This window comes from Flavobacterium sp. RSSA_27 (assembly GCF_051547125.1).
Lineage (GTDB): Bacteria > Bacteroidota > Bacteroidia > Flavobacteriales > Flavobacteriaceae > Flavobacterium.
The window spans coordinates 115,344-173,014 of record NZ_JBPTTN010000001.1; the positions used below are offsets into that span (position 1 = coordinate 115,344).

Sequence of the window (57,671 nt, forward strand, 5' to 3'; positions counted from 1 at the left end):
TTTGTCAGATTTATAAAATTCCAAAAAGTGACCGAAATTCTTCTTCTGAAGACGCCTATCGTATTGCCTTATTGTACTTGAAGTTAAAAAACAAATTGGATCTAAAATTTTAAACATCCAATGTAATTCCTCTCCAAAAATGCCCATGATGGGTTATGGAAACCGGTTTTTTTTGATTATTAATTGAATCCATTAAAAAAGGGATACCATTTTCTTTTTCAATAACCTCATTCCTTGTAATTGAAACAACTTTTGAAAAATAGTCTTTTTTACTAACTGCAACGGTATAAATATTGCAATCATTTTGTTTAGTATGAGTATGATATATTTGATGATTGAAACGAACAACACCTTCGGTTGGATCTAAATACTCGCATTCTAATTGCAACGGATTAAAGAAGCGAATTTGTGTTTGGCGATTGAAAATTTTATAAACTGCTTCTTTTCTGGTCCATAAATTCCAAACCATCAGCTCTGGATTGTTAGCTTGGTTTATTATTTTGTGCTCATTTATGGTAAAAATTTTTTCTAAAAAACCTTTTCGTTGCCAATTACTTTGCAAACGTGATAGTTCTAGATCAACAATATCATTTCCAATCATAAACTATTTTGTTCATTTACTTTTGTTTCAATTATATCTAAAGCGGCTTTTACAGTAAGCATTCGTTCCATCGATGGATTGTCAATTACGATTTCATATTTCTCTTCAATATCCAAAACGATATCAACTAAATTCGCTGAATTGATTTGTAAATCTTTGATAAAATCCGTTTCTTCAGTGAGATTTTCCAAGGCTTCTGGGTGCTGAATGTAAGGCTTAATGATTTGTTTAAGCTCTTCGATTCTGGTGTTTTGATCTGTGTTCATAGACAATCGTTACGTTGAATAATTTTAAGTTACACTCCATTTTTTAAAAACTATGCAGGCATTTACATCTCCAAATCCAAAACTTGCCTTAGCAATATACTGCATTTTTTTAGCAAGTGCAAGTTGTGGAATTCGACTTGCGCTTATCCATTCTAAAACTTCGGGATTCAAATCCTCGCAATTCAAGTTGGGAAAAATAAAATCATGATGCAGTTGCAAAACGGTAGCCACACACTCGATGCTTCCCGCAGCCGACAAACAGTGTCCCACCATAGATTTCAAGGAATTGATATACGGAAAATTATCACCTTTTCGGTTTAGTGCTTGGCACCAATTCTCTATTTCAAAAGCATCTTTGGCGGTAGCTGTTAAATGTCCGTTAATAGCATCCAAATCAGTTGCTGCAATTTCAGCGTTCGCAAGCGCATCTGTTATGCATCTTTTTACGGCAATTCCATTAGGTGCTGTCATGGTGCCTTGACCTCTTTGTCCACCAGAATTGCAGTTGCCACCCAAAATCTCGCCATAAATAAAGGCTCCACGTTCCAATGCCGTATCCAAGTCTTCAATCACCAAAGCCCCTGCTCCACTACTCGGAACAAAACCCGAAGCCGTTGCTGAAAGTGGTCTAGAGCCTCGCTCGGGTTGGCCGTTGTGTTTAAAAGTACAGACTTTCATAGCATCAAATCCACCCCAAATATAAGGTCCCGAATCACTAGTACTTCCTACAAGCATTCTTTTAGCCAAGCCTGATTGAATGCGTTCGTAGCCCATCAAAACACTCTCGGCGCCTGTGGTACAAGCCGAAGAATTGGTCGTCACTTGATTGCCTAAACCCAATTTTCCGCCCAGATAAGCGCTAACACCACTGTTCATGGTTTGTGCGACTGCTGTACTTCCCAAGCGACGGGTTTGCAAGTCGTCTATTTTATAGATACTCTCTCTAAATTTTTCTATGCCAGAAGTCCCGGCTCCAAAGATTGTACCGCTGTCCCAATCTGGAATATCACTGGTTTCAATGGTTAACCCGGCATTTTTCCATGCTTCCATTCCTGCGATAACGCCATATAAAATTCCAGTTGCCTTAAAATTACGGAGCTCTAAAGACGTGAAATAGTCGAGTACTAGTTCGTCAGGTATCGTTGGTTTACCAGAAATCTGACATGAAAAGTCAAGACGTTCTAACTCAGGATCGTGTTGTATTCCTGAAATCCCATTTTGGATGGCTTGGGTAAAAGCAGGAACTCCTACTCCATTGGGAGCAACCACACCTAATCCGGTAATTACTACTCTTTTTTTCATTGCAGTTTTAGTATAAAAACTTGAATAATTATTTAATCATGCCCGCAATATATCCTTTACAAACGATTTCCTTATTTTGATTTTCCATCCATACTTTGCATTTTAATTTCCCAAACCGAAAATACATTTTCTCAGATAAAACGGTAACAGTATCATTTGGATAAACAGGTTGTATAAAATCAATTTCACTTGATGTTAAAGCAATTACACTATCTTTTGTAAAGTTATTATTTAGAATAAAAATACCCAAACAAACGACACCAATTTGAGCCATAGTTTCGGTCAAAATCACACCAGGCGTTACCGGATGATTTATAAAATGTCCTCTGTAAAAGGATAAAGTCTCATCATAACGATAAGTGCCCACTACGCCATTTTCATCAATTTTTTCAATGGTATCAACAAACAAAAAAGGTTCCGAGAATGGTAATTTAGCTAGTATATCTTCTGTTTTCATGGTTTAAAATTGTAATAAAACGCGTTGGGCCGAAAAACCTGGGCCAAAACTCAACATCAGTCCTTTGGTTCCTTTGGCAGGTTTTGTATTCATAATAGCTTCCAAAACATAGAGTACGGTGGCACTAGACATGTTTCCGTAGTGACGTAAAACAGCTTTGGTTTCTTCAATGTCTTTGCCTAAACCTTCAAAAAGGGTTTCGACAGTTTGAATAATCTTTTTCCCACCAGGATGAAAAATCAAATAATCCATATCCGAAATCGACAATTGGTGTTGAGCTAAGAATGGATGAATAATCGATGGAAAGTGACTCGCTATCGTCTCAGGAACAGCGCTATCTAGTACCATTTGCAAGCCCGAATTGGTCAGTTCAAACCCCATCATATGAATGGCGTCATAAAAATGATACATTTCCTCACCAATGATTTCTGGACCTTCATCTAAATCATTGGAAGAAAGCAATACGCAAGCGGCTCCGTCTCCAAAAATCGCAGCGCTTACAATATTAGCCATCGAATATTCATCGAGTTGAAAAGTAGCAGTAGGACTTTCGACTGCAATAACTGCGGCTCTTTTCCCAGGATTGGCCTTCAGAAAGTTTTTGGCATAAATAATACCTGATATTCCGGCGGCACAACCCATTTCGGTAACAGGCAAGCGTACCACATCTTTTCGCAATTGCAAACTATTGATTAAATAAGCGTCAAGTGATGGAATCATAATCCCTGTACAACTTACCGTAATAAGAAAGTCAATGTCTGTAGCCTGCCATTGGGCTTGCTGCAGGGTTTTATGGAGTACTTTTTCTCCTAAAGCAATGACTTCACGCATATAAATGGCATTGCGTTCCGCAAAAGAAGTTTTGGTAAAAACTTCGACTGGATCCATGATAGAATACCGTTTGTCGACAGCCGCTCCTTCGAATATTTTTTTTACTTTTCGGATAAAACGATCGTCTTGACCTTCGAGCCAAGCATCCACAAAGGGAATAATTTCTTCGGTAGCCTTTGAATAGTTAGGCAGTTGTTTGGCTACGGTACAAATTTTTACACTCATAATTTTGAAATTATCCATTGGTATCTAAAGGCCCATCTCCAACTTATAGACCACTTATTAAAATTCATTTGATTTGAATAACAAATCAATTCTTCTCTGGTAAAACCTCTTAAAATAGAGATCAATCCATCTTCGCGTGACATCGTATTCAGACGAAAAACAAAACATAAAAGCTGAAATAACCGATATGCCAAGCCACTTCGATGCAAATCATTAATGACTATTCCCAATCGTGAATTTCTATAAAACAACGGCAACAAATATTCTATTTCTTCATTTTTGAAATGGTGCAAAGTCAGTGTACACAAAAACAAATCTGCTTTTACTTCTTGAAACGCTGCATCAAATATATCCTCACAACGAAAGGAAATGTTTTTGTAATCAGTAGAAAGCAGCTGTGCATGATTGACAGTAAACCTATTAGCGTCAATCCCAATTAATTCAAATAGTAAACCTGCTTGTTCAGCATATTGAGCTAAGGTACGCAATAGGTCACCATTTCCGCATCCTACATCTACAATTGTAATGGTTTCATTAGGAGAAACATTTCGAAGTAATTGTTTTACTCCATCGAGCGTGACGTTGTTACCACCTAAAAGCTGATTAATGGAAGCTATTTTATCCAAAGCCTCTCTAAGTTCTTCTCCTTCAAGAGAAAAATCATCCATTAATTCTTTGGAATTGGATCTGTATTTTGTGGAGATTCTAAAATTCATTTATGAAATGGGTGTACCATGAGTACGTTTGATGATTTGTTTGATAATAAAAGGAAAAATAACCGCTACTTGGAGAACGAGTATTGTTAGTATCGGTTGTTCTAAAATAGCACTCAAACTTCTTCCCATGTGCAATCTCGTTTTGAAAGTAGCATTCCAATTTTCAGTATAGATCTGTTCTAAAGTTACTCTATTGTATTTACCCTGAAGGAAATCAATACTGGCTTCTGCTGCTATTTTGGCACTATGAATGGCCATGGCAATCCCGTTGCCACACAAAGGATGAATAAGTCCAGCTGTGTCGCCTATCATCAATAGATGAGCTGAAACAGGCTCTTTTTTTTCAAAAGAAATTTGACTGATGGTTAACGGCTTTTCGAAAACAGGAACCGATGTTTCTAAAATGTGCTTCAGTTTTTTATTCTTGAAGAGTATCGCTTTAGCAAAATCATCTAGATTCTTATACCGCTTAAAATACTTATAATTAGCGATATAACATATATTTATAAGGTCATTCTCTACTTTTGAAACACCACAATAACCGCCTTTAAAATGATATAAGCCCACCACATCATCAGGAAAATTGCCTTGATAATGATTTTTGACCGCTAACCAAGGAGATGTTTTTTGAATAAAAGATCTGTTCAGGTAATGATCTAAATTGGCTCTTTTGCCATAGGCTCCTAAAACAATTTTGGCTTTATATTGTACCTCATCTTGTGTTGTCACGATGAACTGATTCTCCTCAAAAACACAAGTTGCTACGTTATTTTTAATGATAGTACATCCACTTGCTATCGCTTTTTGATATACTAAATAATCTAAGGTATAGCGACTGATGCCAAAACCACCTAATGGCAATTTCTGATGCAAACTTGCACCGAATAAAGTCGCAAATTCCAATTGAGTAATCGAAGTTGGATATGCGTTTTGAATAGGAATTCCTAAAGATTCTAGATAAGGTTTGACTTCATTAGAAATGTATTCACCACAGACTCTATGTTTAGGATAGTCATTTTTTTCGATAATAATTACAGTAAACCCTTTTTGAGATAAGTGAATTCCGGCAGTCAATCCTGCTAAACCTCCCCCAATGATTACAATTTCTGTCATTACCATAAAGGTAAATTTAATGAAATGTTTTGGAATGCAATAGCTTGTAAACTTTTATATATTAAAAAACTGCTTTATGTTTTAAATAAAGCAGTTAGCATTAATTATTTACTGTAGTAATTACAATCTATTGTTAATGATTTCATCCAAAATTTCAGGATTTACCAAAGTTGCGGTATCTCCAAAATTTGTGGTATCACCTTCTGCAATCTTCCGTAAAATACGGCGCATAATTTTTCCAGAACGTGTTTTTGGTAAGCCTGTTACAAACTGAATTTTGTCTAATATCCCAATTAATCCAATATGATCGGTTATGATTTGGTTGATTTCTTTAATCACATTTTCTCTATCTCTTGATTCCCCTGATTCTTTTAGAATTACGAAACCGTATAAGGCATTCCCTTTGATATTGTGTGAGAATCCCACAATAGCTGATTCGGCAACTGCTGGATGCTCGTTGATGGCATCTTCAATTGGTGCTGTACTTAAATTATGACCCGAAACTAGCACCATATCATCTACATGTCCGGTTATTCTGTAATAGCCTACTTCATCACGTAAAGCACCATCACCCGTAAAGAATTTGCCAGGGAAAGTTGAAAAATACGTTTCAATATAACGTTGATGATCTCCCCAAATCGATCTAGCAATGCCCGGCCATGGAAATTTGATACACAAATTCCCAACCACTTGATTGCCTTCAATTTCAATGCCTTTTTCATCCATTAAAACCGGTTGAACTCCAGGTAAAGGCAAAGTAGCATAAGTAGGTTTTGTTGGTGTCACAAAAGAAATAGGAGCAATCATGATTCCACCAGTTTCTGTTTGCCACCAAGTATCCACAATTGGACAACGTTTGTTGCCTACATGGTCGTTATACCAATGCCAAGCTTCTTCATTAATAGGTTCGCCAACAGATCCGATTACTTTTAAAGATTTTAAATGGAAACGTTGAACAAACTCCAAATTTTCTTTGGCTAGAGAACGTATAGCGGTTGGAGCGGTATAGAATTGAGTGATTTTATGTTTTTCGATAATTTCCCAAAAACGACTAAAATCTGGATAAGTAGGTATTCCTTCAAAAATAACCGTAGTACCACCATTTAACAATGGACCGTAAAGTGAATACGAATGCCCGGTAATCCAACCAATATCAGCTGTACACCAAAAAATATCATTTTCTTCGTGATTAAAAACATTTTTGAATGTATAGGAAGTGTACACCATATAACCAGCAGTTGTATGTACCATCCCCTTTGGTTTTCCTGTAGAACCCGAAGTATAAAGAATAAATAAAGGGTCTTCAGCATCCATTATTTCTGCATTGTTGATCTCTGATGCTTGATCTAAAAGAGGTTGCAACCATCGATCTCTACCTGGTTTCATTGTGATTGTTGTCTCTGTACGTTTAGCAACCAAAACAGATTTCACCGAATGGCAAGTTTCTAATGCTTCATCAATAATTCCTTTCAAATCAATTATTTTATCGCCTTGATAAGCACCATCAGAAGTGATGACCATTTTGCAATCACTATCATTGATTCGGGATGCTACTGCTGATGATGAAAATCCTGCAAAAACAACAGAGTGAATTGCCCCAATTCTGGCACAGGCTAAAACCGAAATGGCTAATTCTGGAATCATTGGCAGGTAAATACAAACTCGATCTCCTTTTTTGATTCCTTCTTCTTTCAAGACATTTGCCAATTTACAAACTCTTTGATGTAATTCGTTATAGGTAATTCGTTGTGCAGCTTCTTCAGGATTGTTTGGTTCAAAAATGATAGCGTTTTTTTCGCCTCGTTTGGCTAAATGTCGATCAATACAGTTTTTGGTGATATTCAATTTTGCTTCGGTAAACCATTTTACTTCAGCGGTAACCATATTAAATTCAACTACTTTATCCCAAGATTGAAACCAAGTGAAATTTTCTTCAGCAATTTTTCCCCAAAATTTTCTTGGCTCACGAACCGATTTGTTATAATGTTTAAAATACTGTTCTAAATTTTCGATTTTAAAATAACTCATTTCTTAATTTTTTCTAGATATATAGTGCTGTTTGACTCTTTATATAGAAAAAAAACTTACTTCCAACTTACAATAAGTGCTAAAGCTCTTGTTTTTTTATGGAATAATTAGGTCTATTTGCACCGTCAAATGCACTATTTTAGTTTAGCAAAACCAAATATACTAAATCAAAATTAGCTGAATCCCTTTGAGTAACAATAATTCCAAATTTTAAGTTTTTATTAAAATAAAAAGGCAAACTTATATGAGTTTGCCCTTTATAAATAAATCACACAATTTAGTTAGGTAGTAACTTTTAACCAAAAAAACAGAAATTTTCTGTTATTGAGATACCACACCGTCATATTATTTTTGGTGGAGTTAGTGGATCTATTGCATTAGATTTAATTTTGGATTACCTTCACTTAACTCCTTCCATGAAGTTAAGTGAATCTGAGCGTATCAAATCGTATAGCCCAACTTAATAATTTAATAACTAATTCAAAATAAAACCATTAGAGTAGCGATAAGATAGTTATTCAGCACACGCTCCCTGTGTGGTAATTCCAATCCTTAACCTATTTTTTTCATAGCAGTCATCGATTCACGCAACCAAGCTCCTACTTCTTCAATTGGATGTTGACGAATGCTATTATTAACTGCAATTAATACTGCATTATCTACTTCATTCGAAATTGAAAATGGTTTACCAATTACATTTGTATCAATCGCTTTCATGAAATCAACTAACAAAGGTTTACAAGCGTGATCAAACAAATAACAACCATACTCAGCCGTATCCGAAATAATTCGGTTCATTTCATATAATTTTTTTCTAGCAACGGTATTTGCAATCAAAGGCAATTCATGTAAGGACTCATAATAAGCTGATTCTTCGATAATTCCAGATTCTGTCATGGTTTCGAAAGCCAACTCTACACCTGCTTTTACCATTGCAATCATCAAAACACCATTGTCAAAATACTCTTGTTCAGATATAGGAGCCTCTGTAGGTGCAGTTTTTTCAAAATTAGTTTCGGCTGTAGCGGCTCTCCATGATAATAAATTGATGTCATCATTTGCCCAATCAATCATCATGTTTTTAGAGAATTCACCAGAAATAATATCATCCATATGCTTTTGAAACAATGGACGCATGATATCTTTTAGTTCATCAGCCAATTCGTAAGCTTCAATTTTAGAAGGATTGTTCAAACGATCCATCATGTTGGTGATTCCACCATGTTTTAAAGCTTCAGTAATGGTCTCCCAACCGTATTGAATCAATTTTGAAGCATAACTTGGTTCAATTCCTTTTTCAACCATTTTGTCAAAACACAAAATAGAACCTGTTTGTAGCATTCCACACAAAATGGTTTGCTCTCCCATCAAATCTGATTTTACTTCTGCAACGAAAGAAGATTTCAATACACCAGCTCTGTGTCCACCTGTAGCCACTGCATATGCTTTGGCTTGCTCCAACCCTTTTCCATTTGGATCGTTTTCAGGGTGCACTGCAATTAATGTAGGAACTCCAAAACCTCTTTTGTATTCTTCACGTACCTCTGATCCTGGGCATTTTGGAGCACACATAATTACAGTAATATCTTTACGAATTTGCATTCCTTCTTCAACAATGTTAAACCCATGAGAATAGGCTAAAGTAGCCCCTTCTTTCATCAAAGGCATGATCGCACTTACTACAGCAGTATGTTGTTTATCAGGTGTTAAATTACAAACTAAATCTGCACTTGGAATCAATTCTTCATAAGTTCCCACTTTAAAACCATTATCAACAGCATTCATAAAAGAAGCCCTTTTTTGAGCAATTGCTTCTGAACGCAAAGCGTAAGAAATATCTAAACCTGAATCTCTCATGTTTAGACCTTGATTTAAACCTTGAGCTCCACAACCTACAATGACTATTTTTTTACCTGCCAAAGCTGTTATTCCATTTGAAAATTCTGATTGATTCATGAATTCGCAAACGCCTAATTGTTCTAATTGTAATCTAAGTGGTAATGAATTGAAATAATTTGCCATTTTTTTAATATTTAATGAATGTAAAATTTTATAATTAATAGTTTTATTTGGTTTTGTTTTGAAATTCTAGTTATGGTAATTTCGAAAGCTATTGCTTTATAAATTCTCTAATATTGCCGAAATTTCCATTTTCGTTTTTGAAACTGAAATACGTCCTGATCGCACAAATTGCATGATTCCGAAAGGCTTTAACTTTGCATACAACTCCTCTATTTCAGAGCGCTTTCCTGATTTTGAAATCACAAAAAAGTCTCTCGAAACGGTTACTATTTGTGAATTACTTTCTTTAATTATATTTTGAATTTGACGCTCATCAAAAAGCAGACTGGATTCGATTTTAAAAATGGCACTTTCCAAGAAAATGGTTTCTTCGTCGATGTGATAATAAGCCTTAATAACTTCAATCTGTTTTTCAATCTGACCTACGATATTTTGTACCCATTTTTCGGTTGTATTTACTACAATTACAAATCGAGAAACATTTTCTATCTCTGATTCGGATACATTTAAACTCAAAATATTTATATGTCGTTTCAGAAATATGCCTGAAATCCTATTCAATAAGCCTACGTTGTTTTCTGAATATACAGAAATCGTGAATGTTTTATTTTCCATAACTTTTAACTTAATCTGATATCAGCAACTGAGGCTCCTGTTGGAATCATTGGAAATACATTGTTTTCTTTTTCTACCATTACTTCTAAGAAATAGGCTTCTTTTGAAGCTAACATTTCAGCAACAGCAGCATCTAAATCCTCCCTTTTGGTGACCTTTTTGGCTTTGATATAATAGCCTTCGGCAATTGCAATAAAATTGGGGTTAATCATCTCGGTAGACGCATAGCGTTTGTCAAAAAACAACTGCTGCCATTGTCTTACCATTCCTAAAAATTCATTGTTTAACACCACAATTTTTACTGGAACCCTAGTTTGAAAAATAGTTCCTAATTCTTGAATTGTCATTTGAAATCCACCATCACCTATGATTGCTACTACTTCGCGATCTGGTTGTCCCATTTTGGCACCGATAGCTGCAGGCAAAGCAAATCCCATAGTTCCCAATCCTCCAGAGGTAATGTTACTTTTTGATTGATTGAATTTAGAATAGCGACAAGTAAACATTTGGTGTTGCCCAACATCTGAAACCATAATAGCATCACCATTGGAATGTTTGTTTATCATTTCGATAGTTTCTCCCATCGAGATTCCTTCTCCCTTTGGATTTAATTCGTCATTGATAACACTTTCCAGTTCAATTTTATATTTTTCCTTGAATTCGTTATGCCAAGCTTCGTGTGATTTAGCTTCTACCAAAGGTAAAAGAGCTGCCAATGATTCTTTTACATCACCCAAAACAGCCACATCCGTTTTTACATTTTTATCTACTTCTGCAGGGTCTATTTCAAAGTGAATTACTTTGGCTTGTTTGGCGTAAGTGGCTAAATTACCTGTTACACGATCATCGAAACGCATACCAATGGCAATCAATACATCGCATTCATTGGTTAAAATATTTGGTCCATAATTACCGTGCATTCCCAACATACCGACGTTTAATGGATGATCTGATGGTAAAGCAGAAAGACCTAAGATTGTCCAAGCTGCTGGTATTCCTGCTTTTTCAATTACCGCTTTTAATAATTCCTCGGCTTGCCCCAAAATCACACCCTGACCAAAAACGATATAAGGTTTTTTCGCAGCATTAATCAATGCAGCTGCTTCAGTAACTTTTTGGTGATCCAAAACAGGCTTTGGGAAGTAACTGCGAACTCCTTTGCATTTAGTATAACTAAAATCAAGTTCGTCAAACTGAGCATTTTTAGTAATATCCACTAAAACAGGCCCTGGACGTCCTGAACGAGCAATATAAAAAGCTTTTGCGATGATTTCAGGAATTTCTGAAGCTTCTGTAACTTGATAATTCCATTTGGTTACAGGAGTTGAAATTCCTATAATATCTGTTTCTTGGAAAGCATCAGAACCCAATAAATGTTTCCCAACCTGTCCTGTAATACAAACCATTGGAGTTGAATCGATTTGCGCATCGGCAATTCCAGTGACTAAATTAGTTGCTCCAGGTCCTGAAGTAGCGATGGCTACTCCAACTTTTCCTGTAGCTCTAGCATATCCTTGTGCAGCATGCGTTGCTCCTTGTTCGTGTCGCACTAAAACATGATGCAACTGATCTTGAAATTTATATAATTCATCGTATACAGGCATTATGGCTCCGCCTGGATATCCATAAACGATGTCTACACCTTCTTCTAATAGGCATCTTATGATTGCTTCAGCGCCTGTGATTTTATTTGTTACCATTGGTATTCTTATTTTGAAATGAAATTGCTTTCATTTTTATGTCATCTAGTTATTTATCGGTTACGCATCCTGTTGAAGCACTAGAGACCGATCTAGCGTATTTAAGTAACACCCCTTTTGTAACTTTTAGTGGTGGTTGTACCCAATTGGCTTTACGTCTTGCAAACTCTTCATCAGAAATTTTAAGATTAATCGTATTCTTGACGGCGTCAATACTAATTACGTCTCCTTCTTCGATTAGAGCAATTCCACCACCTTCATAAGCTTCTGGAGTGATGTGACCTACTACAAAACCATGAGAACCTCCTGAGAATCTACCATCAGTAATTAAAGCTACCGAATTCCCTAAGCCAGCTCCCATTATGGCAGAAGTTGGTTTCAACATTTCAGGCATACCAGGCCCTCCTTTTGGACCACAGTATCTAATTACTACTACGTTACCTGGTTTTACTTTTCCAGCTTCTATACCGGGAATAACCTCGAATTCACTTTCAAAAACTACGGCTGTGCCTTCAAAATATTCACCTTCTTTACCACTTATTTTGGCAACACAACCTTCTTCAGCAAGATTTCCGTATAAAATTTGAATATTTCCTGTAGGTTTTAATGCCTTTTGTATTTCGTGAATAACGTCCTGACCATCATTTAAATCTGGAATATTGGCCAAATTTTCAGCTACTGTTTTACCAGTTACTGTCATACAATCTCCGTGAATCAAACCGTTTTTCAATAAATATTTCAATACTGCTGGAACTCCTCCTGCATAATGAAGATTCTCCATCATGTATTTACCACTTGGTTTCAAATCACCTAGCATGGGTGTTCTGTCACTAATATTTTGAAAATCTTTTAAAGTGATTTCAATATCAACAGCATGTGCCATCGCAATTAAATGCATAACGGCATTGGTAGAACCTCCAAGAACGGCTACAATCGTAATTGCATTTTCAAACGCTTTTCGAGTCATAATATCTCTTGGTTTGATGTCTTTTTCGAGCAACAATCGGATGTATTTACCAGCATCCAAACATTCATTTCTTTTTTGTTCACTTAATGCTGGATTAGATGAACTGTATGGTAAACTCATTCCCAAAGCTTCAATTGCTGAAGCCATAGTATTGGCAGTATACATTCCTCCACAAGCACCTGGACCAGGACAAGAATTTTGAATTACCCCTTTGAAATCTTCTTCAGAAATTGTTTTTTGCAATTTTTTACCCAAAGCTTCAAAAGCAGAAACAATATTAAGTTTCTCACCTTTCCATTCTCCTGAATGAATTGATCCACCATAAACCATAATGGCGGGTCTATTTACTCTTCCCATCGCGATTAAAGCTCCTGGCATATTTTTATCACATCCCGGTATGGCAATCATAGAATCATACCATTGCGCTCCCATAACAGTTTCAATAGAATCAGCAATCACATCTCTTGAAACCAATGAATAACGCATTCCGTCAGTACCGTTAGAGATTCCGTCACTAACCCCAATCGTATTAAAAATCAAGCCAACTAAATCGGCATCCCAAACGCCTTGTTTGACTTGTTTTGCCAAATCGTTTAAGTGCATGTTACAAGTATTTCCCTCGTATCCCATGCTTACAATTCCTACTTGTGCCTTTTTTAAATCTTCTTCAGTTAATCCAATTCCGTACAACATTGCTTGTGCTGCTGGTTGTGTTTCATCTTGCGTAATTGTTTTACTGTATTTATTTAATTCCATTTTATGTATATCTATTTTTTTAAAAATTTGTGTAAAAAAAAACCTTCCAAGAATCTGGAAGGTTTTTCTATATATGTTGATTACATATTATTATACCATTCCTCTTGCCTGCGTAATAATTACGATGACATTAATAATAGAGGTAATAGTATTGTTAAGTTTTTGCATTGTTTTTTGTAGTAAAGTTCAAAGCTACTAAAAGTTTGGACAAAAAAACAATGAATCCTCTATTTTTAATGTTTTGTCTAAAAAACTACACTATAGTTGATCGACCAATTTGTACAAAATCTTTTTTGAAGTACAAATCTTCTGCATCCATAATGTGATTAGCAATAAAATCCCCGACTTCATTTGTTCCAAATCGAGAATCTACCTTTAAATCTACCGTGACGACTTGATTGCTTATGGCAGTTTCAACTGCAGCAATTACTTTGTTGGCTTCCTCAAATAAATTAAAATGCTCTAATAACATAGCTACAGATAAAATCGAAGCGATTGGATTGGCAATATTTTTATCTTTGGCTTCAGAATAACAACCGTGAATTGGTTCGAATAAGGCATGTTCGTCACCTATAGAAGCCGATGCCATTAAGCCAATTGATCCTGAGATAACACTTGCTTCATCCGAAAGAATATCACCAAACAAATTATCGGTTAACAACACATCAAACTGTCTTGGATTCAAAATGATTTGCATGGCTGCATTGTCTACATACAAGAAATTTAATTCTACTTCAGGATAATCTGTTGCAATTTCTGTTACTACTCTTCTCCAAAGACGTGAAGTTTCTAAAACATTGGCTTTGTCTACTAATGTGACTTTTTTGCGTCTAGCTTGAGCAGCTTTGAAAGCCAAATGCGTGATTTTGGCAATTTCGGATTCATTGTATTCACACAAATCTGAAGCATACGTTTCAGTTTCATTGGTTGTTTTTTTACCAAAATACATACCTCCATTGAGTTCTCTATAGACTACAAAATCAGTTCCATCCAAAACTTCTTTTTTTATGGGGGAAGCACTCATTAAATGAGGATATGCTTTTATTGGGCGAATATTAGCATACAACCCCAATTCTTTTCTGAGTTTTAAGAGGCCTTGTTCTGGTCGAATTTTTGCGGTTGGATTGTTGTCATACATTGGATCACCTATGGCTCCAAACAAAATGCAATCTGTGTTTTTACATAAGTTTAAGGTTTGATCAGGAAGTGGTTTTCCTGTTTTTTCTATGGCAATGGCTCCTATATAAGCATCCTCAAAAACAAAATCGTGATTGAACATCACTCCAATAGCAGTCAAAGCTTTTTTAGCTTGTAGGGTCACCTCGGGACCGATTCCATCTCCTGAAAGTATTGCTATTTTTAAATTCATAATTTTTGGTATTAATAGTATTGGTTTAGTTTCGGGCCAACTCGCTTTCTATTTTGCAAGCAGCAATAATTTGATGAATGTCAGTATCAACCACTTCTTTTTTGATGTCAGCAAACTTTAAAAATTCTAAGTAAACAAAATCCAATTGTACTTTGGTCAGTTCATATCCTACTTTTTTTGCTCTGTAAGCCAAAGCTGCACGACCACTTCTTGCTGTCAAAATAATGGATGATTCGTTGACGCCAACATCTAAAGGATCCATAATTTCATAAGTTGCTCTGTTTTTAATCACTCCATCTTGGTGAATTCCTGAACTATGAGCAAAAGCATTGGCACCCACTATTGCTTTATTGGGTTGTACAATCATTCCCATACTTTCAGAAACCAATCGACTCATTTCATTCAGTTGTCGAGTATTGATATTGGTATCTAAGTTTAAATAAGGGTGTTGTTTGAAAATCATTACCACTTCTTCAAGTGCTGTATTTCCAGCGCGTTCTCCTATACCGTTGATAGTACATTCTATTTGTCGAGCTCCGTTTATAGCTCCAGAAATCGAATTGGCAGTTGCCATTCCTAAATCGTTATGACAATGACAAGAAAGAATTACATTTTCAATACCTTTTACATTTTCTTTCAAGTATTTTATTTTGGCACCGTATTCCTCTGGCAAACAATAACCTGTAGTATCAGGAATATTCAAAACAGTGGCACCCGATTTTATTGCTTCTTCACAGACTCGGGCTAAAAAATCATTGTCGGTACGACCAGCATCTTCTGCGTAAAACTCTACATCTTCCACATATGATTTTGCGTAAGCAACGGCCGCTTTGGCCCTTTCGATAACATCTTCTCTTGTGGTATTCAATTTGTGTATTACGTGCGAATCTGATGTGCCAATTCCTGTATGGATTCTAGGCTTTTTGGCATTTTTCAAAGCATTGGCGGCAACATCTATATCGTTTTTTACAGCTCTGGTTAATCCACAAACCGTTGCATTTTTTACAATTTTGCTAATTTCAGAAACAGATAAAAAATCACCTGGACTAGAAACCGGAAACCCAGCTTCTATGATATCAACCCCCATTTCGTCTAAACGATTTGCAATCACTAGCTTTTGTTTGGTATCTAGCTTGCATCCAGGAACTTGCTCTCCATCTCTCAGTGTGGTGTCAAAAATTTGAACTTTCTCTCTATTCATTTTGATTTATTTAATGTAATTTCACATCTCTTAACAAAAATAGATTTCATCACACAAGCACAAAAACAAATATATTCAAATATACTCTTTATAAAACTAATTAATTGTATGTAATGTATTGTTTTTCAATTATTTAAGACACATTTATTTACAATGGCTAACCATCAAAAAGATTTTTTATTTGTATTAATTAAGTCTCTCTCCAAATCTGAAAAACGTCAATTTAAGATTTTTGCCAGTCGATTAGAAACTAGCACAAATACTAAATTTATTGAACTCTTTAATATTTTGGATAAATCAGAAGTCTATGATGAAAAAATGATTTTGAAAAACGGATTGATTAAGAAAGTACAATTATCGAATTTAAAATCGTATTTATACAAACAAATATTAGTTAGCATTCGTTTAAATATTCCAAGTCAAAACATTCGCTATCAATTGCGGGAACAAATTGATTTTGCTACCATTTTATACAACAAAGGTTTATATAAACAGAGTTTGAAAATCTTGGATAAAACTAAGGCTTTGGCACTAGAAAATGACGAAAAGAATATGGCCTTTGAAATTGTTGAGTTTGAAAAGTTAATCGAGTCACAATACATCACGCGTAGTATTCAAGGCCGAGCAGACGAATTAGTAGTCCAAGCCAAAGAACTAAATTACCGTAATACTATTTCTAGTAAACTTTCGAATCTTTCCCTACAATTGTATGGTATTATGCTTAAGTCAGGTTATGTAAAAAGCGATGATGAATACCGTTATATAGATGATTATTTTACTAGGCACATTTCGAAAATTGATCAAAAAAAATTTGGTTTTAGAGAGAAATATTGGTTTTACAATGCTAATCTATGGAGAAGTTTCTTAGTTCAAGATTTTCTTGGGAGTTACAAATATGCCTTTAAATGGGTGACTCTTTTTTATGACAATCCGAGTATGATTCACCTTAACCCGGTATTTTTCTTAAAAGGAAATCATTATTTATTAGAATCTTTGTATATGCTTAAATACAAGTCTAAGTTTAAAAAATACTTGACTTTGCTAGAGGAAACTACAAAAGATGATAAATTTCCTTCCAATGATAATTTATCTTGTTTGACATTTCTTTATGTCTATAATAACAAACTTAATTATCATATTTTAGAAGGTACATTTATAGAAAGTGAATATTTAATTCCCGAAATTTTAAGCAAACTAAAAATCCATAATGATCATTTAGATGAGCACCATGAAATGTTATTTTATTACAAAATAGCCTCTATTTATTTTGGAAATGAAAAATATGCAGAATGCATTCATTATCTTGAGAAAATCATCAACAACAAAAACTTATCGATGCGTGAGGATTTAATGTGTTTTTCAAGGCTTTTATGTTTAATTGCTCATTATGAATCTGGTAAAGATTTTCATATGGAAAACCAAATCAAAAACACGTATAAGTTTTTAATCAAAATGAATGAATTACACGAAGTACAGAAAGAAATCATTCGTTTTATGAAAAACTTGAACAATATTTTTCCAAGCGATATCAAAAAAGAGTTTGTAAAAATGAAGGAACGCTTTGAGATTTTAGAGCAAAACACCTATGAAAAAAGAGCCTTCCTTTATCTAGATATTATCTCTTGGCTAGAAAGCAAAATCGAAAACCGAAAAATTAGCGATATTATAAAAGAAAAAGCTAAATTAAATAATAGATAATAAAAAAGGAGATTTTTAAAATCTCCTTTTTTATTATCGTTCTTTTCTACCTCTAAGAATGTCCTCAAACGTGCAGCATTTTACTATTTCTTGTTCTCCTTCTATCATCATTGGCAAATAAATCCATTCCACCTCTGAAAGATCTTCTTTTAGGTAAAAAGCCATATCCTCCAAATTGAAAAACCACTCAGTATCGAACTGCACTTTATGAATTGTAGCATCTTGAATTAGAAGTTTCTCTTTTAGTGGTTTCATTGAGTATTTATTTTTGGGTTACAAAAATAAATTAATAAGCCATTAAATCCAGCAATTCTTTTTCGAATCTGCCTTTGGGTAAATATTGATCTTCAAGTGCTTTTGTAAAAGGGATTGGCGAATCCAAACTAGCCACGCGTTTTACTGGCGCATCCAAATACTCAAAACAATTTTCCATAATCAATGCTGACAAATCACTGGCAATTCCACCAAAAAGACTGTCTTCTTGCACAATAATGGCCTTTCCTGTTTTCTTTACAGAAGCAAAAATAGTTTCGGTATCCAACGGCTGCAAGGTTCTTAAATCAATCACATCTGCACTAAGCTGTGGATTTTTATCCAAGGTTTCTAATGCCCAATGAACAGTAGCTCCAAAAGCAATAATGGTGATTTGTTCCCCTTCTTTCAAAAGAGCTGCTTTACCTAAAGGAAGCGTGTAATACTCTGTTGGAACCTCTTGATAAACAGAACGGTATAATAATTTATGTTCGAAAAATAAAACCGGATTTGGATCATTAATGGATTCATTCAATAATCCTTTGGCATCATAAGGAAAAGCAGGATACACTACTTTCAAACCTGGTGTTTTGGTAAACCAAGCTTCATTGGTTTGAGAATGAAAAGGTCCCGCTTGAGTTCCTCCACCGCAAGGCATTCGGACCACAACATCGGCTTTTTCTAACCAACGATAATGCGATTTAGCCAAAAGATTCACTATTGGATTAAAACCTGTAGAAACAAAATCTGCAAATTGCATTTCCATGATGGCTTTGTAACCATTAATAGACAATCCCATAGCGGCAGAAACTACGGCGCTTTCGCAAATAGGTGTATTTCGAACGCGTTCTTTCCCAAATTCAGCCACAAAACCATCAGTTATTTTAAATGCACCACCATATTCAGCAATATCCTGACCCATAATAACAGAGTTGTCATAGCGCTGCATAGATTGTCTTAATCCTTGACTAATGGCATCTATAAAACGAATATTTTCAGTAGCTCCTGAAGGTTCAACAATTTCAGCAACGTAGGGTTGATAAACATCATTTAACTCTTCGTCGAAACTAGCTTCAATTTCCGGTTCGGCATTAGCCAAGGCCCAATTGGTATCGATTTCCTGTTTTATTTTTGCTTTAATTTCAGCATCTTCTGCTTCAGTAAGTATGCCATTTTGAAGTAAAAAGTCTTTATAATTTGCAACAGGATCTTTCACTGCCCATAAATCCATCAATTCTTGAGGAACATATTTAGTGCCGCTTGCTTCTTCGTGACCTCGCATTCTAAAAGTTTTAAACTCCAGTAAAATAGGACGTGGACGCTCAATCATTGAAGCTTTTAATTCACTAATCAAAGTAAAAACTTCCAAAATATTATTACCATCCACAATATGGCTTTCCATTCCGTAACCTTTTCCTTTATCGGCTAAATTTTCACAACGGTATTGTTCATTTGTCGGCGTTGAAAGTCCATAACCGTTATTTTCAATGACAAAAAGAACTGGTAAATCCCAAACAGCCGCAATATTTAAAGCTTCGTGAAAGTCGCCTTCACTTGTAGCCCCTTCACCAGTAAAAACGGTTGTAATTTTATTATTCTTTTTTAAAGTATTGGCCAAAGCAATTCCATCTGCCACTCCTAATTGCGGACCCAAATGCGAAATCATTCCAATGATTTTATATTCTTGGGTACCGAAGTGAAAACTACGATCTCTTCCCTTAGTAAAACCATTTGCTTTACCTTGCCATTGCGAAAACAATCGATGCAAAGGAATGTCTCTTCCAGTAAAAACACCTAAGTTTCTATGCATTGGCAAAATATACTCATCTTGGTCTAAAGCAGCGGTTATTCCTACAGCAATAGCTTCTTGACCAATACCAGAAAACCACTTAGACACTTTACCTTGTCTAATAAGAATAAGCATTTTCTCCTCGATTAATCTAGGAAGTACTATTTTTTTATAAATACTAATTAATTGTTCGTTAGTAAGTTCTTTTCTATCAAAAGTCATGGGTTTCGATTTTTTATGAATGCTTCAAAGATATAAAAATATAACAGTTTGACTTATTTTTGTTATATTTTTTGATTTTGAATTGATTTTAAAAAAAGAAGGAATTGAAAATATTCTTTACATTTGTAACTAGAAGTTTAAAAAACTTCTAAATTATCAAAATTCAAATAATATGCAAAACATTCCTAGTGTTGACTTGCGTGATTTCCTTTCGGATGACCCGAAACGTAAACAAAAATTTGTAAATGAAATCGGAACCGCTTACGAAGAAATAGGCTTCGTAGCATTAAAAGGTCATTTTTTGAATGACGAATTAGTAGAGAACTTGTATGCTGAAGTTCGTAACTTTTTTACACTTCCTCTCGAAGTAAAAGAAAAATATGAAATTCCAGGTATTGGCGGACAAAGAGGCTATATTTCTTTTGGAAAAGAACATGCCAAAGGACGCTCAGCTGGAGATTTGAAAGAGTTTTGGCATTTTGGCCAATATATAAGCGAAGATTCAAAATACGCTGACGAATATCCCGCCAATGTTGAAGTAGCTGAGTTACCAAGTTTTAATACTGTAGGTAAAGAGGCTTATCAAATGCTCGAAAAAACTGGAGTTTACGTATTAAGAGCATTAGCCTTATTTATTGGTTTGGACGAATTCTATTTTGACCAATACGTAAAAGATGGTAATAGTATTTTGAGACCTATCCACTATCCACCCATTACAGATGAACCAAAAGACGGCGCCGTTCGTGCAGCAGCTCATGGTGACATTAATTTGATTACGCTATTAATGGGAGCTCAAGGAAAAGGGTTGCAAGTTCAAAATCACGATGGAGAATGGATTGATGCTATGGCACAACCCGATGAATTAATGATTAATGTAGGCGATATGTTATCACGTCATACCAATAATCGTTTGAAATCAACAATTCATCAAGTAGTGAATCCACCAAGAGAGTTATGGGGAACCTCTCGTTATTCTATCCCATTTTTTATGCACCCTGTCAGCGATATGAAGCTGAATTGCTTGGAAAATTGTATCGATGAACAACACCCAAAATTATTTGATGATATCACTGCAGGCGATTATTTGTATGAACGTTTGGTAGATTTGGGTTTAATCAAAAAATAAAAGTATAAACATACTATCAGTAATTCCAAATTCCTAAGCTTACCAACTTGGAATTTGGAATTTGATTTTTTCAAAAGTTCAATTTTATGGATTTACTAGACCAATTAAAACATCTTTTTCCAGATCATCAACCCCTTCCTGACGAACCCGTTGAGGAAGTAGCGCACGAATTGTATGTGCAAAAAGAACCGATGATTTGCAAATACGAAAAACGAAAAGGCAAAGCCACCACCATTATAGAAGGCTATGAAGGAACTGATGAGGATTTCAAAATTTTAGCCAAAGAAATCAAAACAAAATTGAGTGTGGGTGGAACTTTCAAAGAAGGAGCAATAATCATTCAAGGTGATTATCGCGATAAAATTATGGCTCTTTTAAAAGATAAAGGCTTCAAAACAAAAAGAGTTGGAGGGTAAATAGTAAGTGTTCAGTATGCAGCTTTTAGTGTTCAGTTTAACAGATAAAAAACACAAAAGCACGTACTAAAGTTCTCAGAATGCAGCTTTTAGCGCTCAGTTTAACAACATTAAACGATTAAGCCTTAAACAATTTAAACATAGGTTATGATAAAAGATTCCGAATTAATACTCAACCCAGATGGTAGTGTCTATCATCTCAACTTAAAGCCAGAGCAAATTGCAAGCACGATTCTGTTTGTAGGTGATCAAGATCGTGTAGAAAAAATCACTAAGCACTTTGATGCTATAGAGTTTACTGTTCAAAAAAGAGAATTCAAAACCCAAACAGGAACCTACAAAGGCAAGCGAATTAGTGTAATTTCAACTGGAATTGGCCCTGATAATATTGACATAGTTATCAACGAACTCGATGCTTTAGTTAATATCGATTTGAAAACTAGAAAGATAAAAGACACTCTAACCTCATTGCGAATCATCAGAATTGGAACTTCTGGTTCACTGCAAGCCGACATTCCAGTAGATCATTTTGTGATGGCGCAGTACGGACTTGGATTAGACAATATGCTTCGCTCCTATTTGATTGATTCTATTGCTGAAACCCGTTTAGAAAAAGCGTTTATCGAGCATACCAACTGGGATTTCAAAAAAGGAACGCCATATTTTATTAGCTGTTCAAATGAATTAGAACAATTAATTGAAAGTGAGCAAATTCATAAAGGCATTACAGCAACTGCTGGTGGTTTTTATGGACCACAAGGACGTGTGTTGCGATTAGGAATACAAGATCCAGCATTAAATTCCAAAATGGATTCATTTACTTTCGAAGGACATCGCATTACCAATTTAGAAATGGAAACCAGCGCCATTTATGGACTTGGTAAATTATTAGGTCATCATTGTTTGTCTATGAATGCCATTATTGCTAACCGCGCCAACGGAACTTTCAGCCAAGATCCTTATAAAGCTGTAGACGAACTTATTTTATATACCCTGAATAAACTAGCAAAATAATTACAATAAAATATGGATTTACTTCTCGAAACCGACCGATTAATGCTGCGCCCATTTACGCTTGACGATGCCGAAGCTATGTTTATTATGGATTCTAATCCTATTGTTCACAAATATTTATGGAACAAACCCGTTCAAGATATTACAGAAATATATCCAGTAATTGAATCGCTTCAAAAACAATACACAACCAATAAAATTGGCCGCTTTGCTACTTTTTTAAAAAAAGATGGGCAATTCATCGGTTGGACAGGTATTAAGTTCATCAACGATCAAATAGAAAACGGAAATACTAACTTTTACGATTATGGATACCGCTTAGACGAGCGCTTTTGGAACAAGGGCTACGCCACGGAAGCCACAAAATTCTGGTTGGATTATGGTTTTAATCAAATGCAAATACAAGAAATGAATGCTTACACCCACGCTCAAAATGGTGCTTCCAATCATATTTTAAGCAAATGTGGGATGCAATTTGTAGAAGAATATACGGCTGAAGATGGCATCAATTGGAAATGGTGGCAACTATTGAATCCAAATCATAAATAAATGACAACAATACGAATAGCTGGAGTTCCAGAACATTTTAATTTGCCTTGGCATTTGGCCATAGAGAATGGTGATTTTAAAAGTGAAGCTATCGATTTGCAATGGACGGACGTTCCCGAAGGAACGGGTAAAATGTGTCAAATGCTTCGTGATGGAAGTACGGATATTGCTATTATTTTAACCGAAGGTATCGTAAAAGATATTACCGCAGGCAATCCTTCAAAAATAGTTCAAGTCTATGTAGCAACTCCTTTGATTTGGGGGATTCATGTAGCAGCACAATCTAAATATGAGAACTTGGAGCAACTTGAAGGTACGAAAGCTGCCATTTCAAGAATAGGTTCTGGTTCCCAATTAATGGCTTATGTCAATGCTAGTAATCAAAAGTGGGATGTTAATTCCTTATCATTTGAAATTGTAAATACCATTGACGGAGCTGTTACTGCTTTGACAGAAGGCACCGCTGATTATTTTATGTGGGAACGATTCATGACACAACCACTTGTTGACCAAGGAATTTTCAGAAGAATTGCTGATTGTCCTACACCTTGGCCATGCTTTGTTATTGCCGTTCGAGATGAAATTCTAGACCAACACCCTGAATTAATTTCTAAAATACTTGATATAATCAATTGCAAAACATTAATATTCAAAGATTTAAACAATACAACAAAAAAACTAGCAGAACGCTATCATCAAAAAGAAGAAGACCTCGAAAAATGGTTGGATTTAACCGAATGGTCACAAAATCTATTAAGTGAAAATGTGTTAAACAATGTCCAAAATCAATTGTTGGAACTCGGAATTATTGATAAAAAAAGTACATTTGCTGAAATAGTAAAAGTGGTATAATCGTACTCCTTTTTTAAGATATGATAGAACCAAAAAAAATTGATTTAAATAAGCTAAAAACCCAACTTCAAGTCAAGAAACCTTGGGACATTATTATTATATCTTTTTTGAACTTAGTTATCACCTTTCCTATCTTTATCATTATTCATCACAATGTTATTGATTTTAATTGGCCTTTTAATTTAGACCGAATTCTTATTTTTTTGGTGGTTTTTATTGTTCTTCATTTCGTTCTAAACGCTATGAGAACCTTTATGATGATTGCCATTCTTCTTTATTTATTTGTTCTAATTTACGGCAGTATCTTTGGGAATTACGGCTTTAATAGCGTGGTTGAAGATTACAATTCAATGGTCTACACTATGTCTGACAGCCCCTACCCTCAAGACATTATCATTGCCAAACTCCTTCCCTTTCCTAATAAATCTAAAATTTTGAGCGCCATTGAATATGAAAACCCCAAAGTTCGAAATTTCGCTATTATGGCTACAACAAAGCACTTTAGAAACCTAAATGGATATGGCGATTATAGAACCATTATTCAATGTTTTGCAGTTTTCAAAGAAATCAATTCGCGTTGGAATTACGTTCACGATCCCAAAGAAGGTGACTATATTGCCACTGCTACAGAATCTTTGTTGTATTTTTCTGGTGATTGCGATGATCATTCCATTCTTATGGCGGCTTGTGTTAGAGCTATTGGTGGAACCCCAAGATTAATTCACACCAAAGGACACATATATCCAGAAATATTAATTGGCTCCATGGAAAATTTGGAAAAAGTGAATTATTTAATCAAAAACGAATTATTCCCAAGGGAAAGTGCCAACAAACAATTGCATTATCATATCGATGAACGCGGACAAGTATGGATGAATTTGGATTATACAGCTAAATATCCTGGAGGACCTTTCTTGTTTGAGGAAATTTTAGGAGCCTTGACTTTAAATTAGATTATTGTTTGCTTTTTTGATACAATTGTCGACCAAGTTCTGCTAGAAAAGGAAATCCAATCGAATCATATTCGTAAATTCCATCATTAAATATTTTGTTTTTATTGACCAAAATAGTGGCCGATACTAAAAACTCAATGTTGTTTTTCGAATCGACAATATACGCACAATCCGTTAGCGTTCCGTAGGCCTCACCAACTTTGTTGTAAATTTTAATATAATCCGGAATAGGTTCTTTTGTGTCACCAAACATAAAGAACTTACAATACCCATCAAAATACTCTTTTGGATCATATCCTGCATTTCTGGGTAAGTTTTGCATCGAAAACAATATAAATTCTCTGCTTTTTTCTGACAGCTTGAATCGCTCTTTTACCTCAAATGCTTCTGGAAAAACAATTCTTTTTAGTGTATTGTGCAAGGTCTCTAAAGGGTAATAGTTTTTTGCTGAAAAATCAAATGGTTTTTGAATGATTTGCTCACCTTCTAAATACCCTTTCCCTTTTTGAATTCCTTTTAATTTCAAGGGAAGAAATGCTTTCGTTTGAGTAGATGAAAATTTCAAAACTGTACCATCTTCCTTATATAAAGTGATAGGTTGTATTACCCTACTTCCTGAATTTTCCGTCGATAATCGATGTGTTATTCTAAAAGGCGACAAGCCCTTACTTTTCATGCCATTGTTCAAATGGTCAAATCCAATAAATTCAAATAAATGATTACTGGCTTCATTATCACTTACAGCAAACAACTTTGAAATCTCTTCCGAAAATTTCCACTGGTTTACTTCATCTCCAATTGAAAATGTAGAATTTACAGAAGTATGCGAAATAGCATCTAACTTCTCTAAAGCCATAACAGCAATAGGAAATTTGACGGTACTCGCAGGATAGAAATATTGTTTTGCATCTACATTGTATTTATAATCCTTGAATGTAACCGTGCCTTTTTTACTTCTCTCAATCTGAGAATAAATAATTTGCACTTCGAATTCTTCGGAATTTTGCATCACTTGATGAATGACACCATCGTTTACTTTCAAAATTTGTTTCAAAGGATTATTTTGAAAACTACCACAACTAACTAAACCAAATGCAGATAAAAAAAAGAAACTCTGATAAATAATTCTCATAAAGAAAAGATTAATTACTGCAATGTAACAGAAAATAAACAGAACAGCAATTAGATTGTATCAAAATAGAAAAAAAAGGAATATTGTAATTACACATTCAGATAATCCAATCTTTTTGCATAATCCCCAACTTTTAAATTGATCCCAAAATATGACCAAAAATATGACCAAAAAACAAAAAAGCCTTACAATCAATTGATTATAAGGCTTTTTGTGAACGCAGAAGGATTCGAACCTTCGACCGCCTGCTTAGAAGGCAGGTGCTCTATCCAGCTGAGCTATGCGTCCATTGTGTCGGGGTGGCAGGATTCGAACCTGCGACCTCCTGCTCCCAAAGCAGGCGCGATAACCGGGCTACGCTACACCCCGAAAATTGCGGAGAGACAGGGACTCGAACCCTGGCGACGGTTACCCGTCGACAGATTAGCAATCTGCTCCATTACCGCTCTGGCACCTCTCCTTAACAAGAAAACCATCTTGTTTTGCGGTTGCAAACTTAAGCCAACTTTAGGATTCTCACAACTATTTTAATGCTTTTTTTTAAATAAAATACACAAAAAACCAAAAAGACTTCACAATCAAACAAATAGACTTATAAATACCAAAACCCAATTCACAAAATGCATATTATTTCATTAAAATATGGAATAGCAGCAAAAATGATTAAATTTGCTACATAAATCAACTTATTTTTACATTATGAACAAGAAAGTAGTTATAGTTTCTGCCGTAAGAACACCAATTGGGAGTTTTATGGGGGGATTATCAAATATCACTGCACCAAAACTTGGTGCTGTAGCCATAAAAGGTGCTTTAGAAAAAATTCAACTTGACCCTAAATTAGTCGATGAAGTATACATGGGAAATGTGGTTCAAGCTGGAGTTGGACAAGCTCCTGCTAGACAAGCAGCGCTGTATGCAGGTTTATCTACCGAAGTAGCTTGTACAACAGTAAACAAAGTTTGCGCTTCAGGAATGAAAGCCGTTATGCTTGCTTCTCAAGCTATTCAATGTGGAGATGCTGAAATTGTAGTAGCTGGAGGAATGGAAAACATGAGTTTAATTCCACATTACATGAACCTACGTACAGGAACCAAATTTGGACCAAATACGATGGTTGATGGTATGCAAAAAGACGGGCTTACAGATGCTTACGACAACAATGCCATGGGAGTCAGTGCAGACTTGTGTGCTAAAGAGTATAACATTACACGTGAAGAACAAGACGGGTTTGCCATACAATCGTATAAAAGATCAGCTGATGCTTGGAGTTCAGGAAAATTTGATAATGAAGTAGTTCCTGTTTCTGTACCTCAAAGAAAAGGGGAACCGATACTTATTTCAAAAGACGAAGAGTTTACCAATGTAAATTTGGACAAGATACCAGCTTTAAACCCTGCTTTTACAAAAGAAGGAACTGTAACTGCAGCCAACGCTTCTACTATTAATGATGGTGCAGCAGCATTATTACTTATGAGTGAAGAAAAGGCTTTGGCTTTAGGTTTAACTCCATTAGCTTATGTTAAAAGTTATGCCGATGCTGCACAGGAACCAAAATGGTTTACCACTAGCCCAGCAAAAGCTTTACCAAAAGCACTCTCAAAAGCCGGTATCACTATAGAAGATGTTGATTATTTTGAATTCAATGAAGCATTTTCTGTTGTTGGTTTAGCCAATTCAAAAATTTTAGGTTTAGACAATTCGAAAGTAAATATTAATGGAGGCGCTGTATCACTAGGACATCCCCTAGGTTGCTCAGGTGCTAGAATTATTGTTACTTTATTAAATGTTTTACAACAAAACAATGGTAAAATTGGAGCAGCTGCAATATGTAATGGCGGCGGTGGTGCTTCAGCAATTGTTATCGAAAAAATTTAGAAACACAAAGTGGAATTGAGGTTAAAAGCATTACCCTTTTAACCTCAATTTTTAAATCGAAAATTAATGTTTGGAATCTGTAATTTAGCCATCATACCTCTTCGCTTTGAACCTAGTGATAGAAGTGAAATTGTCTCACAAGTACTTTTTGGAGAGCATTTTGAAATCATTGAGCGTCACCATCAATGGGCCAAAATAAAACTTCAATTTGACCAATATGAAGGTTGGGTTGATAGCAAGCAATATCAATTGCTTACAGAACAAAATTTCAAACTACTTTCAGACGAAAGTATAATTTTAAATGCTGACCTAATAGAATACATTACCGGACCTAACAATCTATTAATTCCAATCCCATTGGGTGCTAGTTTATCTTTTTTAAATCATAATGAAATAAATACAGACCTTTTTAGTTTTGAAGGCACAAAAACAAGTGGGATTAAAAGCAAAGAAAGTCTAATAAAAACAGCGTATATGTATTTGAATGCACCTTACTTATGGGGAGGAAAAACGCCGTTTGGAATCGATTGTTCTGGTTTTACTCAAATGGTATATAAGCTTAATGGGTACAAACTCAAAAGAGATGCTTCACAACAAGCATTACAAGGAGAAGCCCTTAGTTTTATTGAAGAAAGCGAAACAGGTGACTTGGCCTTTTTTGATAATGAAGAAGGGAAAATTATTCATGTTGGAATTATAATGGCAGACAATTACATTATTCATGCTAGCGGAAAAGTCAGGATTGACCGTCTTGATCACCTAGGGATTTACAATACAGAAACCCAAAAACACACCCATAAATTAAGAGTTATTAAAAAAATAATTTAATGTAATTCCTAAAAAAAAGTTGCTCAATGAGCAACTTTTTTTTTAAAACCTAAAATAAATTAACCTCTAGCCTTTAGCCTTCAATGCTTCATATTTATCAGTCAAGTCTAGTGAACGATACAATGTAAGAAGTAGTTTTGAAACATCTTTATTATTAGGCTCTAATTTCAAAGCTTTTTCAAGATATTCAACTGCGACTTTAACTTCTTCATCTTTTTTGATTTTCAACTCGTCATACTTTTTCATTTCTGCAGGAGTAGTGCCGAGCAAGGCCATTTTATCAGCTAACTCTTTTTTCTTATCCAATTTAATATAGGCTAAATCAATATACCCCTCAATGTCATTTGGATTAACATTGATTATCTCTTTATAATTACTCTCAGCACTTGCAACATCTCCCTTTTCAGAATAGATATAAGCAATTTGTTTTAAAATTTCAATCTTTTTTGATTTTGCCTTTACATTTCTTGGTTTTTCGTGAGAACCTTGTTTAACACCCAAATCACGGTTAGAGGCTGAACTAAAAAGTTCTTCTTGACTGGTTTTTTTGTTTGTAGCATAATATTCCATTCCATTTCCAGCATACTTTAACTTTTTTAATGTTTCATAATTTTTTAATGCTAAATCATACTGTTTAGCATTAAAGTAATTAATGGCTGAATTATACAGATTAACGGTATCTTTTTTATCCATTTCGTATAAATAATACATTTTTACCGCTGCGTCTGAGAATTTTTGTGCATTATTATCATCAATTGCACTTCGCTCTAAATTACTCTTTAATTCTTTAATTAATTCTCTTGCTTGAACAGCATACTTCAAATTTCCAGAATCAACTTCTAATAAGATCAATTCATTGTAGCAAGCAACTGCTTGTGATAAATTTTTTGGTGTTTCAATTTTTTTATTAGCTAAAGCTGTATACGTTTTACCTTTAAGAAAATAATAATCCGATTTATCTTCATCTTTGGCATTGGTGATTAAATACTCGATATCATTCAAAATGGTTAATGTTTCTTGAACATTCCCTTTGTTTAATTCTGCCTGAGCAGTCTTAATTTGCTCTTTTTGAGCCATAAGCGAAAACGTAGCGCTATACACAAATAGCGCACTAAAGTACAATTTCTTCATAGCAGGTTTTTTTGGTAAGATTAGGTTTAATAATTATAAAAGAATGATTCTTTAAAAATTTGTTAATATAAAGCATTTATTAATGTGTCCAAAATAGAATAATATTTTGATTTTACAAATAGTTTTACCAAAAAAAAAGTTAAAATATATTTATATAGAAAAACATAAACTAATTATTGATTTATCAAACAATCAACACATCTTATTAAAAAATTATAAAAAAAAAAACCATTTAATTCAATAAATGGCTTTTTTTAACAATACTAACACTTTTATTTTATGAACTCAATTTTTTGTTCTTCTTCTTCATTTACGCTATCAAAAAAACCTTGGTCATTCATCCAATCATCACTAAATACTTTGCTCATATAGCGGGATCCGTGATCTGGAAAAATTGCAATTACATTACTATCCTTATCAAACTCGCCATCTTCTGCATATTGTTTTATCGCCTGCATTACAGCACCTGAAGTATATCCTACAAAAAGCCCTTCTTTTCTAGCTAATTCTCTAGTTGCATGAGCACTTTCTTCATCGGTTACTTTAATAAATTTATCAATAACATCAAAATCAGTTGCTGTTGGAATTAAATTTTTTCCTAAACCTTCAATACGATAAGGATAAATTTCACTACTATCAAATTCCTTAGTTTCATGGTATTTCTTTAAAACGGAACCAAAAGCATCCACACCTAAAATCTTAATTTCCGGATTTTGCTCTTTCAAATACTTTGCCGTACCCGAAATAGTCCCCCCAGTACCACTGCAAGCAACAAGATGCGTGATTTTTCCATTGGTTTGTTTCCAAATTTCCGGGCCTGTAGAGGCGTAATGTGCATCTATATTTAATTGATTAAAATACTGATTGATGTAAATTGAGCCTTTGGTTTCTTCATGTAATCTTTTAGCAACACTGTAATAAGAACGCTCATCATCAGCTGAAACATGAGCTGGACAAACATAAACTTTGGCACCTAAACTCCTAAGCATATCAATTTTATCTTTAGAAGATTTGGAACTCACAGCAAGAATACAATTGTAGCCTTTGATAATACTAACCATTGCTAAACTAAATCCAGTATTACCTGAAGTAGTTTCAATAATTGTATCTCCTGGTGATAGAATGCCTTTTCGTTCAGCTTCTTCGATTATGTATAATGCAATTCTATCTTTTGAAGAATGGCCTGGATTAAAAGCTTCTACCTTAGCGTAAAAATTACCATCAAATTCCTGAGTAACTTTATTTAGCTTAATAAGTGGAGTATTACCTATTAACTCTAAAACATTATTATAAGCGTTTATTTCTTCTTTCATAAAAAAATAGTTAATCTAGTAGATGTACAAAACCTTCTAGATAAGTTGCAAACTTAGCAATTTTTTTTGAATTACTTTTTAATTTTCTCCAAATCTAATAAAAAGCTAAACTCTCTGGCTAATTCTTTTAATGCTTCAAATCGACCTGAAGCGCCACCGTGACCAGCGTCCATATTAGTCACTAAGTACAAAACTGTATCGTCATTTTTCATTGTTCTTAATTTAGCTACCCATTTTGCTGGCTCCCAGTACTGTACCTGCGAATCATGAAGCCCTGTTGAAACAAACAAATTAGGATACTTTTGTTTTGTAACATTATCATATGGAGAATAAGATAACATATAATCATAGTACTTTTTGTCGTTTGGATTTCCCCATTCGTCGTATTCTCCCGTTGTAAGCGGAATACTATCGTCTAACATTGTTGTTACTACATCAACAAAGGGAACTTGAGCAATTACTCCGTTATATAACTCAGGAGCCATATTTACTACTGCTCCCATGAGCAAACCACCTGCTGAACCTCCTTCAGCATACAAATGCTCTGGAGAGGTATATTTTTGTTGGATAACAAATTTTGAACAATCAATAAAATCAGTAAAAGTGTTTTTCTTTTTTAGTAGTTTCCCGTCTTCATACCATTTTCTTCCTAAATCCTCACCTCCACGTATATGAGCTATAGCATAAACAAATCCTCTATCCAACAATGTTAATCTTGTAGAAGAAAAATAAGGTTCCATGGTATTTCCATACGAACCGTAAGCATACAGCAACAATGGGTTTTTACCATCTTTCTTAACAGACTTATGATATACCATCGAAATTGGCACTTTTGTACCATCCGCAGCCGTTGCCCAAACACGTTCTTCTATGTAGTTATTTTTATCAAACTTGCCGCCCAATACCTGTTGTTCTTTTAATACTTCTTTGGTTTTGGTTGCCATATTAAAATCGATAACCGAAGAAGGCGTTGCCATTGATTGGTATCCATATCTAAGAATATCCGTATCAAAATCAACATTTGTGGTAGTATAAGCACTGTAGGTTTCGTTATCAAAAGGCAAATAATAATCTCCTTTTCCGCTCCAAGGCATGATACGAATATGATTTAAACCATTAGAACGTTCCTCGACTACTAAATAATTTTTAAATATTTCGATACCTTCCAATAAAACATCTTTTCTATGTGGAATCAAGTCTTTCCAATTTTCTTTTGAAGTAGCATTTTCAGGCGTTTTCATCAATTTAAAATTGGTTGCTTTGTCCTTATTGGTCAAAACATAGAAAGCATCTCCATAATGAGAAATGCTATACTCCAAACCACGAACTCTTGGTTGGAATACTTTGAATTCTCCTTCAGGTTGGTCTGCATTCAAAATTCTGTACTCACTCGTTAGCGTACTTCCTGAACCAATTACAATATATTTTCTTGATTTTTCTTTACTCACATAAACATTAAAAGTATCGTCTTTTTCGTCAAAAACCAATACGTCACTTTTAGCATCCGTACCTAATTTGTGTCTAAAAACCTTGTCTGCTCTTAAAGTAACTTTATCTTGTTGGGTATAAAAAATAGTCGCATTATCATTGGCCCAAACAGACCCTCCAGTAACGTTTTCTATTTTATCTGAAAGAATCTCGCCTGTTTCTAAATTCTTGATTTGAATAGTATAAATTCTTCTTCCTTTAGTATCTACTCCAAAGGATGCATATTTATTATCAGGACTGATACTCATCCCTCCCAACTGAAAATAGGATTTTCCTCTAGCCAATTCATTACAGTTAAAAAGAATTTCTTCAGCAGCATTTAAACTACCCTTTTTTCTAGCATAAATAGGGTAATCTTGCCCTTTTTCGTAACGTGTTATATAAAAATATCCGTTGTAAAAATAGGGAACCGACTGGTCATCTTCTTTGATTCGAGCTTTCATTTCTTCAAAAAGCTCTTTTTGAAATTCCTTAGTATCTGCTGTTTTAGCATTGTAATACTCATTCTCTTGATTTAAGTAAGTTATAACTTCAGGATTCTCTCTTTCGTTTAGCCAGAAGTAATTATCAATACGGGTATGATTATGTTTTACTAGAGTTTTAGGAATAATTTTAGCTATAGGTGCTTGTATGTTTTCAGCCATTTTTTGTGCTTTTGCCTTAGAAATTGTTAGCACAAAAATAACACAAAGCAATCCCAAACGAATGATTTTTTTCATTATTTTTTCTATTGATTATCAATCAGCAATATAGTAATTTTGCATGTATAATTTTAAAAAAAACAAAATGGATTTAATGGGAATGATGGGAAAACTAAAAGAAACCCAACAAAAAATAGAGGACACAAAAAAAAGATTGAACACCGTTTTGATTGATGAACAGAGCTCAGATGGTTTATTAAAAATTACTATCACCGCTAATACCGCTGTAAAATCTATACATATAGCAGATGAATTACTAGAAGACAAAGAACAACTCGAAGATTATTTGATTTTAGTACTCAATAAAGCCATTGCAAGAGCTAATCAAGTAAACCAAACAGAACTTGATGCCGTTGCAAAAATGGATATGCCGATGATTCCAGGTATGGATAATTTATTCAAATAAGAACACAAAAAAAGGATTTATAAAACTATAAATCCTTTTTTTTTTATACTACAAACAAACGCTGTAAGGTTTCTATTACGTAAGAATGCATTACTTCTCGGTAATCCAAATGTGTTACAATTCTAAGTTTTCCTTTTCCAAGTGAACTAATGGCTATGTTCTTTTGACGTAATTTTTCAATTAAAAGTGCATCGCTCAAACTTGGAATCACCTTAAAAATCAAGATATTCGTCTCAACAGGTTCTACTGATTCTACCCATGGAAGTCTGCTCAGTAGCAGTCCTAGTTCTTTGGCTCTGCGATGGTCTTCTGTCAATCGCATGATATTGTTTTCTAAAGCATAGATTCCTGCTGCCGCTAAATATCCTACTTGACGCATTCCTCCTCCTAAAATTTTACGCACTCGCAAAGCTCTATGTATGGTTTCTTTATCGGCCAACAAAACCGATCCAATTGGTGCTCCTAATCCTTTGGATAAACAAACTGAAATGGTATCAAACAACTTTCCATACTCCTTAGGATTTTGTCTTTTGGCTACCAAAGCATTCCAAATTCTGGCACCATCCAAATGAAACTTTAAATTATTGCTATCGCAAACTTGCTTTATTTGCTGTAAGGTTTCGAGGTCATAACAAGCACCACCTCCTTTATTTGTTGTATTTTCTACACACACCAAACTTGTTTTCGGACTGTGATAAAATTCAGGGTCGTTGATAGCTTCTGCAACTTGATTGGCTGTTATCATTCCTCGATTTCCGTCTAATAAACAACAAGAAACGCCGCTATTAAACGAAACTCCACCGCCTTCATAATTATAAACATGAGCATATTTATCAGCAATCAACTGCTCACCAGGTTGTGTGTGTAATTTTATTGCCGTTTGATTCGCCATAGTACCTGAAGGAAAAAACAAACCTGCCTCCATGCCAAACATTGCGGCTACACGTGCTTCTAATTCAATTACTGTAGGATCTTGTTTGTAAACATCGTCACCAACAACTGCTCTAAACATATATTGCAACATTTCTGGAGAAGGTTTGGTCACAGTATCACTCACTAAATTAATTTCCATAAGTAGTATTTATATCAGCCACAGCAAGCCCTTAGCTTGTGCTGTGGTATTTTTTTTATATTTTTGCAAAACAAAATTAATAATAATTTATGACAACTACCGAACAAATTAAAGGTATTGTGGAGCGCCTTGGTGCGTTGAGGAGGTATCTTTGACGTTGATGCTAAACTCATTGAAATTACCAACGAAGAAGAAAAAACTTTTGCTCCTGACTTTTGGAATAATGCAAAAGAAGCAGAAATCATTGTAAAAAACTTACGAAATAAAAAGAAGTGGATTGAAGATTATGACAAAGCGGCTTCTCTTACTGAGGAATTGCAGCTTGCTTATGATTTTTATAAAGAAGGTGAACTAAGTATTGAAGAACTCGATGAACAATACACTTTAGCTGAAAATCACATTGAAGCTATCGAATTCAAAAATATGCTTTCGGATGAAGGAGATACCCTAAGTGCTGTTTTGCAAATCACTGCAGGGGCCGGTGGAACCGAAAGTTGTGATTGGGCTGAAATGTTGATGCGTATGTACATCATGTGGGGCGAGAAATACGGTTACAAAATTAAAGAACTGAATTTCCAAAAGGGCGAATCGGCTGGAATTAAAACCGTTACTCTAGAATTTGAAGGCGATTATTCATTTGGTTACTTAAAAGGAGAAAATGGTGTACATCGTTTGGTTCGCATCTCCCCTTTTGATAGTAATGCCAAAAGACATACTTCTTTTGCGTCGGTATATGTTTATCCTCTCGCAGATGACACTATTCAAATTGAGATTAACCCTGCTGATATTTCATGGGAAACCATGCGTTCCAGTGGTGCTGGAGGACAGAATGTAAACAAAGTGGAGACCGCAGTACGTTTGCGCCACCACCCAACTGGAATTATCATCGAAAATTCAGAAACACGCTCTCAATTAGATAACAAAACCAAAGCCATGCAATTGTTGAAATCGCAATTGTACGAAATTGAATTAAAAAAGAAGCAAGCGCTTAGAGATGAAATCGAAGCTAAAAAAATGAAAATTGAATGGGGTTCGCAAATCAGAAACTATGTGATGCATCCCTATAAATTGGTTAAAGATGTTCGCACTGGCCATGAAACAAGCGATGTTGACAGTGTTATGAACGGCAATATTGACCCTTTTTTAAAAGCCTTTCTGATGATGATGGGACAAAAAGAAGAAGAATAATTCTTCGTTACAATCATAAAACGACTACTTTTAGAGGTAGTCGTTTTTTTATGCCTTTTCATACAAAAGCGTAATTTTTCACAACATCCCTTTCTAATACGTTAAAAAAATAGGTATCGAGGCTGCAATTTACTTTATTTGGAAAATAAAATCATAAAATACACTTCTCATTTAATGAAAACCTATTCCATTCAAGAAATTAATAATGTTCTAAAAGGCACACTAATTGGCACATTATCACAAAACATTACTTCGCCAGAACAATTAGACCTAGCCTCAGAAAATCAAATTTCTTTTATAGGTAATAAAAAATACGAAAAGTATTGGAGCACCTCAAATGCAAGTGCCGCTATTGTAAATGAAGATATCAGCATTGAACCTGGCACAAACAAAGCGTTCATAAAAGTGAAAAATGCCGAATTGGCAATGTCCCAATTGTTGGCTCTTTTTGCTCCACCGCCTCCACAATTTGATTTTGATGTACACCCAACAGCCACCATAGATGATAGTGTAATTATTGGTGAAGGCACCAAAATTGGTGCTGGCTGCTATGTAGGACCAAATGTAATTATTGGTAAAAATGTAACTATTTATCCCAATGTAACACTTTTAGATTTTTCAAGTATAGGAAACAACAGCACAATTTGGTCAGGTGTTGTTGTGAGAGAACGATGCCACATTGGCAATGATTGTATCTTACATCCCAACGCAACGATAGGTGCAGACGGCTTTGGATTTAGTTTTTGCCACGAAAAAGGATTAGTTAAGATTCCTCAAATTGGGAATGTTGTGATTGGTAATAATGTAGAAATTGGCGCCAATTCTTGTGTAGACAGAGGCAAATTTAGTTCAACTGTTGTTGGCGATGGATGTAAAATAGACAATTTAGTTCAAATTGGGCATAATAGTAAATTGGGGCGTTTTTGCATAATGGCTGGTCATAGTGGTCTTGCTGGCTCTGTAACTTTAGAAGACGGAGTTGTCATTGGCGGAAGTGCCTCTATCAAGGACCACACTACAATTGGTGCTGGTGCTACTGTGGGTGCAGGCTCTGGAGTAACTTGCGATGTACCCGCAGGTAAAGTTGTATTAGGCTATCCTGCAATTGCAGCTAAAGACACCCTAAGACAATGGGCTTTATTAAAACGATTAGTCAACGACACTAGGAAATAGACTCTATTTTGAGTAATTCATAAAAAAGCAGATTTAATTTTCTGCTTTTTTGCGTTATACACAAAAAAAGTATTTATTTTCTATCCAAATCACCTATGTCTTATACTATATTTCAATCCTTTTCGTAAATTAGCTTTCTTAAAAAAAACCAGCCACTACCATTATGGATTTAACTTTTAACCAAAACGAAGACCACAATAAGCTACTGTTGTCGCAATTGAAGCATAAATTTGCCAAAATCAAATTAGGAGGAGGTGAAAAAAGAATTGAAAAACTCCACTCCGAAGGCAAAATGACCGCCAGAGAACGTATTGATTATTTATTTGATTCCTCAAAACAAAGCATCGAAATAGGCGCATTTGTTGGAGAAGGAATGTACGCAGAACACGGAGGCTGCCCTTCAGGAGGAGTTGTAATTAAAATTGGATACATACAAGGCAAGCAATGTATAGTTGTAGCCAACGATGCTACAGTTAAAGCTGGTGCCTGGTTTCCGATAACTGGTAAAAAAAATCTAAGAGCGCAAGAAATCGCGATGGAGAACCGACTTCCTATCATTTATTTAGTGGATAGCGCGGGTGTTTATTTACCTCTTCAAGATGAAATTTTTCCAGACAAAGAGCATTTTGGACGTATTTTTAGAAACAATGCACAAATGAGTAGTATGGGCATCACACAAATTGCTGCAGTAATGGGAAGTTGTGTTGCAGGTGGCGCCTATTTACCGATAATGAGTGACGAAGCATTGATTGTTGACAAAACCGGCAGTATCTTTCTTGCAGGTAGTTATTTGGTCAAAGCTGCCATTGGTGAAAATATAGACAATGAAACATTGGGAGGAGCGACAACACATTGTGAAATTTCTGGAGTTACTGATTATAAAGCCAAAGATGACAAAGACGCTCTAGATAAAATCAAAAATATAGTTGGTAAAATTGGTGATTACGAAAAAGCTGGATTCAACCGTATTAAAGCGCAGCAACCTGCTTTGGACGAAAAAGAGATTTACGGAATTTTACCTAAAGCTCGAAACGAACAATACGATATGCTTGAAATTATTAAGCGATTAGTTGATAATTCTGAATTTGAAGCTTACAAAGAGGGTTACGGACAAACCATCCTAACTGGGTATGCAAGAATTGATGGCTGGGCAGTAGGCATTGTAGCCAATCAACGTAAAGTTGTCAAAAGTAAAAAGGGAGAAATGCAATTTGGCGGCGTTATTTACTCTGATTCAGCAGACAAAGCAACCCGATTCATAGCGAATTGCAACCAAAAGAAAATCCCATTGGTTTTCATTCAAGACGTTACAGGATTTATGGTTGGGTCAAAATCCGAACATGGTGGTATCATAAAAGATGGAGCCAAAATGGTTAACGCGGTATCCAATTCTGTAGTACCAAAATTCACTGTGATTGTTGGTAATTCTTATGGAGCAGGAAACTATGCGATGTGTGGGAAAGCCTATGACCCTAGACTTATTTTTGCATGGCCAAGTGCAGAATTAGCTGTTATGGGTGGAACGCAAGCTGCAAAAGTATTGGCTCAAATTGAAGCCTCTTCCTTGAAAGCAAAAGGAGAAGTCGTAGATACTGAAAAAGAAGTTGAATTATTTGAAAAGATAAAGGCCAAATATGACGAACAAGTTTCTCCTTATTATGCTGCATCACGATTATGGACTGATGCAATCATTGACCCTTTAGATACCCGAACTTGGATTTCAATGGGAATTGAAGCTGCTAACCATTCCCCTATTGAGAAAAAATTCAATTTAGGTGTCATTCAAGTTTAAGAAATTCAACTTTTAAAAACATTCTCTTTTTGGAATGTTTTTTTTTAGGAAACACATAAAATAAAAAAAAGGACTCAATTGAGTCCTTTTTTTATAGAGATAATTAGATTAGACTAATTCTTCTTCTTGCTTCTGTTTTGCTTTTTTCTCTTTATATGCTTCCCAAGAGGCACCTCCTACCCAGTAGGAAATAAAACCAACTAAGAAAAACATTAACCAAAATCCCATGGTTAGGATGGTCAAGAAAAGTAAGAAGCCTAAATACTGTGAAAATTCAAACATGTTTTCCGGAATTTTTGAATGTTGCGACAAATATAGTTGGAATATTTTTTTAAACCAATTAAATCCTTAAAAACTCCGTGATATTTTTAGAAGTTAATTAAAGGTACTTCCTAATCCATTTCAATTGAAACACTTGATAGTTTTAGAAAGCTTTATTTCCCATCAACATAATCTTGTAAATACTTGAATCGGTCCGTTAATTCCCCATTTTGTGTCATTTTAGCACGCTCCAAAATACCCTCAGCATCTTTATTAAAAAAAGCAGGAATCACATGCTTAGTAAACATTTCTCCAAAACCTTCACTTGCGTCCTTAGGCAATTCGCAAGGCAAATTATCAACAGCCATAACTACAATCGCTGCTGGATGAAAAACATCTACCTCTTTGTGTTCACTAGGTAAATAGCCATAAATAGGTTCCTCGATAGTGGAAGCTCTCAAAGTACAGGCAATTGGACCATTAATATCACACGAAACATCAGCAACAATTTTAATTTTGTTTTCAGTTTGCTGCAACATTTTTTGAGTTAAAATAGCTGGCGCCCCATTTCCATGAAAATGACCCGAGATATAAATATCTGCTACTTTAGTAAAACGCTCAAAATCGGATTCGTATTCTTGTGGATGAGTATAAAAATCTGCATTATCGCGTTTCTCACCATCAATTCTTTTATTATAATCTAAAACATCAATCTGGGTAAAAACAGCTTGCGTGTATTTTTTGCTAAGAAAATTTTCAATAGAAACTTCTTTTATTTTCATCTCGGTCAAAATTTCTTTAACCCCATTCCCTACTTTCCCTGTTCCTGTAACCACAATTTTAATAGGTGGTATTATTTGTCGTCTTACTTGTTGTACTAATGCTTCTTTTCCGTTAAGAGTGGCTGCTTTTGGTATTTTAAACAATTCAAATTTAATTCCAAAAGATCTAATTGCATTATAGGCCCCTACAATACCTGCATAACGACCAAATCCTATCAAACGTTTATTATTTCTATCTACAATTGTTTCGTGGTCATACAATTCAATGTTTTTATCCAAAATAGCTTGCAACAGTTTTCTATTGTAAGATTGTTTTTTGATAGTATGAGAAAAAAAGAAATATTTTTTATTGGGAATCAAAGCCGCTACTGGAACTTCTTTTACACCAAATAACACTTCGCAATCCGTCAAGTCTTCGGACACTTCAATACCCAATCTTTGATATTCATCATCCGAGAACACCCGAATATCCGATGGTTCTACTTTGAAAGTTACAGCCGGAAATTGCTTCTGAATAGCGATGATCTCGTTAGGAGAAAAAACAACTCTTTTGTCTGGTGGGTTTTTTCTTTCTTTTATAATTCCAAATTTCATTTTTATTCAATTTAAATATGTTGTTAATCTAACTTAAATTTAGTAATTTGTTACAAATATAACAATATTAACTAAAAACAAGTTGTTAGAGGCTATTATTATCAAAACGATACAGCATTAATTATTGAAGACCAATAAACTAAGCTATTGATTTGATTTGAAGAAATGGAAAAGAATGATATTTTAGTAAAAACTAGAAACAAAAAGCAATTGATTCTATATATTTGTTTTTTTCAATTTTCATACAATGACACTCATAAAAAAAGCAAATATAGCACAAATACTAGCCCTTTCATTGGCAATTAGTTCGTGTACCAAAGAAATAAAAAAGGTTGAATTAACCGACGCGCAATTACCCAAAAATGTACTTCCCATTGTAAAACCAGCAAGCGAAGAAAACACGCCATTAACAGCTGATTACATTGCAGCAAAAAAAGCCAAAATTGAAACATTTTATAATAAAAACTGGCCAAATAATTCTATGAATGGTAGCTTTTTAGTAGCCCAAAATGGTCAAATCCTTTTTGAAAAATACAATGGCTTAGCAAATTTCAGAGACAAAGATTCTATAACAAGTAACACTCCTATCCACTTAGCATCTGTTAGTAAAGTGCTGACAGCGACTATCATATTAAAATTAGTCAATGCGAAGCGCTTGGATTTGGATCAAAAAGTCACTACACTATTAAAGAATTTTCCTTACCCCGAAGTTACTGTACGAATGCTACTGAATCATCGATCAGGAATACGTAATTATTCCTATTTCACGGATCGTAAAGCCAATACTTGGGACCGACATAAAACCTTGACTAATCAAGATGTATTGAATATTATGACAACACATGATCTTGGATTAGAATACAAAACAGGAACTCGTTTTCAGTATTGTAATACCAATTATGCAATGTTGGCATTAATTGTTGAAAAAGTGACGCAACTTTCATTTAAAGAGGCTATGCACAAAATGGTATTTGAACCATTAGGGATGAAACACTCGTTTGTATTTGATATAAAAACCGATAAAAAAAACATAGCTCCTTCATACAAAGGAAATAAAGTTGAAATCGGCATTGACTATCTAGATGCTGTATATGGAGATAAGAATATTTTTTCTACGCCAAGAGATATGTTGAAATTTGATTTGGCCAGAAATTCAGGAAAATTTGTTGAACCTGCATTATGGGCACAAGTTTTCAAACCCTATAGCAACGAACGCAAAGGAACCAAAAATTATGGTCTTGGTATTCGCATGCTAAATTGGGAGACAGGTCAAAACTTTTATTTTCACAATGGATGGTGGCATGGATATACATCCTCCTATATTACATTACCAAAGGAAAAAGTAATGATTATCGCTTTATCTAATAAAATGACACGAAATACCTATGCCGTTAGAAAACTAGCTAAACTATTTGGCGATTATCCATTTAAATTGGAAGATGAAGAATAAAAAATAAAAATTAATCGGTATAGTTTTTGTGAAATCAATTTTCATAATAACAAAAAAAACTATATTTGCAGTCCAATACATGGGGTCGACTGGTTTTGACAGCAAGTCGAATTGAAAAGTAAGCACGTCGAGCATTGAGACCTTGCTCGTAAATATAAGATCTCACACTTTTACACGGCGAAAATAACTACGCTTTAGCTGCATAATCCGAATTATAGTACGATTACGCCACGTTCCTACAAGGTAGGAAAGCTGGATTCTCCTTGAAAGCCTTGGTTTGTGGCGGTCAGTACAGGGGAACCGTAAAAATAAACCTAGATTACTATGAGCTTCGGGTGGTAATCGAAACTAAGAAGATAAGTTACATGTGGCGGTTTCTGGCCTAGCATGTGATCGAAAACCCAAGCAGAAACTAAGCGTGTAGAAAGCCTTTTAGTTGCTTGTTTGGACCCGAGTTCGACTCTCGGCGACTCCACCAATTACCAAAAAACACACCTTAACCACTTGATATACAAGTTATTAAGGTGTGTTTATCTTTTAAGTTATATTATTTTTTGTAGTATCAACCAATACAAAACATTGTAAATCTTGAGTTTTTATGTTTTTTTTATAAAATGATTTTATTTGTCCTTTAAATTCATCACATTCAAAAAAAACAAGAATTACATTTGGTTTTGAATAATTTATAAATAACGCTCTTCAAAAACTTTTTGATGGTGTTTTTGATGTCCAATAATAATAAAACCAATGGCGCGAACAGAAATGTTGTTCTCTGAAGCTATACCCATCCTAGTCAATTGTTCATCAGTAAAACTTTTGAATAACAACAAAGTGGCGTGTCTAACTGCCGATAATTCAGTAAGTAATTCCTGCAAACCTCTTTTATTTGCCTCAGTGTTATTTACATAATCATTTTCATCAAAACCTGGTAAAGGCGTTTTATCATTTCTCGAAATTCGCAAGGCACGATAACTAAAAATTCTTTCTGAATCAATAATATGCTGAATAATTTCTTTAATCGTCCACTTCCCTTCTGCGTAACGATAATCAAATTTATCCATGGGAATATTTTGAACAAATCGAATAAAATCATGCAATGAAATTTCTAATTCTTCTATTAATTCAACATTCATCGCAGCATTAATATATGAAGCATGAAATTTTGAATATTCATTAACTGGTAACTGATTTGAATTCATAACTATTAAATTAAGCTGAGTTTCTACTTGCGTTTGTATTTCCGAAAAGAGATCTCGTTACTATTTTTTCATAAACTTTAATAAGTTCATCATTAGGTTGAGACTCTTTGTTTAATTCGTTAATTCTTAATAAAGCATATTGCTGTATTGTTAAGAGCGGCAATACTATACGTTCTCTCATATCGATAGAAGCTTTTCCATCCGGATAATTTTCCATCAAATCTTTATGACCTGCAATTTTCAAAAGCAACCTTTTGGTTTCTAAAAATTCGTCATAAATGATTTGCCAGAATTCTCCAAATTCAGGATCTTTTCGCATGTATGCAGTTAATGGAAAAAATGATTTAGCCAAAGACATCATGCTGTTTTCTAAAAGCGTTTTAACAAACAAAGAGTTTTTATATAGATTTTGAACTTTATCCCATTCGTTATTGTCTTCAAAATATTTTAAAGCTGTACCTACACCAAAAAAACCAGGAACATTTTGTTTTAATTGACTCCAAGAACCTACAAAAGGTATCGCTCTCAAATCGCTAAACTCTAATTGTTCTGAAGAATTTCTTTTAGAAGGACGACTACCAATATTAGTTTTTGCATAATATTTTAAAGTACTCATTTGCTCCAAATAGGGAATAAACTTTGGATGATTTTTAAAATCAAGATACTTTTTATATCCCAATTCAGACAATTTATCCAAAATTACTTTATCCTCTTTGGATAACTTATTTTTAGTAGTATTAAAAACTTGATTGGTAACTCCAGCACTTAATAAATTCTCAAGATTATAACGACATGAATCTAAGGTTCCAAAATTTGAACTAATCGTTTGCCCTTGAATCGTAATTTGTATTTCTTTATTTTCAATTTCATTCCCCAATGAAGCATAAAATTTATGGGTTTTCCCACCACCTCTTGCTGGTGGCCCACCCCTTCCGTCAAAAAAGATTGCTTTAATGCCGTATTTCCTTGACATTTCTGTTAAGGCTTCTTTGGCTTTATAAATACTCCAATTAGCCATCAAATACCCACCATCTTTGGTTCCGTCGGAAAAACCAAGCATTATTGTTTGTTTGTTTCCTCTACTTTTCAAATGTTTCGAATACGAAGGATTGGTATAAAGTTTTTCCATTATCTCATGAGCATGTTGTAAATCATCGACAGATTCAAAAAGTGGAATAATATCAACGCTTGCTTCATTCCAATTGCTCAATTTTATTAACGCAAAAGTTTCTAACACATTTAATGCACTTTCATTATTACTAATTATGTAACGATTGGCTCCAAACTCCCCGTTATTTTGCTGTATTGTTTTTATAGCTTGAATCGATTCTAAGGTTTGTCTTGTAATCACATTATCAAAAGCATTAGGATCTAAATTACCTTCCACTTCTGCTAAAATGTCAAATTTTTCATTTTCAGTTAAACTAAAATAATTTTCAGGAAAAACAGTAGCATTTAACTTTAAATAATACGCCACAACATCCTTAAATACAGCGTCATGTATTTTACTATTTTGTCTAATATCTAAAGTTGCAAAATGAAATCCAAACAAGTTCACTCTTATTAATAAAGCTTCTAAATCATCTAAATATAAGGATTGATGTTGCTCAATAATAATGGTTTTAATTCTATTAATTTGTTCTTTGAATTCTTCTAAGGTGATGAAAATTGCACCTTTTGAATAAAAAACAGAACGATACAATTTTTGTTCTAATTCAGAAATCAAAACATCCACTCCAGAAAAGGTTAATTTTCTTTTCAACTTTCGAATTTCAAAATAATAACATTTCAGAATAGAGGTTCTTAATCTTTCCGCTACTTTTAAAGTGATTTCGGTTGTTACAAATGGATTTCCATCACGATCTCCACCCGGCCAAAAACCTAATTTGAATAACGGATTTTGAATTGTTGTGCCTTCAAAAACATTTTTTTCTAGATAATGCACCATTTCTCCGGAAGTATCGTAAAAAACATTTTCTAAATACCAGATCAAACTAATAGCCTCATCGTAAGGGTTGGGTTTTTCATTTTGAATAAAGGGTGTTTTACCCAATTGAGCCAATAATTGCTTGATTTCTAATAAATTATTTTTTCGAATAGCGGCTGTTAAATCATTAATAATTCCCAACACTGGACCTGGATAAAACTGAGTGGGATGTGCCGTTAAAACAGTTCGGACATTAAAATTTTCTAGAAAAGCAACCAATTCATTTTGTTTGTTTTTTGCTTCAGCTTTTTCTTTAATATCTCTTAAAGAACCTCTACCTTCCATATTGTTTACTGTTGAAAAAGCGGCATCTTCAATGGCGTCAAACAGAACAATCTGTCTTTCTATATATTGTATAAAACGAAACATTAAATCAATGGTTTCTCTTTCATTAGTTTGATTTAAATATTTTGAAGCAAAAAAACTAACGATTTCTTTAGGAGTTTCCTGTTTTTTAAATCCTTTTTCGCAAACATCAGTAAATAAAGGCAGCAAGACACCGGTGTTATCAACAGAATCGAAGGGTAATGTTATAAAAACGCTATTATAGATGTGGTATTTTGAGAGTACATCTCTGTTGAATCGCTCTATTTTTGGTAAGGTATACATAAATAATAATAATTATTGTGGTTTAATGGAAAGTACTATATGGAATAGAAAAAAATATAACATCAAAAAAGCTTAAAGTACCAGATGTAACAATACTTGCGCTAGTTTAGCATTTACAAACAAAAATTCATAAAAAAACCCCAAGAATACTTGAGGTTATATTTATAAAATATAGCAATCAAGTACATTACATATCTTTAAAGATAGTATGCATCAAACGCTTTTTATCGTTGATACTTTCTTCTAAAGAAATCATTGTTTCAGTTCTGTATACACCATCGATATCATCAATCATGAAAATTACATCCTTGGCATGTTTCGTATCTTTAGCTCTAATTTTACAAAAGATATTGAATTTACCAGTAGTCACCGAAGCAACTGTTACAAATGGAATTTCATTTATACGTTCCAAAACAAATTTTGTTTGAGACGTGTTATTCAAGAATACACCCACATAAGCTATAAAAGAATAACCCAGTTTGTCATAATCTAAAACTAAAGAAGATCCCATAATGATTCCTGCATCTTCCATTTTCTTTACTCTAACATGAACTGTACCAGCAGAAATTAATAATTTTTTTGCGATATCGGTAAAAGGAACTCTTGTGTTGTCAATCAACATATCTAAAATCTGATGATCTACTTCATCCAAACGAAATTTACTCATAATTCTTTAATTAATATTACTGTTTTTAAGCAAAAATATGTACAAATATAAGAAAAAATCAATGATTTGATAAAATATTTAAACATTAATCATTCCATTAACAAAAATAACCTCATTATCTAATGAAAAATTAGCTATTTCATTGATTTTAGGAAAAGTAACTTGATGATTACTATATAATGCTCCATGTGCATCATACTCGTAATGCCCAAAATTTGAATCTAAATTATCTATTGCGGCGATGTAAGCAATAAATTTTACATTACCATCAATCAATTCTTCCTTATATTGTAGTGCAAAATTCGTAATTTTTTCATTACCATCATAATTTATTTTGATATTTTTATATATAAAATCATAAAAAACCACTTTATTTTGAGGAATATTCAAATATTGATTGATTTTGTTATCAACTACATCGTTTTCGAAAAGTGTTGAAAAACTTGCTAGAAAAGAAAAGAATATATATTTCCTTGTTTCTTCTCTTTGATAATCATTTGCAAAATGGCCTGCTTCAAATAATATTGTGGGTACCCCTAAAAACTGAAAAGTATCACCAATACAATTAATGTTAAAAGAATCATCAAAGCGTCCCACTTGACCTGGAATATAATTTTGTAAAACTTTATTACAATTGGCAATTACCTTTATTGCCTTTAATCGGGTCTCATTTATATCTCGTGCTTCATTATAAGATGGCGCTAAAAAAGAAACTGTTGCTGGTTTTCCAGTATCCGCTACTCCAAAAATTGTTCTTTGATCGTGTAAATTAAAGCAGTAATCTGGTTGAAAAATTTCAAAAACACCTCTTAATGCCATGCTTTCAGGTTGAGTTAAATTTTGTGAATCACGATTCAAGTCTACTTTATTTGCGTTTTCACGGGTATACAATTCCGCTCCATCAGGATTCAAAATTGGAATTGCCAAAAATGTAAAAGCTTCCAAAAACAAATGTGCCAATTCATTTTCACTATTCAAAAAATTAATAAAATCTAGCAGCGCTTTTGTAGTAGTACTTTCGTTTCCATGCATTTGGGACCAAAGCAAAACTTTTGTTTTTCCATAACCAATTTGATAAGAGAATATAGGTTTTTGTAAAACCGAAAGTCCGACTTGTTGGAGTTGATTATTGGTATTGTGTTTTTCCAAAAGTGGCAAAATCATCTCTAAAGTAAGATACCTACCTTGTATGGATTGTTCCTTATAGTGAAGGAATAATTCTAAAGCTTCCATAGTAATTGTTTTATATCACAAAAGTAAACATCTTTAAAGTTACAATTGCAATTAAATAATGTTGCTTTTGAGTCCGATTCAGCTTTAAAAATTAATAATTGTGTCTTACATCATAATAAGGTTTATAAAAAAAACAGTAAAACTCTTGCCAGAAAAACACAAGTAATTATTAAAGTAAGTAATATACACTATCTAAAGTCAAGATTAAATTACTAATTACTGATGAGACTTCACAGCTTTTGCTTGCCAAAATTCATTAAGTGCTTCGTAATTTACAGGTGAAGCCGGTGGTTGGTTTTGAAGGCGACCCGATTCAAAAGCACGAATTAATATCGTCTCTATCAAAAAATCTTCGTTTACTTCGAAGGGTTGGTACTTTGTTTTTAAATTAATATCAAAAACACTAGCAGTTGTATTGGCCCAAAAAGCTTTCCAACCATTTTTTAAATCCGATACGAGTTCATAAGTGGTTGTACCGGTCTGTCTATGAATCAGCTTTACTAAAATTTGACCTTGCTTTCTAGACAGTTTTTTAAGTTTATCTTCAAACTCATTGGTCAAATAATTTTCTACAATTTTGAAATATTTCTTTTTTTCTTTATTTGTTTTTAAAAATGCCATTCCTCTTCTAAGTGCTACCAACCGTTCGGATGCCAATTTTGCATATGGATATGTTTTATAAACTCTATTTTGTAGAATTAAAAATTGTTTCTTGTCTTCAAGACTCAGTTTTTCCTTACTTATTATTATTTCAGGTAATAAAATTGTATCGCTTAGTATACTATCATTTTCAATAAGAATCGGATTGCTCTTTGGATTTTCTTTAGGTATATCTTGAGCATGAATAAAACAACAATTAAAAAAGAAAAACAAAAGAAGAGATATCCTGTTCATAATTAAAATTTATAGTCCAAAATTATAAATTAATACGCAAGTGTAATGCCAAATTTATAAATTAGCAAAAAAAAATATTATGAGTTCAAATTCAATTTTAAATGCTTCTTCACTAGTTTTTTTAGAAAAATATTTAAATAATGCCTCTCCAACCGGATTTGAATCTGAGGGACAAAAAATTTGGATGGAATATCTAAAGCCTTATGTAGACACTTTTATTACTGACACTTATGGAACTGCAGTTGGAGTAATTAATCCTGAAGCGACATTCAAAGTAGTAATAGAAGGACATGCAGATGAAATTGCTTGGTATGTTAATTATATTACCGATGACGGATTAGTTTATGTAATCAGAAATGGAGGTTCAGATCATCAAATTGCACCTTCAAAACGAGTAAATATTCATACTAAAAAAGGAATTGTGAAAGGTGTTTTTGGTTGGCCTGCCATACACACTCGAAATAGAGACAAAGAAGAAAACCCAAAAACAAGTAATATTTTTATTGATTTGGGTTGCGATACCAAAGAAGAAGTTGAACAATTAGGTGTACATGTGGGATGTGTAATAACATATCCAGACGAGTTTATGATTCTCAATGACAATAAATTTGTATGTCGCGCCATAGATAATCGAATGGGAGGATTTATAATTGCTGAAGTTGCCCGGTTATTGCATGAGAATAAAAAAAAGGTTCCTTTTGGTCTTTATATTACCAATGCCGTTCAAGAAGAAGTAGGATTAAGAGGAGCTGAAATGATTACCCAAACAATAAGGCCAAATGTAGCAATAGTTACTGATGTTTGTCATGATTCCACTACGCCGATGATTGACAAAAAGATTGAGGGTGAAACCAAAATTGGTTTAGGTCCGGTCATAACATATGCTCCAGCTGTTCAAAACAATTTAAGAGAGCTTATTTTGGATACTGCTTCTGAAAAAGGCATTCCTTTTCAACGTTTGGCTTCCTCTCGTGTTACAGGAACAGATACAGATGCTTTTGCTTACAGTAATGGAGGCGTTGCTTCGGCATTGATATCATTACCTTTGAGATATATGCATACAACTGTAGAAATGGTTCACAGAAAAGATGTTGAACATGTAATACAATTAATTTATGAAACTTTATTAAAGATAGAAAACAACGAAACTTTTTCATACTTTAAGTAATAAACCAATTGTAATCTCATTATTACTTTTTTTAGGGTAGTTTATTCTTAGCGATATTTAAAATCCTGGTTACTATGTTAATTTTTTTACAATATTTCTAAATTTATAGCTATTCGCAAAGAATTTTTTTGATTATTTTTAAAGAAAAAAACAATGAATCAAAGAGAATCGCTTTTAAAAGAACTTAGAGGAGAAGCAATTGGCACCATATCACCTCAATCTTCAACTGAAGAAGTTTTTCAAAACCAAGTACTTCGGCCTATTCTCAAACTTCAAAACGATTTATTTGTTGCCACTTTTGAAAATTACATCAACAAAAACAAAAAGGATTTTTATACACTTTCTATAGAGAAAAAACTTCTATTGATTGAAAATGCTATTCAAAAAGACATAAAATTTAGAAATACCTATAAAGGAATGATAATAGGGCTGTTCACTTTGGCAGAATATGGTCTTTATATTCAAAATTCATCGAATCTAAACAAACGGATGATGAATATGCTTATAGAAAGACTCAAAAGCCAAATTCAATTGTTCGAAAAATCAGCATAAATATTCAAATTCTTTTCCATCTCACCCTTAATTTGTTTCTTATGAAAAAGTCAATTTTTCTGGTTGTTTGCTTACTATTTATACAAAACACTTTCAGTCAAAAAAACACTTCATCTATTGAATTAACCGACCTGTTAAAGATTAAAACAGTTGGTAATGTAAATCTGACTAAGGATGGCTCGAAAGCAGTTTTTACAGTGACTTCGATTGAAAAAGATGAAAAAAGTGAGTTAGATTATAAGTATCGTTCTCAAATTTTCATGATTTCAAGTGCAGTTAATGCCAAACCGCTACAACTTACAAGTTCGAAAGAAGGAGCTTCTAAACCTGTATGGAGTCCAAACGGAAAACAACTTGTATTCACGAGAATGGTAGAGGATAAATCACAGTTGTTTTTATTGTCATTAGATGGCGGAGAAGCGAGACAGATTACAAAATTCAAGTATGGAGCAGCTAACCCAAAATGGTCGCCTGATGGAACTAAAATTTTATTTTCGGCTGTTGTACAATTAAGAGAAATGATCAAAGATAGTGTTCTAAATCCTTCCCGAAATATTCCTACTTGGTCTCTTGAAAAACCCGGATTTGAGACGAATGATTATATAAAACCCAGTAAAGTCAAAGCGAACCCAGATGGCACATTGGATGAAATTAGAGCCTATTTGAATCAAAATGCGTTGGACAAAAAGGCAATTGTTTTGAATAAACTTAACTTCCAAAGTGAATCAAATATTTCATCGGATATCAGTTTTAATCATTTTTTTGAAATCAATGTTGTAAATGCGACAGAACCGATAGCGCTAACCCAAGGCTTTTATAGTTTCAATTCAGCAGAATACACTCCTGATGGAAAAAAAATTATTTATTCAGGCTCTGTTGATGCTTCTACAAATCAAGATCGCGCTTTAGCAACTCAACTATTTCAATCCAATGCTGATGGATCTAATTTTAGAATGATTCTTGGTGAAGAAGGTAAGCAATATACTTCCCCTAAAATTTCCCCTTCAGGAAAATGGTTGGCTTTTCAAACCAGCACGACTTCCTTTATAGATGTTCCTGTATTATGTATTATGCCTTTGAATGGTAGTTCAAAAGATATTATACAATTTCCTTATGATCGAAACAAAAGTAATCTGGTTTGGAGTAAAGACGAAACAAATCTTTACTTTACTTCTCAAAGTAATGGTGGTTCTATATTAAATCAGTTGCATATTAAATCCAAAAAAATCACTCCATTAACTTCCAATGAAGCGGGTATTACCAGTTTTGATCTTGTTGATAAAACTGTAATTTATACAAAGACACAAATTTCAAATCCATCAGAACTATTTATGATGTCCCTTAGTGATAAAAAAGAGCATGCAATGTCTAATTTTAATGATTGGGTACAATCCAAAAAGATAGCTAGTGCTGTAAAGGAATCTTTTGTAAATGAATTAGGGATGACTGTTGAATATTGGATTATGAAACCTACAAATTTTCAAGAGGGTAAAAAGTATCCCTTACTTTTAGAAATGCATGGCGGTCCTTCGGCTATGTGGGGAACTGGTGAAGAAAGTATGTGGCATGAGTTTCAATATTTTTGTGCTAAAGGCTATGGTATAGTTTATGCAAATCCACGTGGTTCTGGCGGATATGGTGTGGATTTTTTGAGAGCCAATAAAAATGATTGGGGAAAAGGGCCCGCGAGTGATGTATTGACGGCTTTAGATAAAACGGTTGCAAAAGGTTGGGCCGATACCTCAAAATTAGTAATTACAGGAGGATCTTATGCGGGCTACTTGACAACCTGGATAATTAGTCATGACAACCGCTTTAAAGCTGCTTGTGCGCAAAGAGGTGTCTATGATTTGAACACTTTTTTTGGAGAAGGAAATGCGTGGAGACTAGTTCCTAATTATTTTGGAGGATATCCTTGGGAACCTAAAGTAAAAGAGATTCTTACTAGAGAGTCCCCTTTTAGTTATGTAGAAAACATCACCACTCCGTTGATTATTTTTCATGGTGGAAATGACAGACGAACTGGGTTTGTACAAGGTGAAATGATGTATCGCAGCTTGAAAGTTTTGGGCAGACCTGTAGAATATGTTGTGCATCCTGGAGCTACACATGAAATTACCCGTTCTGGTGATAATCGTCAACGTTTAGATCAAATGTTAAGAACCTATGAGTTTTTTGAGAGATATTTAAATCAATAACAATTAATTGTACTTTTAGTATTAAAAGTCTATTTATAGCAATGAATATTAAATTAGTGGCCATTGGCAAAACCGATAATAAAGCGTTACAAACCTTAATCGATGATTATACGAAAAGATTGTCTTTTTATATCAAATTTGAGTTGGAGATTCTCCCCGATATCAAAAATGTTAAGAACTTATCCGAAAGTCAGCAAAAAGAAAAAGAAGGAGAATTGATTTTGTCAAAAATAACACCTACCGATCAACTAATTTTACTAGATGAAAATGGCAAAAGCTTTTCTAGTATGGGTTTTTCAAGTGAATTGCAAAAAAAAATGAACTCCGGAATCAAAACATTGGTTTTTGTAATTGGTGGCCCTTATGGTTTTTCGGAAGCTGTATATGCTAAAGCACATGGGAAGATTTCGTTATCTCAAATGACCTTTTCACATCAAATGGTTCGTTTATTCTTTATTGAACAGTTATATCGTGGGTTTACTATTTTACGAAACGAACCTTATCATCATCAGTAATCGATTTATTTTTGAAGCAGTTTTATTTTAGTAGATGAATTCTTCATTGCTTTTAATATTTAAACTTTGTAAATAAATTTCATTTTGAATATATAACTCAAAACTCATGTTTTTATCAAAAGCGAAACTAATTATTTTGTTTTTGAATTCAGTTCCAGTCAATAATTGCTTTACATCTTCACGACTCTTCAGGGATTCATTACAATAAATTGTATTTTTTTTAGTAAAAAATACCACAATGTCAGAGTTGGGTTTAGCCAAATTATACTTCACATTGGTAAAAGAAATAAAAGCCAAACTTTTATGAAGACTATCGGCATATGAAAAGTAGTTTTCGGAAGTTTCATTTTTATGCATGCTCCCCTCCTTCTTGGCTTGCATTTTCATAATATGAGGCATCACTATACGCAACGGTAATCGTTTGTCTATAGTAAAAACCCAATGTGTTGAACTTATGGTATTATTTCGATTTAGATCTACAATAGTGTCATTGTTATTTGTTTTAAAAAAAAAGTAAATAAGGGAATGTTCTCCTATCGTGGTCAAAACAGACCGACTATCTTTTGGTAGTTGAATTGTTTTTTTTCCTTCACAAGCCATTAAAAAAAAAGCAAGGAAGCCTAATAAAAATGATTTCATAAAATTTAGTTACAAGTTACGCTCTCCCATAATTTAATTGTCTCAACCGCTTCTTTTACATCATGCACACGTAGTATTTTAGCCCCTTTTTGTAAAGCTATTGTATTTAAAACGGTTGTTCCATTAAGAGCTTCATCAGGACTGATTTCCAATTTTTTATAAATCATTGATTTTCTAGAAAGACCTGCTAAAATTGGCAACTCCAATGATTTAAAAAGATCCAAAAGGCGCAATAATTCAAAATTCTGATCAATGGTCTTTGCAAAACCAAAACCTGGATCCACAATTAGATCTGATATTCCCAAGTCACGTGCGGCAGTTATTCGTTCTGAAAAATAAAAAATCATGTCATTTACAAGGTTGTCATATTGAGTTTGGGTAGTCATGTTTTGTGGCGTACCTTTCATATGCATCATGATATAGGGCACTTGATAATTGGCAACTATTTTTAGCATCATTGGATCTAGAAGTCCAGCTGAAATATCATTAACTAAAGCAGCTCCTTGATCCAAACACAACTGTGCTACTTCACTTCTAAAAGTATCAATAGACAAAATTGCTTCAGGAAAATGATTCATTATGGAGGCTACTACAGGAATGGTTCTTTGTTTTTCTTCTTGTACAGAAACTAATGGAGCATTTGGTTTGCTAGAATACCCTCCGATGTCAATAAAAGTTGCGCCGTAGATTAGCATTTGCTCTACTCGCTCTAAAATTTTTTTCTCCTTGTTATACCGACCGCCGTCGAAAAAAGAGTCAGGTGTTACATTTAAAATTCCCATTACTTTCGGACTTGACAAGTCGATTAAAAGTGAATTGCAGTTGATTGTCATGGTTTTATGGATTGTTTTTCAATTTGATGACTGATTCCAAAAAATAGTTTATTTTTGGAGCTCTTTGAATACAAATATACACCAATAATGAGGAATACTTCACAAGAATACGATGCAGTTATTGCAATATGCCGGCAATTATTTATCAATAAAATGAAAGATTACGGAAGTGCTTGGCGCATTCTAAGATTACCGTCACTAACAGACCAGATATTTATCAAAGCGCAACGTATTCGTAGCTTACAAGAAAACGAGGTCCGTAAAGTCAATGAAGACGAAACCGGAGAATTTATTGGGATTATCAATTATTCGATTATGGCGTTAGTACAGTTAGAATTAGGTATTGCTGAACAACCCGATTTAGATGTTACTGAGGCTACAAAATGGTACGACTCAAAAATTGTATTAACCAAAACATTGATGGAAGATAAAAATCACGATTATGGAGAAGCATGGCGTGATATGCGTGTGAGTTCGTTGACTGATTTGATACTTCAAAAATTACTTAGAGTAAAACAAATTGAGGACAATAAAGGAAAAACTCTAGTTTCTGAAGGAATTGATGCCAATTATCAAGACATGATAAACTATGCTGTATTTGCTTTAATCTTGATGAAATTTCATTTAAAAAAATAAATTTTTACTTACACTATGAAAAACATTATTACCCAATTATCCCGACTTTTTGTTGGTATTTTATTTATCATTTCTGGATTAATCAAACTCAATGACCCCGTTGGATTTTCATACAAGTTAGCTGAATATTTTAGTGAACCTGTTTTCAACCTACCTTTTTTAGAACCATTAGCTTTAGCAATTGCCTTGTTTTTGGTAATTTTTGAAGTGGTTTTAGGTGTATTGCTTTTAATTGGTTATCGATCAAAATGGACCTTATGGAGTTTATTAATTTTGATTATTCTGTTTACCTTTTTAACCTTTTATTCTGCTTATTTTAATGTAGTTAAAGACTGTGGATGTTTTGGTGATGCTTTAAAACTAACCCCATGGCAATCGTTTGCAAAAGATATTATCCTATTATTCTTTATTTTACTCTTGTTTTTTAATCAAAAAATGATCCAACCCTTATTTGGTCCCAAAACGCAACACGCCATAGTGATACTTACCTTATTCCTTTGCTGTTTTATGGGCTATTGGGTACTCAATCACTTACCAATCATTGATTTTAGACCTTTCAAAGTAGGAAACAACATTGATGATGGTATGATGATTCCAGATAATGCGCCGAAAAGTGAAGTAGAAATGGTATTTATTTACAATGTAAATGGAGTGCAAAAAGAATATACTGAGAAAGAGCTTATGCAAATACCTGCTGGTGCTACCTTTGTTGATCGAAAAGATAAAGTAATTAAGGAAGGTTACATTCCTCCAATCCATGATTTTACAATGGAAAGAAATGGTGGGGATTATAGAAATCGTTATTTAAGACATGAACAATTAATGCTAATAGTTGCTTATGATTTGGATAAAGCTAGTCCTGAAGGAATGGCTAAAATGGAAGCCTTACATCAAAAAGCAGTAATAAAGGGTTACAAAGTAATTGGAATGACAGCATCTTCACCAGAACTTATTGAGAAAGTGCAAAAACATTATGGACTCACTTTTGATTTCTACTTCTGTGATGCAATTGCATTAAAAACCATTGAAAGAGCCAATCCTAGTGTTGTTATCATTTCTAAAGCGGTGGTAAAACAAAAAGTACATTATAATGATATTGATAAATTGAAATTATAAGGATTTTTAATTTCTTTTAATTATTAGATAAAAGTGCGTACAATTTTAGATACGCACTTTTTTTATACTTTCTTTATCAAAGTCATATAATTTAAATTATTAACGATATCGATATTGTGAACCTAATTTGATAAAAAAAATGTAAACTCCTAATTTAAGGTAGCTTTAGGTAAAATAGTTTGCTTAAATTTGTAAACAACCAAAAAAAATCAAAAAGTAAAATGAAAAAAATTATAGTGTTTTTATTTGTAATTGTGTGCTTTTCATGCACACAAGCACAGAAAACTGCATTTTCACCAGTGGCTCTAAGCGAAAAATTATTGGCAGTAAATGAGCAACAAGTTGCATTTAAAGATGTTTTAAAGAAACACAAAGGCAAAACTGTTGTTATAGAAATATGGGCTTCTTGGTGTGGGGATTGTGTAAAAGCAATGCCTAAATTAAAAGAGCTACAAGCTAATCATCCAGAAGTAGATTATATTTTTATCTCAATGGATAAAACTGCTGATAAATGGAAAGCGGGTATTGAAAAACACGAAATCAAAGGCGATCATTACATGGCCAATGACCAAATGAAAGGCATTTTTGGAAAAGCTATTGATTTGGATTGGATTCCGAGATACATCATACTTGACAAAAAAGGTAACATTGTACGTTATCGAGCCATTGAAACTGATTTTGCAGTCATCGATGAAACACTAAAAAGTTTAAAATAAAATAATACAACTATAAATAAATAAAAAAATGAGAAAAAAGATAGTAGCAGGAAACTGGAAAATGCATAAAAACGCAACACAAACTCAAGAATTATTGACCGATTTGTTAGCAAAATTACCCACAAATACTACAGCACAGGTAATTGTAGCACCTACTTTTATCAACTTAGCCGCTGCAGTAACTAAATTGGAAGGAAGCGCAATTGAAGTAGCAGCACAGAACCTTCACCAAGCAGAAAGTGGTGCATTTACTGGTGAAATTTCTGCAGATATGATCAAAAGTGTAGGAGTAGATTATGTGATTTTAGGACACTCTGAGCGTAGAGCAATTTTTCATGAAACAGATGCTTTAATTGCTTCTAAAGTTAACACAGCTTTGGAACACGATTTTACAGTTATTTTCTGTTTTGGAGAAGAATTAAAAGACCGTCAATCTGGTAATCATTTCAATGTAGTTGAAAACCAATTAAAAGACGGCTT

General features: G+C 33.9%; 53 protein-coding genes, 3 tRNA genes and 1 other RNA gene (2 of these 57 cut by a window edge). 24 read left to right on the plus strand and 33 right to left on the minus strand.

Features of this window, described 5'->3' with window-relative positions; all coding sequences use genetic code 11:
- On the plus strand, positions 1-113 hold the final stretch of the coding sequence (locus tag ACSVH5_RS00480) for a 3'-5' exonuclease (protein ID WP_438059504.1). The gene continues 487 nt to the left of window position 1, outside the view; 113 of the gene's 600 nt are visible here — the last part of the coding sequence; the start codon falls outside the window, past its left edge; the stop codon is at positions 111-113.
- On the opposite strand, the gene ACSVH5_RS00485 is transcribed toward ACSVH5_RS00480, so the two are convergent.
- The 14 genes from ACSVH5_RS00485 to ACSVH5_RS00550 all read right to left on the minus strand — a co-directional run bounded on the left by ACSVH5_RS00485 (position 110) and on the right by ACSVH5_RS00550 (position 16,169).
- Complete coding sequence (locus tag ACSVH5_RS00485; protein ID WP_438059505.1) at positions 110-601, minus strand: 4'-phosphopantetheinyl transferase family protein; 492 nt, start codon at positions 599-601, stop codon at positions 110-112. The genes ACSVH5_RS00480 and ACSVH5_RS00485 overlap by 4 nt on opposite strands.
- Positions 598-867: an acyl carrier protein gene (locus tag ACSVH5_RS00490; protein WP_438059506.1), complete on the minus strand. Its 270-nt coding sequence runs from the start codon at positions 865-867 to the stop codon at positions 598-600. The genes ACSVH5_RS00485 and ACSVH5_RS00490 overlap by 4 nt, the downstream gene beginning before the upstream one ends.
- A 24-nt stretch (positions 868-891) precedes the next feature.
- Complete coding sequence (locus ACSVH5_RS00495) at positions 892-2,169, minus strand: beta-ketoacyl-[acyl-carrier-protein] synthase family protein (RefSeq protein WP_438059507.1); 1,278 nt, start codon at positions 2,167-2,169, stop codon at positions 892-894.
- 28 nt (positions 2,170-2,197) lie between these two features.
- Entirely contained in the window at positions 2,198-2,626 is a 429-nt protein-coding gene (locus tag ACSVH5_RS00500) for a 3-hydroxyacyl-ACP dehydratase FabZ family protein (protein WP_438059508.1), read from the minus strand.
- A gap of 3 nt (positions 2,627-2,629) precedes the next feature.
- Positions 2,630-3,682 carry a type III polyketide synthase gene (locus ACSVH5_RS00505; protein ID WP_438059509.1) on the minus strand — a complete coding sequence of 351 codons (1,053 nt, stop codon included), beginning with the start codon at positions 3,680-3,682 and terminating at the stop codon, positions 2,630-2,632.
- Entirely contained in the window at positions 3,679-4,398 is a 720-nt protein-coding gene (locus ACSVH5_RS00510; protein WP_438059510.1) for a methyltransferase domain-containing protein, read from the minus strand. The genes ACSVH5_RS00505 and ACSVH5_RS00510 overlap by 4 nt, the downstream gene beginning before the upstream one ends.
- Entirely contained in the window at positions 4,399-5,511 is a 1,113-nt protein-coding gene (locus ACSVH5_RS00515; protein WP_438059511.1) for an NAD(P)/FAD-dependent oxidoreductase, read from the minus strand. It lies immediately after the preceding gene.
- 120 nt (positions 5,512-5,631) lie between these two features.
- On the minus strand, positions 5,632-7,539 hold the full coding sequence (acs, locus tag ACSVH5_RS00520) for an acetate--CoA ligase (protein ID WP_438059512.1): 1,908 nt from the start codon (positions 7,537-7,539) through the stop codon (positions 5,632-5,634).
- Positions 7,540-8,091: 552 nt separating this feature from the next.
- Positions 8,092-9,561 (minus strand): ketol-acid reductoisomerase, encoded by a 1,470-nt coding sequence (gene ilvC, locus ACSVH5_RS00525; RefSeq protein ID WP_438059513.1) that lies wholly within the window; start codon positions 9,559-9,561, stop codon positions 8,092-8,094.
- A gap of 96 nt (positions 9,562-9,657) precedes the next feature.
- Positions 9,658-10,176 (minus strand): acetolactate synthase small subunit, encoded by a 519-nt coding sequence (ilvN, locus tag ACSVH5_RS00530; RefSeq protein WP_438059514.1) that lies wholly within the window; start codon positions 10,174-10,176, stop codon positions 9,658-9,660.
- A 5-nt stretch (positions 10,177-10,181) separates the two neighbouring features.
- Positions 10,182-11,876 (minus strand): biosynthetic-type acetolactate synthase large subunit, encoded by a 1,695-nt coding sequence (gene ilvB, locus ACSVH5_RS00535; protein WP_438059515.1) that lies wholly within the window; start codon positions 11,874-11,876, stop codon positions 10,182-10,184.
- Positions 11,877-11,925: 49 nt separating this feature from the next.
- Complete coding sequence (gene ilvD, locus ACSVH5_RS00540; RefSeq protein WP_438059516.1) at positions 11,926-13,599, minus strand: dihydroxy-acid dehydratase; 1,674 nt, start codon at positions 13,597-13,599, stop codon at positions 11,926-11,928.
- A 253-nt stretch (positions 13,600-13,852) separates the two neighbouring features.
- Positions 13,853-14,968, minus strand: a complete 1,116-nt coding sequence (gene leuB / locus ACSVH5_RS00545; protein ID WP_438059517.1) for a 3-isopropylmalate dehydrogenase — start codon at positions 14,966-14,968, stop codon at positions 13,853-13,855.
- A gap of 25 nt (positions 14,969-14,993) precedes the next feature.
- Entirely contained in the window at positions 14,994-16,169 is a 1,176-nt protein-coding gene (locus ACSVH5_RS00550; RefSeq protein ID WP_438059518.1) for a 2-isopropylmalate synthase, read from the minus strand.
- A 153-nt stretch (positions 16,170-16,322) separates the two neighbouring features.
- On the opposite strand from ACSVH5_RS00550, the gene ACSVH5_RS00555 reads away from it, so the two are divergent.
- On the plus strand, positions 16,323-17,867 hold the full coding sequence (locus ACSVH5_RS00555; protein ID WP_438059519.1) for a hypothetical protein: 1,545 nt from the start codon (positions 16,323-16,325) through the stop codon (positions 17,865-17,867).
- A gap of 33 nt (positions 17,868-17,900) precedes the next feature.
- On the opposite strand, the gene ACSVH5_RS00560 is transcribed toward ACSVH5_RS00555, so the two are convergent.
- Positions 17,901-18,122, minus strand: coding sequence for a hypothetical protein (locus tag ACSVH5_RS00560; RefSeq protein WP_438059520.1), 222 nt, complete (start codon positions 18,120-18,122; stop codon positions 17,901-17,903).
- 31 nt (positions 18,123-18,153) lie between these two features.
- The gene (locus ACSVH5_RS00565; protein ID WP_438059521.1) at positions 18,154-20,130 is read right to left on the minus strand and encodes an alpha-ketoacid dehydrogenase subunit alpha/beta; all 1,977 of its coding nucleotides are present in this window, start codon (positions 20,128-20,130) and stop codon (positions 18,154-18,156) included.
- 172 nt (positions 20,131-20,302) lie between these two features.
- On the opposite strand from ACSVH5_RS00565, the gene ACSVH5_RS00570 reads away from it, so the two are divergent.
- The 6 genes from ACSVH5_RS00570 (at position 20,303) to ACSVH5_RS00595 (ending at position 25,040) form a co-directional block, all read left to right on the plus strand.
- Complete coding sequence (locus ACSVH5_RS00570; RefSeq protein WP_438059522.1) at positions 20,303-21,256, plus strand: isopenicillin N synthase family dioxygenase; 954 nt, start codon at positions 20,303-20,305, stop codon at positions 21,254-21,256.
- A gap of 86 nt (positions 21,257-21,342) precedes the next feature.
- Entirely contained in the window at positions 21,343-21,672 is a 330-nt protein-coding gene (locus ACSVH5_RS00575) for a translation initiation factor (RefSeq protein WP_438059523.1), read from the plus strand.
- A 147-nt stretch (positions 21,673-21,819) separates the two neighbouring features.
- On the plus strand, positions 21,820-22,686 hold the full coding sequence (locus ACSVH5_RS00580) for a nucleoside phosphorylase (RefSeq protein ID WP_438059524.1): 867 nt from the start codon (positions 21,820-21,822) through the stop codon (positions 22,684-22,686).
- Positions 22,687-22,698: 12 nt separating this feature from the next.
- Positions 22,699-23,235, plus strand: coding sequence for a GNAT family N-acetyltransferase (locus tag ACSVH5_RS00585; RefSeq protein WP_438059525.1), 537 nt, complete (start codon positions 22,699-22,701; stop codon positions 23,233-23,235).
- Positions 23,236-24,087 carry a substrate-binding domain-containing protein gene (locus ACSVH5_RS00590; RefSeq protein WP_438059526.1) on the plus strand — a complete coding sequence of 284 codons (852 nt, stop codon included), beginning with the start codon at positions 23,236-23,238 and terminating at the stop codon, positions 24,085-24,087. It begins immediately after the preceding gene.
- Between the two features lie 20 nt (positions 24,088-24,107).
- Positions 24,108-25,040, plus strand: coding sequence for a transglutaminase (locus ACSVH5_RS00595; protein WP_438059527.1), 933 nt, complete (start codon positions 24,108-24,110; stop codon positions 25,038-25,040).
- Position 25,041: 1 nt separating this feature from the next.
- Here the strand turns inward: ACSVH5_RS00595 and ACSVH5_RS00600 are convergent, their stop codons facing one another.
- From ACSVH5_RS00600 to ACSVH5_RS00615, 4 genes are all read right to left on the minus strand, one after another.
- Positions 25,042-26,172 carry a serine hydrolase gene (locus ACSVH5_RS00600; RefSeq protein WP_438059528.1) on the minus strand — a complete coding sequence of 377 codons (1,131 nt, stop codon included), beginning with the start codon at positions 26,170-26,172 and terminating at the stop codon, positions 25,042-25,044.
- A gap of 214 nt (positions 26,173-26,386) precedes the next feature.
- A tRNA-Arg gene (locus tag ACSVH5_RS00605) sits at positions 26,387-26,460 on the minus strand.
- A 6-nt stretch (positions 26,461-26,466) separates the two neighbouring features.
- Positions 26,467-26,541: transfer RNA gene (locus ACSVH5_RS00610), tRNA-Pro, on the minus strand.
- 7 nt (positions 26,542-26,548) lie between these two features.
- Positions 26,549-26,632: transfer RNA gene (locus ACSVH5_RS00615), tRNA-Ser, on the minus strand.
- 239 nt (positions 26,633-26,871) lie between these two features.
- Between ACSVH5_RS00615 and ACSVH5_RS00620 the strand changes: the two genes are divergently transcribed.
- Positions 26,872-28,050, plus strand: coding sequence for an acetyl-CoA C-acyltransferase (locus ACSVH5_RS00620; RefSeq protein WP_438059529.1), 1,179 nt, complete (start codon positions 26,872-26,874; stop codon positions 28,048-28,050).
- Positions 28,051-28,116: 66 nt separating this feature from the next.
- The gene (locus ACSVH5_RS00625) at positions 28,117-28,878 is read left to right on the plus strand and encodes an NlpC/P60 family protein (RefSeq protein ID WP_438059530.1); all 762 of its coding nucleotides are present in this window, start codon (positions 28,117-28,119) and stop codon (positions 28,876-28,878) included.
- A 66-nt stretch (positions 28,879-28,944) separates the two neighbouring features.
- Here ACSVH5_RS00625 and ACSVH5_RS00630 read toward each other — a convergent pair whose 3' ends face one another.
- From ACSVH5_RS00630 to ACSVH5_RS00640, 3 genes are all read right to left on the minus strand, one after another.
- Positions 28,945-30,009 carry a tetratricopeptide repeat protein gene (locus ACSVH5_RS00630; RefSeq protein WP_438059531.1) on the minus strand — a complete coding sequence of 355 codons (1,065 nt, stop codon included), beginning with the start codon at positions 30,007-30,009 and terminating at the stop codon, positions 28,945-28,947.
- Between the two features lie 272 nt (positions 30,010-30,281).
- Entirely contained in the window at positions 30,282-31,322 is a 1,041-nt protein-coding gene (locus ACSVH5_RS00635) for a PLP-dependent cysteine synthase family protein (RefSeq protein ID WP_438059532.1), read from the minus strand.
- Positions 31,323-31,393: 71 nt separating this feature from the next.
- On the minus strand, positions 31,394-33,454 hold the full coding sequence (locus ACSVH5_RS00640; RefSeq protein ID WP_438059961.1) for a S9 family peptidase: 2,061 nt from the start codon (positions 33,452-33,454) through the stop codon (positions 31,394-31,396).
- 118 nt (positions 33,455-33,572) lie between these two features.
- On the opposite strand from ACSVH5_RS00640, the gene ACSVH5_RS00645 reads away from it, so the two are divergent.
- Positions 33,573-33,917, plus strand: coding sequence for a YbaB/EbfC family nucleoid-associated protein (locus ACSVH5_RS00645; protein WP_438059533.1), 345 nt, complete (start codon positions 33,573-33,575; stop codon positions 33,915-33,917).
- A gap of 43 nt (positions 33,918-33,960) precedes the next feature.
- Here the strand turns inward: ACSVH5_RS00645 and ACSVH5_RS00650 are convergent, their stop codons facing one another.
- Positions 33,961-34,989: a threonine aldolase family protein gene (locus ACSVH5_RS00650; RefSeq protein WP_438059534.1), complete on the minus strand. Its 1,029-nt coding sequence runs from the start codon at positions 34,987-34,989 to the stop codon at positions 33,961-33,963.
- 89 nt (positions 34,990-35,078) lie between these two features.
- Here ACSVH5_RS00650 and prfB point away from each other — a divergent pair.
- The 3 genes from prfB (at position 35,079) to ACSVH5_RS00665 (ending at position 39,142) form a co-directional block, all read left to right on the plus strand.
- A protein-coding gene (gene prfB, locus ACSVH5_RS00655; RefSeq protein WP_298297384.1) for a peptide chain release factor 2 occupies positions 35,079-36,177 on the plus strand; the annotation gives its coding sequence in 2 pieces (ribosomal slippage) (positions 35,079-35,141 and positions 35,143-36,177; 1,098 coding nt in all).
- Between the two features lie 174 nt (positions 36,178-36,351).
- The gene (gene lpxD, locus ACSVH5_RS00660; RefSeq protein WP_438059535.1) at positions 36,352-37,350 is read left to right on the plus strand and encodes a UDP-3-O-(3-hydroxymyristoyl)glucosamine N-acyltransferase; all 999 of its coding nucleotides are present in this window, start codon (positions 36,352-36,354) and stop codon (positions 37,348-37,350) included.
- Positions 37,351-37,513: 163 nt separating this feature from the next.
- Positions 37,514-39,142 (plus strand): acyl-CoA carboxylase subunit beta, encoded by a 1,629-nt coding sequence (locus ACSVH5_RS00665; protein WP_438059536.1) that lies wholly within the window; start codon positions 37,514-37,516, stop codon positions 39,140-39,142.
- A 108-nt stretch (positions 39,143-39,250) separates the two neighbouring features.
- Here ACSVH5_RS00665 and ACSVH5_RS00670 read toward each other — a convergent pair whose 3' ends face one another.
- Together ACSVH5_RS00670 and ACSVH5_RS00675 are read right to left on the minus strand one after the other, a co-directional pair.
- A complete protein-coding gene (locus tag ACSVH5_RS00670; protein ID WP_024981741.1) occupies positions 39,251-39,424 on the minus strand; it encodes a hypothetical protein in 174 nt (57 codons plus the stop codon).
- A gap of 152 nt (positions 39,425-39,576) precedes the next feature.
- Positions 39,577-40,779, minus strand: coding sequence for an NAD(P)-dependent oxidoreductase (locus ACSVH5_RS00675; protein WP_438059537.1), 1,203 nt, complete (start codon positions 40,777-40,779; stop codon positions 39,577-39,579).
- 247 nt (positions 40,780-41,026) lie between these two features.
- On the opposite strand from ACSVH5_RS00675, the gene ACSVH5_RS00680 reads away from it, so the two are divergent.
- Entirely contained in the window at positions 41,027-42,229 is a 1,203-nt protein-coding gene (locus ACSVH5_RS00680) for a serine hydrolase domain-containing protein (protein WP_438059538.1), read from the plus strand.
- An 81-nt stretch (positions 42,230-42,310) separates the two neighbouring features.
- Positions 42,311-42,707: a transfer-messenger RNA gene (ssrA, locus tag ACSVH5_RS00685) on the plus strand.
- A 205-nt stretch (positions 42,708-42,912) separates the two neighbouring features.
- Here ssrA and ACSVH5_RS00690 read toward each other — a convergent pair.
- From ACSVH5_RS00690 to ACSVH5_RS00710, 5 genes are all read right to left on the minus strand, one after another.
- Positions 42,913-43,428, minus strand: a complete 516-nt coding sequence (locus tag ACSVH5_RS00690) for a DinB family protein (RefSeq protein WP_438059539.1) — start codon at positions 43,426-43,428, stop codon at positions 42,913-42,915.
- Positions 43,429-43,438: 10 nt separating this feature from the next.
- The gene (locus ACSVH5_RS00695; protein WP_438059540.1) at positions 43,439-46,024 is read right to left on the minus strand and encodes a phosphoenolpyruvate carboxylase; all 2,586 of its coding nucleotides are present in this window, start codon (positions 46,022-46,024) and stop codon (positions 43,439-43,441) included.
- A 187-nt stretch (positions 46,025-46,211) separates the two neighbouring features.
- Positions 46,212-46,691, minus strand: coding sequence for an Lrp/AsnC family transcriptional regulator (locus ACSVH5_RS00700; protein WP_438059541.1), 480 nt, complete (start codon positions 46,689-46,691; stop codon positions 46,212-46,214).
- 78 nt (positions 46,692-46,769) lie between these two features.
- The gene (locus ACSVH5_RS00705) at positions 46,770-47,924 is read right to left on the minus strand and encodes a M14 family metallopeptidase (protein ID WP_438059542.1); all 1,155 of its coding nucleotides are present in this window, start codon (positions 47,922-47,924) and stop codon (positions 46,770-46,772) included.
- A gap of 216 nt (positions 47,925-48,140) precedes the next feature.
- Positions 48,141-48,818, minus strand: coding sequence for a DUF4294 domain-containing protein (locus ACSVH5_RS00710; protein WP_438059543.1), 678 nt, complete (start codon positions 48,816-48,818; stop codon positions 48,141-48,143).
- Between the two features lie 79 nt (positions 48,819-48,897).
- Here ACSVH5_RS00710 and ACSVH5_RS00715 point away from each other — a divergent pair, with 79 nt between their 5' ends.
- From ACSVH5_RS00715 to rlmH, 4 genes are all read left to right on the plus strand, one after another.
- Entirely contained in the window at positions 48,898-49,986 is a 1,089-nt protein-coding gene (locus tag ACSVH5_RS00715) for a M42 family metallopeptidase (RefSeq protein ID WP_438059544.1), read from the plus strand.
- A gap of 153 nt (positions 49,987-50,139) precedes the next feature.
- Complete coding sequence (locus tag ACSVH5_RS00720; RefSeq protein ID WP_438059545.1) at positions 50,140-50,538, plus strand: glyoxalase; 399 nt, start codon at positions 50,140-50,142, stop codon at positions 50,536-50,538.
- Between the two features lie 41 nt (positions 50,539-50,579).
- Entirely contained in the window at positions 50,580-52,736 is a 2,157-nt protein-coding gene (locus ACSVH5_RS00725) for a S9 family peptidase (RefSeq protein WP_438059546.1), read from the plus strand.
- Between the two features lie 41 nt (positions 52,737-52,777).
- Positions 52,778-53,251 (plus strand): 23S rRNA (pseudouridine(1915)-N(3))-methyltransferase RlmH, encoded by a 474-nt coding sequence (gene rlmH / locus ACSVH5_RS00730; protein WP_438059547.1) that lies wholly within the window; start codon positions 52,778-52,780, stop codon positions 53,249-53,251.
- A gap of 27 nt (positions 53,252-53,278) precedes the next feature.
- On the opposite strand, the gene ACSVH5_RS00735 is transcribed toward rlmH, so the two are convergent.
- Both ACSVH5_RS00735 and folP read right to left on the minus strand, forming a co-directional pair.
- Positions 53,279-53,890, minus strand: coding sequence for a hypothetical protein (locus tag ACSVH5_RS00735; RefSeq protein WP_438059548.1), 612 nt, complete (start codon positions 53,888-53,890; stop codon positions 53,279-53,281).
- 5 nt (positions 53,891-53,895) lie between these two features.
- Positions 53,896-54,723 carry a dihydropteroate synthase gene (gene folP, locus ACSVH5_RS00740; RefSeq protein WP_438059549.1) on the minus strand — a complete coding sequence of 276 codons (828 nt, stop codon included), beginning with the start codon at positions 54,721-54,723 and terminating at the stop codon, positions 53,896-53,898.
- Between the two features lie 87 nt (positions 54,724-54,810).
- Between folP and ACSVH5_RS00745 the strand changes: the two genes are divergently transcribed.
- The 4 genes from ACSVH5_RS00745 to tpiA all read left to right on the plus strand — a co-directional run.
- Positions 54,811-55,359, plus strand: coding sequence for a DUF1599 domain-containing protein (locus tag ACSVH5_RS00745; protein ID WP_438059550.1), 549 nt, complete (start codon positions 54,811-54,813; stop codon positions 55,357-55,359).
- 15 nt (positions 55,360-55,374) lie between these two features.
- Positions 55,375-56,475, plus strand: coding sequence for a BT_3928 family protein (locus tag ACSVH5_RS00750; RefSeq protein ID WP_438059551.1), 1,101 nt, complete (start codon positions 55,375-55,377; stop codon positions 56,473-56,475).
- Between the two features lie 221 nt (positions 56,476-56,696).
- The gene (locus ACSVH5_RS00755; RefSeq protein ID WP_438059552.1) at positions 56,697-57,191 is read left to right on the plus strand and encodes a TlpA family protein disulfide reductase; all 495 of its coding nucleotides are present in this window, start codon (positions 56,697-56,699) and stop codon (positions 57,189-57,191) included.
- A 28-nt stretch (positions 57,192-57,219) separates the two neighbouring features.
- Positions 57,220-57,671, plus strand: partial view of a triose-phosphate isomerase gene (gene tpiA, locus ACSVH5_RS00760; protein WP_438059553.1) — the 5' portion only. The gene runs 301 nt beyond the window's last position; only the first 452 of its 753 coding nucleotides appear in the window; it begins with the start codon at positions 57,220-57,222; its stop codon lies beyond the right edge, outside the window.

What these genes read in the sequence shown, in the direction of transcription:
- acs (WP_438059512.1), bottom strand. Translation starts at nt 7,539, where the DNA reads ATGAGTTATTTTAAAATCGAAAATTTAGAACAGTATTTTAAACATTAT.
- ACSVH5_RS00755 (WP_438059552.1), top strand. Translation starts at nt 56,697, where the DNA reads ATGAAAAAAATTATAGTGTTTTTATTTGTAATTGTGTGCTTTTCATGC.
- ACSVH5_RS00560 (WP_438059520.1), bottom strand. Translation starts at nt 18,122, where the DNA reads ATGAAACCACTAAAAGAGAAACTTCTAATTCAAGATGCTACAATTCAT.
- rlmH (WP_438059547.1), top strand. Translation starts at nt 52,778, where the DNA reads ATGAATATTAAATTAGTGGCCATTGGCAAAACCGATAATAAAGCGTTA.
- ilvN (WP_438059514.1), bottom strand. Translation starts at nt 10,176, where the DNA reads ATGGAAAATAAAACATTCACGATTTCTGTATATTCAGAAAACAACGTA.
- ACSVH5_RS00620 (WP_438059529.1), top strand. Translation starts at nt 26,872, where the DNA reads ATGAACAAGAAAGTAGTTATAGTTTCTGCCGTAAGAACACCAATTGGG.
- ilvC (WP_438059513.1), bottom strand. Translation starts at nt 9,561, where the DNA reads ATGGCAAATTATTTCAATTCATTACCACTTAGATTACAATTAGAACAA.
- ACSVH5_RS00490 (WP_438059506.1), bottom strand. Translation starts at nt 867, where the DNA reads ATGAACACAGATCAAAACACCAGAATCGAAGAGCTTAAACAAATCATT.
- ACSVH5_RS00735 (WP_438059548.1), bottom strand. Translation starts at nt 53,890, where the DNA reads ATGAAATCATTTTTATTAGGCTTCCTTGCTTTTTTTTTAATGGCTTGT.
- ACSVH5_RS00715 (WP_438059544.1), top strand. Translation starts at nt 48,898, where the DNA reads ATGAGTTCAAATTCAATTTTAAATGCTTCTTCACTAGTTTTTTTAGAA.
- ACSVH5_RS00565 (WP_438059521.1), bottom strand. Translation starts at nt 20,130, where the DNA reads ATGACTTTTGATAGAAAAGAACTTACTAACGAACAATTAATTAGTATT.
- ACSVH5_RS00585 (WP_438059525.1), top strand. Translation starts at nt 22,699, where the DNA reads ATGGATTTACTTCTCGAAACCGACCGATTAATGCTGCGCCCATTTACG.
- ACSVH5_RS00580 (WP_438059524.1), top strand. Translation starts at nt 21,820, where the DNA reads ATGATAAAAGATTCCGAATTAATACTCAACCCAGATGGTAGTGTCTAT.
- ACSVH5_RS00600 (WP_438059528.1), bottom strand. Translation starts at nt 26,172, where the DNA reads ATGAGAATTATTTATCAGAGTTTCTTTTTTTTATCTGCATTTGGTTTA.
- ACSVH5_RS00720 (WP_438059545.1), top strand. Translation starts at nt 50,140, where the DNA reads ATGAATCAAAGAGAATCGCTTTTAAAAGAACTTAGAGGAGAAGCAATT.
- ACSVH5_RS00515 (WP_438059511.1), bottom strand. Translation starts at nt 5,511, where the DNA reads ATGACAGAAATTGTAATCATTGGGGGAGGTTTAGCAGGATTGACTGCC.
- ilvB (WP_438059515.1), bottom strand. Translation starts at nt 11,876, where the DNA reads ATGGTAACAAATAAAATCACAGGCGCTGAAGCAATCATAAGATGCCTA.
- ACSVH5_RS00500 (WP_438059508.1), bottom strand. Translation starts at nt 2,626, where the DNA reads ATGAAAACAGAAGATATACTAGCTAAATTACCATTCTCGGAACCTTTT.
- ACSVH5_RS00745 (WP_438059550.1), top strand. Translation starts at nt 54,811, where the DNA reads ATGAGGAATACTTCACAAGAATACGATGCAGTTATTGCAATATGCCGG.
- ACSVH5_RS00645 (WP_438059533.1), top strand. Translation starts at nt 33,573, where the DNA reads ATGTATAATTTTAAAAAAAACAAAATGGATTTAATGGGAATGATGGGA.
- ACSVH5_RS00695 (WP_438059540.1), bottom strand. Translation starts at nt 46,024, where the DNA reads ATGTATACCTTACCAAAAATAGAGCGATTCAACAGAGATGTACTCTCA.
- ACSVH5_RS00570 (WP_438059522.1), top strand. Translation starts at nt 20,303, where the DNA reads ATGCAAAACATTCCTAGTGTTGACTTGCGTGATTTCCTTTCGGATGAC.
- ACSVH5_RS00625 (WP_438059530.1), top strand. Translation starts at nt 28,117, where the DNA reads ATGTTTGGAATCTGTAATTTAGCCATCATACCTCTTCGCTTTGAACCT.
- ACSVH5_RS00680 (WP_438059538.1), top strand. Translation starts at nt 41,027, where the DNA reads ATGACACTCATAAAAAAAGCAAATATAGCACAAATACTAGCCCTTTCA.
- ACSVH5_RS00750 (WP_438059551.1), top strand. Translation starts at nt 55,375, where the DNA reads ATGAAAAACATTATTACCCAATTATCCCGACTTTTTGTTGGTATTTTA.
- ACSVH5_RS00640 (WP_438059961.1), bottom strand. Translation starts at nt 33,454, where the DNA reads ATGGCTGAAAACATACAAGCACCTATAGCTAAAATTATTCCTAAAACT.
- ACSVH5_RS00550 (WP_438059518.1), bottom strand. Translation starts at nt 16,169, where the DNA reads ATGAATAGAGAGAAAGTTCAAATTTTTGACACCACACTGAGAGATGGA.
- ACSVH5_RS00590 (WP_438059526.1), top strand. Translation starts at nt 23,236, where the DNA reads ATGACAACAATACGAATAGCTGGAGTTCCAGAACATTTTAATTTGCCT.
- ACSVH5_RS00675 (WP_438059537.1), bottom strand. Translation starts at nt 40,779, where the DNA reads ATGAAATTTGGAATTATAAAAGAAAGAAAAAACCCACCAGACAAAAGA.
- leuB (WP_438059517.1), bottom strand. Translation starts at nt 14,968, where the DNA reads ATGAATTTAAAAATAGCAATACTTTCAGGAGATGGAATCGGTCCCGAG.
- ACSVH5_RS00700 (WP_438059541.1), bottom strand. Translation starts at nt 46,691, where the DNA reads ATGAGTAAATTTCGTTTGGATGAAGTAGATCATCAGATTTTAGATATG.
- ACSVH5_RS00725 (WP_438059546.1), top strand. Translation starts at nt 50,580, where the DNA reads ATGAAAAAGTCAATTTTTCTGGTTGTTTGCTTACTATTTATACAAAAC.
- ACSVH5_RS00595 (WP_438059527.1), top strand. Translation starts at nt 24,108, where the DNA reads ATGATAGAACCAAAAAAAATTGATTTAAATAAGCTAAAAACCCAACTT.
- ACSVH5_RS00710 (WP_438059543.1), bottom strand. Translation starts at nt 48,818, where the DNA reads ATGAACAGGATATCTCTTCTTTTGTTTTTCTTTTTTAATTGTTGTTTT.
- ACSVH5_RS00555 (WP_438059519.1), top strand. Translation starts at nt 16,323, where the DNA reads ATGGCTAACCATCAAAAAGATTTTTTATTTGTATTAATTAAGTCTCTC.
- ACSVH5_RS00575 (WP_438059523.1), top strand. Translation starts at nt 21,343, where the DNA reads ATGGATTTACTAGACCAATTAAAACATCTTTTTCCAGATCATCAACCC.
- ACSVH5_RS00635 (WP_438059532.1), bottom strand. Translation starts at nt 31,322, where the DNA reads ATGAAAGAAGAAATAAACGCTTATAATAATGTTTTAGAGTTAATAGGT.
- ilvD (WP_438059516.1), bottom strand. Translation starts at nt 13,599, where the DNA reads ATGGAATTAAATAAATACAGTAAAACAATTACGCAAGATGAAACACAA.
- ACSVH5_RS00650 (WP_438059534.1), bottom strand. Translation starts at nt 34,989, where the DNA reads ATGGAAATTAATTTAGTGAGTGATACTGTGACCAAACCTTCTCCAGAA.
- lpxD (WP_438059535.1), top strand. Translation starts at nt 36,352, where the DNA reads ATGAAAACCTATTCCATTCAAGAAATTAATAATGTTCTAAAAGGCACA.
- ACSVH5_RS00665 (WP_438059536.1), top strand. Translation starts at nt 37,514, where the DNA reads ATGGATTTAACTTTTAACCAAAACGAAGACCACAATAAGCTACTGTTG.
- ACSVH5_RS00510 (WP_438059510.1), bottom strand. Translation starts at nt 4,398, where the DNA reads ATGAATTTTAGAATCTCCACAAAATACAGATCCAATTCCAAAGAATTA.
- ACSVH5_RS00505 (WP_438059509.1), bottom strand. Translation starts at nt 3,682, where the DNA reads ATGAGTGTAAAAATTTGTACCGTAGCCAAACAACTGCCTAACTATTCA.
- folP (WP_438059549.1), bottom strand. Translation starts at nt 54,723, where the DNA reads ATGACAATCAACTGCAATTCACTTTTAATCGACTTGTCAAGTCCGAAA.
- ACSVH5_RS00690 (WP_438059539.1), bottom strand. Translation starts at nt 43,428, where the DNA reads ATGAATTCAAATCAGTTACCAGTTAATGAATATTCAAAATTTCATGCT.
- ACSVH5_RS00705 (WP_438059542.1), bottom strand. Translation starts at nt 47,924, where the DNA reads ATGGAAGCTTTAGAATTATTCCTTCACTATAAGGAACAATCCATACAA.
- ACSVH5_RS00495 (WP_438059507.1), bottom strand. Translation starts at nt 2,169, where the DNA reads ATGAAAAAAAGAGTAGTAATTACCGGATTAGGTGTGGTTGCTCCCAAT.
- ACSVH5_RS00630 (WP_438059531.1), bottom strand. Translation starts at nt 30,009, where the DNA reads ATGAAGAAATTGTACTTTAGTGCGCTATTTGTGTATAGCGCTACGTTT.
- ACSVH5_RS00485 (WP_438059505.1), bottom strand. Translation starts at nt 601, where the DNA reads ATGATTGGAAATGATATTGTTGATCTAGAACTATCACGTTTGCAAAGT.
- ACSVH5_RS00670 (WP_024981741.1), bottom strand. Translation starts at nt 39,424, where the DNA reads ATGTTTGAATTTTCACAGTATTTAGGCTTCTTACTTTTCTTGACCATC.